This is a genomic window from Nostoc sp., assembly GCF_036917355.1.
GTDB lineage: Bacteria > Cyanobacteriota > Cyanobacteriia > Cyanobacteriales > Nostocaceae > Nostoc.
The window spans coordinates 56,230-113,900 of the sequence record NZ_JBALDP010000074.1 but is presented as its reverse complement, the minus strand read 5'-3'; the positions used below and the strand labels follow the sequence as shown (position 1 = coordinate 113,900).

The 57,671-nt window shown below is 41.6% G+C and carries 57 protein-coding genes and 2 pseudogenes (2 of these 59 only partly in view); 34 read left to right on the top strand and 25 right to left on the bottom strand.

What is annotated here, in order from left to right:
- Window positions 1-58, top strand: the final stretch of a protein-coding gene (locus tag V7K53_RS24595; RefSeq protein ID WP_335200147.1) for a hypothetical protein. 1,073 nt of this gene lie to the left of the window's left edge; only the last 58 of its 1,131 coding nucleotides appear in the window; its start codon lies beyond the left edge, outside the window; it ends in the stop codon at window positions 56-58.
- A 234-nt stretch (window positions 59-292) separates the two neighbouring features.
- Here V7K53_RS24595 and V7K53_RS24590 read toward each other — a convergent pair whose 3' ends face one another.
- Both V7K53_RS24590 and V7K53_RS24585 read right to left on the bottom strand, forming a co-directional pair.
- Window positions 293-850, bottom strand: coding sequence for a DUF192 domain-containing protein (locus tag V7K53_RS24590; RefSeq protein ID WP_335200146.1), 558 nt, complete (start codon window positions 848-850; stop codon window positions 293-295).
- A gap of 290 nt (window positions 851-1,140) precedes the next feature.
- Entirely contained in the window at window positions 1,141-2,778 is a 1,638-nt protein-coding gene (locus V7K53_RS24585; protein ID WP_335200159.1) for an ATP-binding protein, read from the bottom strand.
- Window positions 2,779-2,960: 182 nt separating this feature from the next.
- Between V7K53_RS24585 and V7K53_RS24580 the strand changes: the two genes are divergently transcribed.
- Entirely contained in the window at window positions 2,961-3,278 is a 318-nt protein-coding gene (locus tag V7K53_RS24580) for a hypothetical protein (RefSeq protein WP_442940510.1), read from the top strand.
- 31 nt (window positions 3,279-3,309) lie between these two features.
- Here V7K53_RS24580 and V7K53_RS24575 read toward each other — a convergent pair whose 3' ends face one another.
- Entirely contained in the window at window positions 3,310-4,479 is a 1,170-nt protein-coding gene (locus V7K53_RS24575; protein ID WP_335200145.1) for an RNA-guided endonuclease InsQ/TnpB family protein, read from the bottom strand.
- A 199-nt stretch (window positions 4,480-4,678) separates the two neighbouring features.
- On the opposite strand from V7K53_RS24575, the pseudogene V7K53_RS24570 reads away from it, so the two are divergent.
- Window positions 4,679-5,005, top strand: a pseudogene (locus V7K53_RS24570) (hypothetical protein); the annotation flags it as partial.
- A 472-nt stretch (window positions 5,006-5,477) separates the two neighbouring features.
- Window positions 5,478-5,891 (top strand): hypothetical protein, encoded by a 414-nt coding sequence (locus V7K53_RS24565; protein ID WP_104899404.1) that lies wholly within the window; start codon window positions 5,478-5,480, stop codon window positions 5,889-5,891.
- A 91-nt stretch (window positions 5,892-5,982) separates the two neighbouring features.
- On the opposite strand, the gene V7K53_RS24560 is transcribed toward V7K53_RS24565, so the two are convergent.
- The 4 genes from V7K53_RS24560 to V7K53_RS24545 all read right to left on the bottom strand — a co-directional run bounded on the left by V7K53_RS24560 (window position 5,983) and on the right by V7K53_RS24545 (window position 9,272).
- Window positions 5,983-6,267, bottom strand: a complete 285-nt coding sequence (locus tag V7K53_RS24560) for a hypothetical protein (protein WP_335200144.1) — start codon at window positions 6,265-6,267, stop codon at window positions 5,983-5,985.
- Between the two features lie 230 nt (window positions 6,268-6,497).
- Window positions 6,498-6,719, bottom strand: a complete 222-nt coding sequence (locus tag V7K53_RS24555; RefSeq protein ID WP_334986391.1) for a hypothetical protein — start codon at window positions 6,717-6,719, stop codon at window positions 6,498-6,500.
- Window positions 6,720-6,976: 257 nt separating this feature from the next.
- Window positions 6,977-7,732, bottom strand: coding sequence for a hypothetical protein (locus V7K53_RS24550; protein WP_335200143.1), 756 nt, complete (start codon window positions 7,730-7,732; stop codon window positions 6,977-6,979).
- 208 nt (window positions 7,733-7,940) lie between these two features.
- Window positions 7,941-9,272 (bottom strand): GIY-YIG nuclease family protein, encoded by a 1,332-nt coding sequence (locus tag V7K53_RS24545; protein WP_335200142.1) that lies wholly within the window; start codon window positions 9,270-9,272, stop codon window positions 7,941-7,943.
- A 78-nt stretch (window positions 9,273-9,350) separates the two neighbouring features.
- Here V7K53_RS24545 and V7K53_RS24540 point away from each other — a divergent pair, with 78 nt between their 5' ends.
- From V7K53_RS24540 to ppsA, 11 genes are all read left to right on the top strand, one after another.
- Window positions 9,351-10,196 carry a GIY-YIG nuclease family protein gene (locus V7K53_RS24540; RefSeq protein WP_335200141.1) on the top strand — a complete coding sequence of 282 codons (846 nt, stop codon included), beginning with the start codon at window positions 9,351-9,353 and terminating at the stop codon, window positions 10,194-10,196.
- Between the two features lie 125 nt (window positions 10,197-10,321).
- The gene (locus V7K53_RS24535; protein ID WP_335200140.1) at window positions 10,322-10,756 is read left to right on the top strand and encodes a hypothetical protein; all 435 of its coding nucleotides are present in this window, start codon (window positions 10,322-10,324) and stop codon (window positions 10,754-10,756) included.
- A gap of 482 nt (window positions 10,757-11,238) precedes the next feature.
- A complete protein-coding gene (locus V7K53_RS24530; protein ID WP_335200139.1) occupies window positions 11,239-11,937 on the top strand; it encodes a helix-turn-helix transcriptional regulator in 699 nt (232 codons plus the stop codon).
- Window positions 11,938-12,006: 69 nt separating this feature from the next.
- Entirely contained in the window at window positions 12,007-12,399 is a 393-nt protein-coding gene (locus tag V7K53_RS24525; RefSeq protein WP_335200138.1) for a VOC family protein, read from the top strand.
- 5 nt (window positions 12,400-12,404) lie between these two features.
- Window positions 12,405-12,581: a GFA family protein gene (locus V7K53_RS34125; protein WP_442940509.1), complete on the top strand. Its 177-nt coding sequence runs from the start codon at window positions 12,405-12,407 to the stop codon at window positions 12,579-12,581.
- 60 nt (window positions 12,582-12,641) lie between these two features.
- Window positions 12,642-13,187 (top strand): GNAT family N-acetyltransferase, encoded by a 546-nt coding sequence (locus tag V7K53_RS24520; protein ID WP_335200137.1) that lies wholly within the window; start codon window positions 12,642-12,644, stop codon window positions 13,185-13,187.
- Window positions 13,188-13,276: 89 nt separating this feature from the next.
- On the top strand, window positions 13,277-13,495 hold the full coding sequence (locus V7K53_RS24515) for a hypothetical protein (RefSeq protein ID WP_335200136.1): 219 nt from the start codon (window positions 13,277-13,279) through the stop codon (window positions 13,493-13,495).
- A 43-nt stretch (window positions 13,496-13,538) separates the two neighbouring features.
- The gene (locus tag V7K53_RS24510; RefSeq protein ID WP_335200135.1) at window positions 13,539-13,664 is read left to right on the top strand and encodes a hypothetical protein; all 126 of its coding nucleotides are present in this window, start codon (window positions 13,539-13,541) and stop codon (window positions 13,662-13,664) included.
- A 21-nt stretch (window positions 13,665-13,685) separates the two neighbouring features.
- A complete protein-coding gene (locus V7K53_RS24505; RefSeq protein WP_335200134.1) occupies window positions 13,686-14,201 on the top strand; it encodes a GNAT family N-acetyltransferase in 516 nt (171 codons plus the stop codon).
- A gap of 168 nt (window positions 14,202-14,369) precedes the next feature.
- Window positions 14,370-14,942 (top strand): dihydrofolate reductase family protein, encoded by a 573-nt coding sequence (locus V7K53_RS24500; protein ID WP_335200133.1) that lies wholly within the window; start codon window positions 14,370-14,372, stop codon window positions 14,940-14,942.
- A gap of 103 nt (window positions 14,943-15,045) precedes the next feature.
- Complete coding sequence (ppsA, locus tag V7K53_RS24495) at window positions 15,046-17,658, top strand: phosphoenolpyruvate synthase (RefSeq protein WP_335200132.1); 2,613 nt, start codon at window positions 15,046-15,048, stop codon at window positions 17,656-17,658.
- A 152-nt stretch (window positions 17,659-17,810) separates the two neighbouring features.
- Here ppsA and V7K53_RS24490 read toward each other — a convergent pair whose 3' ends face one another.
- The 10 genes from V7K53_RS24490 to V7K53_RS24445 all read right to left on the bottom strand — a co-directional run bounded on the left by V7K53_RS24490 (window position 17,811) and on the right by V7K53_RS24445 (window position 24,125).
- Window positions 17,811-18,101 carry a hypothetical protein gene (locus V7K53_RS24490; RefSeq protein WP_335200131.1) on the bottom strand — a complete coding sequence of 97 codons (291 nt, stop codon included), beginning with the start codon at window positions 18,099-18,101 and terminating at the stop codon, window positions 17,811-17,813.
- Window positions 18,102-18,103: 2 nt separating this feature from the next.
- Window positions 18,104-18,382, bottom strand: coding sequence for a hypothetical protein (locus tag V7K53_RS24485; RefSeq protein ID WP_335200130.1), 279 nt, complete (start codon window positions 18,380-18,382; stop codon window positions 18,104-18,106).
- Window positions 18,383-18,452: 70 nt separating this feature from the next.
- On the bottom strand, window positions 18,453-18,821 hold the full coding sequence (locus tag V7K53_RS24480; protein WP_335200129.1) for a hypothetical protein: 369 nt from the start codon (window positions 18,819-18,821) through the stop codon (window positions 18,453-18,455).
- Between the two features lie 371 nt (window positions 18,822-19,192).
- Window positions 19,193-19,567, bottom strand: a complete 375-nt coding sequence (locus V7K53_RS24475; protein WP_335200128.1) for a hypothetical protein — start codon at window positions 19,565-19,567, stop codon at window positions 19,193-19,195.
- Window positions 19,568-19,915: 348 nt separating this feature from the next.
- The gene (locus V7K53_RS24470) at window positions 19,916-20,365 is read right to left on the bottom strand and encodes a hypothetical protein (RefSeq protein ID WP_335200127.1); all 450 of its coding nucleotides are present in this window, start codon (window positions 20,363-20,365) and stop codon (window positions 19,916-19,918) included.
- A gap of 433 nt (window positions 20,366-20,798) precedes the next feature.
- On the bottom strand, window positions 20,799-21,401 hold the full coding sequence (locus tag V7K53_RS24465; protein WP_335200126.1) for a siphovirus Gp157 family protein: 603 nt from the start codon (window positions 21,399-21,401) through the stop codon (window positions 20,799-20,801).
- A gap of 87 nt (window positions 21,402-21,488) precedes the next feature.
- Entirely contained in the window at window positions 21,489-21,656 is a 168-nt protein-coding gene (locus V7K53_RS24460) for a hypothetical protein (protein ID WP_335200125.1), read from the bottom strand.
- 813 nt (window positions 21,657-22,469) lie between these two features.
- The gene (locus tag V7K53_RS24455) at window positions 22,470-23,009 is read right to left on the bottom strand and encodes a hypothetical protein (protein ID WP_335200124.1); all 540 of its coding nucleotides are present in this window, start codon (window positions 23,007-23,009) and stop codon (window positions 22,470-22,472) included.
- Between the two features lie 21 nt (window positions 23,010-23,030).
- Window positions 23,031-23,579 carry a GNAT family N-acetyltransferase gene (locus V7K53_RS24450; protein WP_335200123.1) on the bottom strand — a complete coding sequence of 183 codons (549 nt, stop codon included), beginning with the start codon at window positions 23,577-23,579 and terminating at the stop codon, window positions 23,031-23,033.
- 27 nt (window positions 23,580-23,606) lie between these two features.
- Complete coding sequence (locus V7K53_RS24445; RefSeq protein ID WP_335200122.1) at window positions 23,607-24,125, bottom strand: hypothetical protein; 519 nt, start codon at window positions 24,123-24,125, stop codon at window positions 23,607-23,609.
- Between the two features lie 222 nt (window positions 24,126-24,347).
- On the opposite strand from V7K53_RS24445, the gene V7K53_RS24440 reads away from it, so the two are divergent.
- Both V7K53_RS24440 and V7K53_RS24435 read left to right on the top strand, forming a co-directional pair.
- On the top strand, window positions 24,348-24,551 hold the full coding sequence (locus tag V7K53_RS24440; RefSeq protein ID WP_335200121.1) for a hypothetical protein: 204 nt from the start codon (window positions 24,348-24,350) through the stop codon (window positions 24,549-24,551).
- A gap of 136 nt (window positions 24,552-24,687) precedes the next feature.
- Window positions 24,688-25,242: a hypothetical protein gene (locus V7K53_RS24435; RefSeq protein WP_335200120.1), complete on the top strand. Its 555-nt coding sequence runs from the start codon at window positions 24,688-24,690 to the stop codon at window positions 25,240-25,242.
- An 88-nt stretch (window positions 25,243-25,330) separates the two neighbouring features.
- Here the strand turns inward: V7K53_RS24435 and V7K53_RS24430 are convergent, their stop codons facing one another.
- Together V7K53_RS24430 and V7K53_RS24425 are read right to left on the bottom strand one after the other, a co-directional pair.
- A complete protein-coding gene (locus V7K53_RS24430) occupies window positions 25,331-26,398 on the bottom strand; it encodes a tyrosine-type recombinase/integrase (RefSeq protein WP_069072344.1) in 1,068 nt (355 codons plus the stop codon).
- Between the two features lie 857 nt (window positions 26,399-27,255).
- Window positions 27,256-28,461 (bottom strand): AIPR family protein, encoded by a 1,206-nt coding sequence (locus V7K53_RS24425; RefSeq protein WP_335200158.1) that lies wholly within the window; start codon window positions 28,459-28,461, stop codon window positions 27,256-27,258.
- Between the two features lie 441 nt (window positions 28,462-28,902).
- Here V7K53_RS24425 and V7K53_RS24420 point away from each other — a divergent pair, with 441 nt between their 5' ends.
- Window positions 28,903-29,499 (top strand): peroxiredoxin-like family protein, encoded by a 597-nt coding sequence (locus V7K53_RS24420; RefSeq protein ID WP_335149931.1) that lies wholly within the window; start codon window positions 28,903-28,905, stop codon window positions 29,497-29,499.
- Between the two features lie 285 nt (window positions 29,500-29,784).
- Window positions 29,785-30,276, top strand: a complete 492-nt coding sequence (msrA, locus tag V7K53_RS24415) for a peptide-methionine (S)-S-oxide reductase MsrA (RefSeq protein WP_335200119.1) — start codon at window positions 29,785-29,787, stop codon at window positions 30,274-30,276.
- A gap of 49 nt (window positions 30,277-30,325) precedes the next feature.
- Here the strand turns inward: msrA (V7K53_RS24415) and msrA (V7K53_RS24410) are convergent, their stop codons facing one another.
- Window positions 30,326-31,003, bottom strand: coding sequence for a peptide-methionine (S)-S-oxide reductase MsrA (gene msrA / locus V7K53_RS24410; RefSeq protein WP_335200118.1), 678 nt, complete (start codon window positions 31,001-31,003; stop codon window positions 30,326-30,328).
- Window positions 31,004-31,085: 82 nt separating this feature from the next.
- A pseudogene (locus V7K53_RS24405) lies at window positions 31,086-31,334 on the bottom strand (hypothetical protein); the annotation flags it as partial.
- 420 nt (window positions 31,335-31,754) lie between these two features.
- Between V7K53_RS24405 and V7K53_RS24400 the strand changes: the two are divergent.
- Both V7K53_RS24400 and V7K53_RS24395 read left to right on the top strand, forming a co-directional pair.
- Entirely contained in the window at window positions 31,755-32,579 is an 825-nt protein-coding gene (locus V7K53_RS24400) for a hypothetical protein (protein WP_335200117.1), read from the top strand.
- 98 nt (window positions 32,580-32,677) lie between these two features.
- Complete coding sequence (locus tag V7K53_RS24395) at window positions 32,678-33,313, top strand: hypothetical protein (RefSeq protein WP_335200116.1); 636 nt, start codon at window positions 32,678-32,680, stop codon at window positions 33,311-33,313.
- A 161-nt stretch (window positions 33,314-33,474) separates the two neighbouring features.
- On the opposite strand, the gene V7K53_RS24390 is transcribed toward V7K53_RS24395, so the two are convergent.
- The 4 genes from V7K53_RS24390 to V7K53_RS24375 form a co-directional block, all read right to left on the bottom strand.
- Window positions 33,475-34,020, bottom strand: coding sequence for an MOSC domain-containing protein (locus V7K53_RS24390; RefSeq protein WP_335200115.1), 546 nt, complete (start codon window positions 34,018-34,020; stop codon window positions 33,475-33,477).
- Between the two features lie 53 nt (window positions 34,021-34,073).
- Window positions 34,074-35,312 (bottom strand): DNA cytosine methyltransferase, encoded by a 1,239-nt coding sequence (locus V7K53_RS24385; protein ID WP_335200114.1) that lies wholly within the window; start codon window positions 35,310-35,312, stop codon window positions 34,074-34,076.
- A 48-nt stretch (window positions 35,313-35,360) separates the two neighbouring features.
- Window positions 35,361-36,596, bottom strand: coding sequence for a hypothetical protein (locus tag V7K53_RS24380; protein WP_335200113.1), 1,236 nt, complete (start codon window positions 36,594-36,596; stop codon window positions 35,361-35,363).
- 74 nt (window positions 36,597-36,670) lie between these two features.
- Complete coding sequence (locus V7K53_RS24375) at window positions 36,671-37,258, bottom strand: hypothetical protein (protein ID WP_335200112.1); 588 nt, start codon at window positions 37,256-37,258, stop codon at window positions 36,671-36,673.
- Between the two features lie 241 nt (window positions 37,259-37,499).
- Between V7K53_RS24375 and V7K53_RS24370 the strand changes: the two genes are divergently transcribed.
- The 13 genes from V7K53_RS24370 to V7K53_RS24310 all read left to right on the top strand — a co-directional run.
- Entirely contained in the window at window positions 37,500-37,760 is a 261-nt protein-coding gene (locus tag V7K53_RS24370; RefSeq protein ID WP_229501115.1) for a hypothetical protein, read from the top strand.
- Between the two features lie 218 nt (window positions 37,761-37,978).
- Window positions 37,979-38,194, top strand: a complete 216-nt coding sequence (locus V7K53_RS24365; protein ID WP_335200111.1) for a hypothetical protein — start codon at window positions 37,979-37,981, stop codon at window positions 38,192-38,194.
- A gap of 472 nt (window positions 38,195-38,666) precedes the next feature.
- Window positions 38,667-41,888, top strand: coding sequence for a DISARM system SNF2-like helicase DrmD (gene drmD / locus V7K53_RS24360; protein WP_335200110.1), 3,222 nt, complete (start codon window positions 38,667-38,669; stop codon window positions 41,886-41,888).
- Window positions 41,889-41,902: 14 nt separating this feature from the next.
- Entirely contained in the window at window positions 41,903-45,880 is a 3,978-nt protein-coding gene (locus tag V7K53_RS24355; RefSeq protein ID WP_335200109.1) for an Eco57I restriction-modification methylase domain-containing protein, read from the top strand.
- Window positions 45,881-45,991: 111 nt separating this feature from the next.
- Complete coding sequence (drmA, locus tag V7K53_RS24350) at window positions 45,992-49,414, top strand: DISARM system helicase DrmA (protein ID WP_335200108.1); 3,423 nt, start codon at window positions 45,992-45,994, stop codon at window positions 49,412-49,414.
- Between the two features lie 124 nt (window positions 49,415-49,538).
- Window positions 49,539-51,425: a DUF1998 domain-containing protein gene (locus V7K53_RS24345; protein WP_335200107.1), complete on the top strand. Its 1,887-nt coding sequence runs from the start codon at window positions 49,539-49,541 to the stop codon at window positions 51,423-51,425.
- Entirely contained in the window at window positions 51,425-52,222 is a 798-nt protein-coding gene (gene drmC, locus V7K53_RS24340; RefSeq protein ID WP_335200106.1) for a DISARM system phospholipase D-like protein DrmC, read from the top strand. The genes V7K53_RS24345 and drmC overlap by 1 nt, the downstream gene beginning before the upstream one ends.
- A gap of 19 nt (window positions 52,223-52,241) precedes the next feature.
- Window positions 52,242-54,083 carry a GmrSD restriction endonuclease domain-containing protein gene (locus V7K53_RS24335; RefSeq protein ID WP_335200105.1) on the top strand — a complete coding sequence of 614 codons (1,842 nt, stop codon included), beginning with the start codon at window positions 52,242-52,244 and terminating at the stop codon, window positions 54,081-54,083.
- A 720-nt stretch (window positions 54,084-54,803) separates the two neighbouring features.
- A complete protein-coding gene (locus V7K53_RS24330) occupies window positions 54,804-55,871 on the top strand; it encodes a WD40 repeat domain-containing protein (RefSeq protein WP_335200104.1) in 1,068 nt (355 codons plus the stop codon).
- A gap of 178 nt (window positions 55,872-56,049) precedes the next feature.
- Window positions 56,050-56,517 carry a DUF6985 domain-containing protein gene (locus tag V7K53_RS24325; protein ID WP_335200103.1) on the top strand — a complete coding sequence of 156 codons (468 nt, stop codon included), beginning with the start codon at window positions 56,050-56,052 and terminating at the stop codon, window positions 56,515-56,517.
- Between the two features lie 394 nt (window positions 56,518-56,911).
- Window positions 56,912-57,085, top strand: coding sequence for a hypothetical protein (locus V7K53_RS24320; protein ID WP_335200102.1), 174 nt, complete (start codon window positions 56,912-56,914; stop codon window positions 57,083-57,085).
- A 15-nt stretch (window positions 57,086-57,100) separates the two neighbouring features.
- Window positions 57,101-57,361 (top strand): hypothetical protein, encoded by a 261-nt coding sequence (locus tag V7K53_RS24315; RefSeq protein ID WP_335200101.1) that lies wholly within the window; start codon window positions 57,101-57,103, stop codon window positions 57,359-57,361.
- 200 nt (window positions 57,362-57,561) lie between these two features.
- A protein-coding gene (locus V7K53_RS24310; RefSeq protein WP_335200157.1) for a GNAT family N-acetyltransferase crosses the window boundary here: on the top strand, window positions 57,562-57,671 show its start. It continues 331 nt past the right edge of the window; only the first 110 of its 441 coding nucleotides appear in the window; its start codon is at window positions 57,562-57,564; its stop codon lies beyond the right edge, outside the window.

Here is a 57,671-nt window from a genome sequence, read left to right as displayed (position 1 = left end):
AAAAACCAACTCTGGAAAAGTAATACGAAACTTACCAACATTAATAATATGCAAATGATACTTAGATACCGTGACTGTTATCAGTTGCATTCTACAGGGCTTGTTTTAAATTACAACAAAAGGTAGTGCGATCGCTCCACCTCTTTGTTTAGGAGCTGCCTGAATGCGATCGCACCGTACAACTGATTACCCAGTACATCATCCCAAACTCGATCCTTGCCTGTAGAACTGCTTCACTGGCAGTTTCCACTATCACTGAAGCTCGTGGCAACTGCCTGTCTTAGAAAACAGTTTATTTCTGCTCTTTAGTTTCTAGAAAGTTCAACTGAAGTCTCTTACCCACCTTTAGGTCTAAAGTTTTGGTACTGTTAGCAGGTAGTTCGATAACCTGGTTAACAAAATAGATTGAATCGTACTTAGGACAGGTTTTGGTTTCGCAAGGAGGAGCCGCCTCTACGATTGATTTAATAACTCCGTCTTGGAGAAATATCATATCTAGAGGAATATACGTATCCTGCATCCAAAGTTTAACTTTTTCAGGTTTGTTGAGGACAAATAGCATTCCGTGATTTTCGGGAATCGAGTCACGGAATTTGAGTCCGTGGGCATATTCTTTTCTATCGTCTGCTAGTTCGAGTTGAACTGTTTGATTATTACTGGTAAAGGTTGCCCCAATAGGTAGATACTGGGGCTGGCGAGTCCAAAAGTATAGTGGTAGGGGTGAGAGAGCAGCAGTAAAACCAGCAATTGGCCCAACGATATTGAGAATTTTGAAAAATAGGCTTTTTTCTGGATTTTGTGCTTGTTTAGTTTGAATGTTGGTTTGAGCGGTTTGTCTTGTGACTTCCATAGTTTTAGATAAATAAAGTAGTAGAGTGGTTATAAATGGCAAGCATTATGAACTTTTGAAATGTTTTGGCTACATTTGCTTTCGTTCAAACATGGTGAAACTTTGAATTGATTTATGGAAACAGAATTCAGAAGTCAGGAGTTAGAATTCAGCATGAATTCTGTAAGACTGGCAGATGAATAACCTTTTTTTGACTCCACCAAATTTCAATTTGGTGGTCTTCAATCAGTGGCGGGTCTGAATCCTTCACTGATTGATTCTGACTTCTGAATTCTTCTTGAAGATGTTTGCTAGCTAAAAATCTCGATGTTACCAACAGCAAACTTGCTTTCATCGAGGGGACTACTAGGTAAAGCTTGTTGGTCAGCTTTGTTACGCATCGACTCGACTTTATCGGCTTCGCGGATAGCAAGCGGGTTAATCTGGCGGCGTTCTTCTAGCAATGCTTCGACTGTTAGTTCGAGTGCGGGGAGTTTGCTTGATGCGTAGGTATCTTCTATTACTGTTTCGCAGAATATAGTACTAGCGGCGCGTTCTACAATTGTCTGGATTTCTGCACCTACACACCGATTGGTGGCTTTAAGAATTCTGCGCCACTGTTCCTCGCTCCAGGGGTCGCCGCCATTGCGAAAACGTTCGTCAAATCGGGCAGCGTGCAGTTTGAAGATACTATATCTTTCCCCATTATTGGGCAGGTCTACCTTAAATAAATAGTCAAACCGTCCGGCACGGGTGAGTTCGGGTGGCAGCCATTCCATTCGGTTGACTGAGGCGATGACCAGTACATCTGACGTGCGCTCTTGCATCCATGTCAACAGCTGGCCAGCAAGCCGTTTGGCGAGGTCATCATCCCCAGCGAAGCCTTTATCGAAGTCGTCAAAGTACAAAATTACTTGGTTGAGCCTATCTGCCAGTCGCAACAAGCGTTTGAGTTTCATTTCTGCTTGGTTGCCAAAACTTCTAAAGTTGCCCCAATCGACCATGATGAGGGGAATACCCATATTCTGGGAACAGGCTTTTGCTGAGTGTGATTTTCCCGTCCCCGGTGGCCCCACAAGCATAATCCCTTTGGGTACACGCAGATTATATTGTTTGGCACGCGGGGTAAGCAATCGCTTGAACTTTTTGAATGACTGCTGCATAATTTCCAATCCTCCAAGCTGGACTTTTGGCGGAGGTAAGAATTCGATGTCATACAAGCGGTTGAGCAGTTGAATTTTTTTTGATAGCAGAAGCTTGGCTATCTCACTGGAATTTCCTAAATCATGATTTTTAATAATATCGTTTAGGCAATACATAATATCAGAAATATACAAACCAGCACTAGCGTTAGTAATTTCTAAATAGTCTTGACCCGTATATGTGAAAGAAAAATTTTTGCTTTTAATTAAACTGTCAATAATTTCTTGTGCATCTGGTAGTTCTTGACTCCATAGGGGAATTTCTGCCGCTATTTCGCTTGCTATTTCGGCGTTGGCTCCTAGTAATATAGTAGTTTTACCGCTATCTTTGGTATGAAATTTGATATTTATTAACGATGACTTAATCCATTCTGATATAAAAATAAAATCAGATTCTTTAGGTATGCTTTCTTTTATCCAAGGAAAAATATTTTCAACGATTAATACTCCGCTACCAGAATAAAACTTCCAAAAATTGAGTACTTGAAAATAGTCTTCTTTATTTTGTTTTATCGAAGGTTTATAGTCGTCAAACTCTCGAAGAACGAGATTTTCTTCAGCGCTAACTACTAGTTCTTTAATACTGTCCTCGCTGAGATTCCAAATGTAGGCTTTTTTGCCTGCTTGCTGACAGTAAGTAGTGATTCGGGTGAGGAGGCGGTGACGTTCTTGGAGGGGAGATTCGCAGGCGATGATTGGATAGTTGTCCGCAAGAAGGTCTTCTAGATAGTCAAAGCTAGACTTCATCTCAGTTGCTTGTAGCGTACTCAGAAGTAATCTTATCCAGAAGAGATGCTGTACGAGAACTGATAATTTTCTAATTCTTGCGTCCATAAATTAGAAAAAAGTTGATTTACTTTCAGTATTTTGTTGATTGTGTAATCGCGTTGTGAATTTAGATAATTGCAGTATGAAGAGTTAGTGCAAGTATGGCAAAGACACCAGAATATCCAATTGTTGTTATCCCAGAGTTAGTTAAAGAAAAAAAACAGTTTACCCCTTTAGTTTTTCCTTCTGGACAGGGAGATGCACCAATCGGGGCAAGTGAGGGGCTGTTTGAAAATGTTCTCAAACACTATTTTGGTGAAATTGTTTCTCCCCAGCAGGTGATGCTTCCTCCAGGGCATCGACTACCATTTACGGCTGATTTTCTGATGGTTGAACCAAATACTGGCTTACACTTGACACTCTCACCGCCACAACCGAAGCTTTGGCTGGAGATTCTTGTTTCATCCCCACTTAACTAGACTAGTTGCAACTAGTTCCCGTCAGAACGAGTCAACAAGCATTTTCTAATACCGTTTGCCCAACGGCATTTACACCACGATTTCTGATGACTTGAGCAGCTGCAACATCTCGATTTGTTGTGTATCCACATTCAGGGCAAGAATGTACTCTCACATTCAATGTTTTCTTACCCGTATGTGCATCACAATTAGGACAAATTTGGCTAGTTCCGTCTTTGTTTACTTTGCCAAAATACTTCCCTCGTTTCCAGGACACATAACTTAAGATATTGAAAAACTGACCAAACCCAGCATCAAGTGTATGCTTACAAAGCATAGCTTTAGCCCAGGTTCTAAAATCAATGTCTTCAACAAATATTGAGTCTCCTTGGTCACAGAGCCTATGCGCTGTTTTGAAGTGAAAATCCTTTCTGGTATCAGAAATCTTTTGATGCAATCTAGCTATTTTTGTGTTCAACTTTTTGCGGTTATTAGACCCTAATTTCTTGTGCTTCAATCTTCTTTGTAGCAATTTCATCTGACACTGAAGCGAGTTGAAGAATTTTGGTCTAGCAATTAATTGACCGTCGGAAGTAGCTAAAAAACTTTCAAGACCTACATCAATTCCAATCGGATGACCATAAAAAATAATATCTGGAACATTAACATCTAGCTGTAATGACAGCATGACCAAATATCCAGATGACCTTCTTACCACCCTAGCTTGCTTAACAGCAAAGCCGTCTGGAATTGGTCTAGACTGATGAAACTTAACCCACCCAAGCTGAGGCAACTTAACTCGATTAGCTTTGATTATTTCTCCTTTTAATTGTGGAAAAACAAAGCTTTTCATCCTGAAATATTTTTTAAATCTAGGAAATCCAAAATTTCTGGATTTCATATCTTCCCAGGCACGATCTAAAGTTCTGAGAACTTGTTGGAGTACCTGAGCATTTACATTTTTTAACTCAGGATTATTTTTCTTCGCTTCAGTTAACTTCTTCGCTTGAACATGATAATTAGGGAATGGCTCATCAGCTTTGATAATGTATTCATATTCTAAGGAGCAAGCATTTACTTTACACTTACGAGAATTAACCCAATCCTTTCTTTCACGTAAAGCATAATTCCATACTTTACGGCAGACAGTTAATATATTTTCGATATCCTCAATCTGTTGTTTTGTAGGTTTGAGTTTGTACTCATAAGTAACTGTAAGCATTCTTGACTTCCCGAATGTTTCTATATCTTACTATCTTCTACACATGCTTTCAATCTGTGTAGAAGTCTCCCAACGGTCGGTTCTATACTGGTTGCAATTCATGAGGCAGCGCGTTGGGCGGCTCTCTGCCGACTTGAAGCGACTGCCTTCTCCTTCCTGATAAGCTTCGTTGTACTAGGAGTCCTCTTGCTCCATTTAGATAGATTTGGAGGTCGATGAGCCAATTTCGTTTGCAACTCTTAAGCCTACCCACTGTATCGGCGAGGATGATTACAGGAACAAGTGTTTTGTCGATGCCAACTGGCTAGTCATCCGGTTTGCAGAAGAACAAGTCTCGTCTCAGCCAGAACGCTGCGCTCGATTTATTGCTGGTGCGATCGCCCAACTAACGGGCAATGATACTTATCGCCAAAAGCTACTTCATGTAGAGAAAGTTACTCCTATGCGTCAGTGGTCTGCACGTCAAGCTTCCAAATTAAAGAAGAGTGATTACCGCCAAGGCTATCTTGTCCAAAGGAAGAACTAAGGATGTGATATTCGATACAACAATACTAGTGAGAGCGATTAGCATTCTGCAACTTACACTATAAAAAGGTCAAAATATGGGTTATTGGCAACTTTTGGTGATCTTGGTTGAGGTAAGGCAGAAAGCAGAGGGCAGAAGGAAGAGGAACGAAAAATTCCCACAATTGAAGCTCTGCTTGGATTATAGAACATCTGCATCACAAGAAAGCCGTCAGCGATCGCAAGAGTGAAGTCACAAATCCCACGCTCGGATAAGAAAACGTTTTAAAACCTTCTGCCTCCTGCCTTCTGCCTTAAAGTGCGTAACCTTTCATCATCACCAAAATCTGACAAGAACTATTTTATGCTTCACTACTAATGCAACAGAGTAATTAACCTTGAGAAAGTCGAAGTTTAGGGTGAAGATGTTAAGGGTGGGGAAACTCAGTTAAGGTGTCCCTAATGTGGTGGTGAGTTGACAGCAAAAAAGAGCTATGAATTTATCAAACTTATCATTAGAATTAGAGTTGGCTGTTTGCGCGATTGCAGCGCAAGCCTATGCACATACTAGATACAAGCTGATTGTTAAAATATCTGAGGATTTTATTACCATTGAATTTCAAGGATATTTTACTGAACAATTTAACCCCAAAAATCGCCCTGACCCAAATCCTAATAGCAATTTATACCGAAATCCGAGAGTGGATTTTTCTCTTAATTACTTTAAAGATGAACTAATTCTTGGAGGATGGTGGCGTGGAGCAATATTATCCTTGTATTATTCTCCAAATCAGCATTTTTGGCTGAATGAAGATGGAAATGAGATTGCCAGCCCCTATCCAGATGGGGATAAATTTGAATCTATGGCTGCACAACTTTACCCACTTCTCAAACAGCATTTTAATTAGGCTCAACTTAGATTTCTGTAATGCTTTAGCTACTAAAAATCAATTAAAATCCTTATTTATGCTTTAGTTTAGTTGAGAAAAAATCTGGCTTTCAAATACAAATTAATTCCCCAATCAAATTCGCCGCTCGCTCTCCATATTTTTGCTTAACAGCACTGCTATTATATGGCAATTTAGCTTCGCTCAAAAAGTCGCGGATAAATAGAGAAAAGTTAAATCCTCTCTTCGAGTCAACATATTCTACTAGTTCAATATTAAATAATGCTTTGAATTCGTCTTCTCTTTGTTTGAGCGCTGAATATTTAGTTAAGTTGTTTGAAGAGAAGATTGGGCTGACTGTCTCATTAAACAGTTTTTCCATTAAGCGATCGCTCATATTTTTCTCTACACTTCTTTCCTAAGTTTTATTTCAACAGAACTTCAAGTTGTGTAAGTGTGCTTTGAACTAAAAAATGAGAAAAATTCTAAACCATAAACAGAGCAAGAGGCAATGTAATTTCGTACTTGAGCGCCAATAATGACATAAAACTTTGCATCTATGCTCTCTTAAAAATAACCGCAAGCTAACTTAAAATCTACTGCCCACTCCTATTGTCCAGTAATACCTTAATCTAAGTCTATGATCCACAATCCATTATCCCACTTCCAACCCCAAGAATTCATATTATGACGTTCAAGTTCTGACATATTGGTATAAGTTTTCAAAGATTTATCCTCTACATAAATGATACCCAGCTCGTTTATCTCTGAGCCAATACCAACATTGGCTGATTCATCGTACTTAACAATTAGGTTTAATCCGTTTGATAAGCGTTGGATTGTTGACATAATTTACTACTGTTTATCTAACTCAACCGTTTCTTCAGTATATGGTTGCATTTGCTCGATTCTAAGGGAACAGGTAAGTTTTTTGGTATCATCACCGGAGCGAATGCACTGCAACCGACATTTAGAACAACAAGCAGAGTATATCACCAGAAGAAGTGGAAAGAATTTGTACTTTGTATCTCAAGCCAGAAAGTGAACCTGATGAACTTGAAAGTTTGTTGAATGCACAATAAATAAAAAGTGATTGGTCAGTTCTATTATGAGTGCCAAATAATCGATTGAACAACTGAATTTGCAAGCCTCTGTACACACCCCCTGGCCGACGGTTCAGGAATAGTAATGTCGCCAACTTGCTTTTTAACTACTTCTGCAATAGTCTGCCAAGTAGTCCAACAAACCACTTCATGAACCTGTTGTAGAAGTACTGATTTTTCAAAATTATGGTTCTCGGTACGGTTTAAGACGGATTCAAGATAAAGCTCGATAGCATTTACAGGATCTAACCGCCCATGCCGTTGAACTGATACAGGAGGTTCTTCACCTAGAACAAGCCATAGTATTGGCTCTTGGTTTCGATTTAACGCCTCTTGCATTACCAGTACAAACTCGCGGGCGAGTTGCTCTGGCTGAAATGAACTTGGTTTAATACGTTTTGCCTCAATCAGCCCAAAACAACTTGGTGTTTTGATTACTCCATCGGGCTGTACTGCAAGTTCTTTTTGATCCACTCTACCACTTGGGCTGAGGTAGAAGTTGCCTGGTAAAAGAGTAAACTCAGCTTGTTCAATCTCTCGCTGAAGTAGAGTACGCACTTTTGTAGCACCATGCGATGCTTCAACTACAGCACCCAAGAAAAATTGACGAGGAAGAAAGTCTAATGCAAGAAATACTTCAGCAGTGAGAACGTTTTCAAATCCTCGTCCACCATCTCGATATTCTTTAATCGTACTACCAACCCACGATAGTTCCTGTAAAAGCCGCCCCATAACCCTAGAATTGCTAGTAAGATTCATTGCACCTACATCCCATCAATAGCCTCATGGCTTTGGATTTTAGGGTTCCCATGCAGTAACATTTTCTAACATGACGATGGGAGATGATTTTTATAAATAGTTGTGCAAAATTCTCAGAATTCAAGTTTTAAAACTTCAAGGTTTGGATTCACTCAAGGCATTTCCTGATTTTAAAACAGGTAGAGGTTTCTTGAATGGCTGTATTTGTTTAGCTATTTTTGGTTTGTAGCAATGAGCTTAATGAATTGTGCTGTAGCCATGCACATAGTTTTATATTTGCTCTATCATCTGGTTTGGGCTTGTATTCACCACTTTTAAGTTCTTCGGTAAGCTTGCCCGCAGAATGGAACTTTGCTTCCCTGATTAAACTTTCAAACATAGCCAGTGGAAGCAGTACACTCTCTACTTCTACATCGTCCTCACTAAATACAATAGTTTCCAATCTAAATCTATAACCAGACCATTTGATAGTAGGTAGTTTATCTATGAAGTTTTTTAAGTTTCCTATCACGTTCTGAGATACTGGGTCAGGATTTTTGCTTTCAAACACTATCCACCAATAAACATTGTGCCTGACAAAATACTTCTCATTGACGTTACTACATACCTCTACCTCTACACCGTCCACATATAAGAACTGACGGGTCATTTCTCGAATTTCACCTTCAGGCATTGGCTCTAATTCTTCCCAGGGTTCTACTTCAACAATATTTTTATGTTTCCCATTATCTGGCTGATATTGATCAACAAACTTTATAGGAATAGGGTCATCCTCTAGGACATCTAAACATGAAATGCTCTCCTTAACTTCTGATGATGTATTTTCTAAAAATACTTCTAGCTGGTCATGGCTAAAAGCCATCAACTCTACACCAGCTACAGTTTTATAGGTAGTATTCATAAAGTGGACTAGACCTTGAAATGGAGCTAGGTCTATTCTGATACCGTTGTAAATCGTTGACCAATAACCGAATTTACCTAAAGATTTAGGGTCTGTGTAGTACTCTTTCCACTTCAAAGAGCTAGCTTTTTTGTTTATATTTTTTAATACACTTCGTATGCTGCCCGATAGACCGCGTTTGCCATAGACAGGGTACACCAAGTATATTGTCGGTGGTTCTTCGTCAGCGATTGGATCAAAGCCAAATATCATAGTATTTAACTGTGCTAGCTGTTGCAGGCTTTGCTGTAGTGCAATCTCGGATGGAGTTATTTTTCTAATAGGCGATATGACTTTCGTCCAGTTCAATGGCGGCTTATATAAATCTATTAACTTATTTTCGAGACTTGAGAGAGCATTTACATCCTGGCTGCAAGCCATCCAGCTAATACTAATACGGTCTTTTCTATTCAACCTTTTTAGCTGCTTAAATCTGTGATGATTTCTCCAACGCTCAACTAAATTTAATGTTCTCCCAATATAAATAACCTGATTTTTGCTGTCAGATACAAAGTAGATAGCTGCACAATTAGGTAATTGAGCTATTTTTAATAAATCAACTGATGGCAGTTCAGACAGTTTGATGTCTTCTAATAACATCTGGGAATCATGATATATTTAATTATGGTAGCAGCATGAGTAAAAAACTCAGAAATAAGTTTTACTGAAAATGTTCACATGACATTGATTAATCCTTTTAAGTTACCGTCAGTTTATTTATCCGAATCGAAAAAACTTCCTAATTGTACAGCCATTTATTTTGCAATAGACTCACAAAATAGAATCCTCTATGTAGGACAAGCGACTAATTTAGCATCTCGATGGAAAAATCATCACCGTCAATATCAGTTGGAAGAAATTGATAAAAATTTTCCAGTGAAAATAGCTTGGCAAGTATGGAATGAGTCAGGCTTAGGCGAAGCCGAAAAATACTTAATCAATAATTTTCAACCTTTATTAAATGGAACAAGAGTTGAATTACCTGCTGTTATTCCATCAGAAGTTATCCTGAGATATTTTTTGAAAGCTTTCTCCAGGCGTTTAATTATCATTGGGAGAAAATCTCAAACCGCCTCGGAATTAACAAACGTTTATTTAAAGTATGATTGGACAGATTGCTCGCCAAAAGGTACAGCCGCAAAGATAAAAAAGTTTATTCGAGAAAATAAAGATAAAAATACAAGTTTAAAATTTAAATGGCAGAAATATGTAATAATACGTGGCATACTTTTTCACCCAGGAAGTAGAGAACAAAAAGCTAATGCTCGCCAAAATCGTTCGTACAATAATCATTGGCAAGTTGCTTGTAATGGAGTTATTCTCCATATCACACCAAGTAATAACTATAAAGAATTAAAGCTAAGTACGGATTCTAAAGAGCTTGCTGGTATTAAACTGCAAACGCTCACTAAAGTTGCTTTATCTGAAATGAGTAGCAAATATCCTTATGAATATTCTGGGATATCCTATTTAGAAACCGATCCAATTCCATTACTTTGGGTTATTAAAAACTGCGCTCGTTAACGTGTATCAGTAAATCAAATGTACAATACTGAACACGTCGTATTTGTTGGAGATAACACACCTACTAAAGCATCATTTGGGAATATATATCGATTGCATCTACCCAGGAATCCTACAAACCAATCATGATTCAAGAAATTTTAACTACATTTACTGAAATAGTTGCCTTAAGTGGGCTAGGTCTTATCTTTGTATCAGCTTTTTTAACTGATACCCAAAAATCCCAAAAAATTGTAAATTCTTTACAGGATGGAATAGCCAATGATTCACCTAATGTGGATCAAGAATTTGAGCTAGAAGAAGAATTTACCCAGCTACCTTTTCTTACTGCTTATGAAATGGCTGAAAGATTTGGGGTGAAAGTTGACACAATAGTTGCTCATGCAAAGCAATGGCGAAATGGGCAACGTTACAACTACAGCTTTGAAGAATGGGCATCTGATTTTGACACCAAGTATCGCTGGCATTTCTTTTGGAACGCTGACTATGAGCCAGTGTTTTACCCAGTTTCATCTAAGTTGTTCACCAAGCACTTACTGAGTTATTGCAATAAACAATAGTTAAATGGGTTCTAAATTTTGACCAAAATAGTACAGATAAACTATATGGTGTTCGCGTTTATCCTTATTATCTAGCATTCCTTGTCATAATTATTAAAATGACCAAGTATTAGTGCCAGAGAAATCTACTTCTGTGACCTGAAGCGTGATTTTATCGGCTACGGCATTGCTCACTCCCAGACTTAATAAGTGTCTGAGGTTGTATGAAGAGCAGGCTTTATCAAAGTACCAGGGAGCGAGATTGTCAATCGGATAGGTGGAGTATCGTTTAGTATGGTGTGCGAGTTGGAGTAAAGTCGCCAAATCATCGGTTTCGGCGGTAGCCTAAAGATGATCTGTTAGTGTTGATTGACTGGCAAAACCAGATGATTTACCAGACTTACCAACCGCGATCGCCGCTCTCGCAATTTGTTGAACTGCTCTGGAGTTGAGAAGGTGAGAACTTACCTAAAGCGCAGTCTCGATTATTGCCCATCGGTTCAATGGAGTTGGTTATCAATCTACATGAAGATAGGATTCCACTATTCGATCGCGACCGTCGAGCGCAAATCGGCAGCACCAACGGCATGATGATTTGCGGTACCCATTCTGAAAGCTTCATTATCAACAATGACAGCAAGATATCGATGATGGGCGTACATTTCAAACTTGGGGGCAATACCCCATTTTTTACGTTGCCCGCGGGGGAATTGCACAACCAGAGAATTTCATTAAATGAATTATGGCAGGGTCGGGCGGTTGAACTACGCGAGCGCCTTCTAGAATCGCCAACAGTAGCAAGCCGCTTTTGGGTTTTGGAGCAATTTTTGCTGATGGTAATGAAACCGCTAGATCGATATGCCGCCATCGCTATGGCATTGCAAGAGTTTAGGAGATATCCAACCACCAGAGTGAGCGAAGTAACAGATAAAATTGGCTTCAGTGCCCGCCATTTCAACCAACTATTCCGAGATCAAGTGGGGCTAACCCCCAAGCTATTTTGTCGGGTTCGACGCTTACAGCAAGCCCTTGACCTAGTATCCGGTAAAGATCGGGTTGATTGGGCGGACATTGCAATCGCCTGTGGTTATTTCGACCAGGCACATTTTATTCACGATTTTCGGTCGCTGGCCAATTGCACGCCCACTGAATACCTGGCACAACGCGGATTTCATCCCTGCCATGTTGTTCTGCTCGATTAAGGTCAATTTTTTACAATCCTTGCCGATTAATACTGCATCATAATTTATTAGTTTGTACCAGAGTAATTTATGCAGATTACTGCTTCCGCCATCTCACTTAATGTTGATGATGTCACCGCATCAGCTACCTTCATTAAGCAACATTTTGGTTTCCATGAAGAGATGTCCGCCGATGGCTTTGTATCGCTCTCTAGACCGGATGCTGGCTTTAATCTTATCTTTCTTCAAACTGGACTGGCAAGCTTCAAACCTATCCAGATGCGAGGACATCGAGCGGACGGTTTACTTATTGTCCTTGTGGTAGATGACATCGATCGAGAATATATGCGGATCCAAACAGAAGGTGTACCCATTACAACTGCGATCGAAACAGAACCTTGGGGAGAGAGATTCTTTCAGGTGACAGATCCGAATGGTGTCGTCATTCAACTCGTCCAGTGGGTTACTGAAAACACAGGATAACTAAGATGAAAGTACCTTTTACAGGTGGTTGTTTATGTGGAAATATCCGCTACGAATGTTCGGCAGAGCCAATTGTCATGGGCAATTGCCATTGTCGCGATTGTCATTTGCACCGATCCTTCATGCAGAATCGAAGACCTTTAAAGGCTTCTAAAATGTGCAAGTTAGGAGCAAAAAAATAGCTAATCTGAACATTTTTTCATAACAAGTAAATATCCTTGCCACAAATCTTGTATAATCTTATGTCTCCAGACTATGCAATCCGATTTGCCCGCATTGAAGATTTAGTCAAGCTAGCTGAGATAGAACAAGCCGCAGCTACGTTATTTTGTGACACGTCTTACGCTTTTCTGGTTAACGCTCAACCCCTCTCGATGGACTTTGTTACTCAACAATTTCAAGCAGAACGGGTATGGGTTGCGGTCAACGATCGCGATATAGTTGTGGGGTATGCGATCGCCCAAGAGGTAGATGGAAATGCTTATCTACAGCAAATTGATGTCCATCCAGCTTATGGACGCAAAGGCATTGGACGCGAACTGGTTGAGTGCGTTTGTGTTTGGGCAAAAAAACAGAACTATCAGAAAATATTACTATCGACCTTTCTCGACATTGAGTGGAATGCCCCATTCTATACAAAACTTGGTTTCCAGATTTTGCCTGAAGTTGAACTAAGCTTTGGTTTTCAGAAGATCAGGTGCAAGGAAGCTGAGGCAGGATTACCCATTGATCGACGTGTCATTATGTATCGTGATTTAGGGCAGGCGATGTCTTTGACAAGCTGCTAAGAGCCTCTAAGCTTAACTCGGGCAATTTGGCAATGTTTGTTTTGTCCATCTAGCTTGTGCCTACTTGTAACGCTTAGGAGTATTGATGTATGAGTTATTCTGTTTACCGAATCAATCTTCCAGAAAGCCCAGAAGCGGTCGTTTTTGTAAATGGTTTTGTGGCTCGCAATCGCGCTGGCTTTTTCTGGATGTGGAAACAGCTTTTGTGGATCAAGAACGTGACTGCTAAAGCTAAAGGCTGTATGCAAGTCAAAGCAGGTATCTGTGGTCTTAATGAAGTGATCATGGTGAGTTACTGGGTTTGCTGAAAACAGCCTAAAAGAATTCTTCCGGGGTGAACCTCATCGACAGATGATGCAGTTTATTGCCAAAAATCCTCAGAGCCTGTGTCTTTACAACGAGACATACAGCCCCTTACATAGTGGTAAATACATCAATGAACCGCAAGGGATGGCAACCATTTATGCGCGATCGTAAGCGGATGAGGCTTGTGTAGTGATGATTAATTTACGCCCTGCCACCCCTGCTGACCTGAACCTGCTGCAACACTGGGATCAACAACCTCATGTCATTGCCTCAGATCCCAACGATGATTGGTATTGGGAGGTAGAACTGAGTCGCAATCCGGATTGGAGAGAGCAACTAATTGCTCAGATCGAGGGTCGTCCGATTGGATTTATCCAAATTATCGATCCAGCGCGTGAGGAAAGCCGTTATTGGGGCGATGTTGCACCGGATCTTCGTGCCATTGATATCTGGATTGGGGAAGAAACAGATTTGGGTAAAGGCTACGGCACAAGAATGATGCAGCTTGCCCTAGCTCGATGTTTTGCTGACCCGCGTGTGACGGCTGTCCTCATCGATCCGCTTGCCAGCAATACTCGCGCTCACCGCTTCTATGAACGTCTTGGCTTCCAATTTGTTGAACCACGAAGGTTTGGCGACGATGACTGTTTTGTTTATTGCCTGAACCGAGCAGATTGGCATCCTGAAAACGCGATCGCATTGCGGTAGTGGCAGCTAGCGAGCAATGGCGCAGAGCGCCCAGCATAGCTTCGCCGCATAACAAGGCCCATGCACACCGACCGTCGAGAGTCGATCGGTTATGATGCAAAGGTGATCTGCGTCGGGTGATGGGCAGTATTAGACGCTTGAAGTCATATTTAGGAGTTGCATACAAAAATGAAAACTCAGTATTTCACAGCGACAAGTCTTGATGGCTTCATTGCTACTGAGAATGACTCACTAGATTGGCTGTTTCCGCTTGGTGACTTGAATGACTCCAGCTATCCAGAGTTCATTTCAGATGTGGGTGCGTTGGCAATGGGATCAGCAACTTATGAGTGGATGGTACGCAACGCCCAAAAGGTTGCCACTGAGACTGGCTGTGCGTGGCCATACACTCAGCCAGCCTGGATATTCTCTAGTCGCAAGCTGACAATAATCGAAGGTGCAAACATCCGATTCGTCAATGGAGATGTACACCACGCCTACGCCCAAATGCGAGTTGCTGCTGGCACCAAAAACATCTGGATAGTTGGAGGCGGAGATCTGGCTGGTCAGTTCTACGATGCTGGTTTACTAGATGAGCTTATCATCCAGATTGGCTCGGCCACCCTCGGCAAGGGTAAGCCGCTATTCCCTCGCAGAGTGCTAAGTCCAGTTCTGCGCCTAGTGTCTGTTCATCAGATGGGTGCTGGCATGGCTGAGTTGCGCTATGAAGTACACAAAGGCGGTGTGAGTGGAGCCGCCTAACAATTGTAATGCAGCGGACTGTTGAAGATCCTGGTTGTGATGCAGAGGCTGTTTGCCGCCGCTGATTGCAAGCATAGTATGAATTGCCAAAGGGGGGAAACTGATGAGTTCATTTGTGCTTTGTTTTCAAGATATTGATAAAACAAAACTCAAGCTTGTTGGGGGTAAAGGCGCGAACCTGGGGGAACTTACCAAGATTGAAGGAATCCGCGTACCGGATGGCTTTTGTATTTCTACTGAAGCTTTTAAAAGAATCATTGAGGAAACGTCGTCGATTAATGAATTACTCGATCGGTTATCGCTTCTAAAAGTGGAAGACCGGGATAAAATCGGTGAACTTAGCGGTGAGATTCGCTCTTTCATTGAAGGGATAACCATTCCTCAAGATATTAATGAAGAGATCGCCCCCCTCCTCTCCCAGCTTGGAGAAAAAAATGCCTATGCAGTACGATCTAGTGCAACCGCAGAGGATTTACCAACGGCCTCTTTTGCAGGCCAGCAGGATACGTATTTGAACATTATCGGAAAGGAAGCAATTTATCAGCATATCAGCAAGTGCTGGGCATCGCTATTTACTGAGAGGGCAGTAATTTACCGCCTTCAAAATGGCTTCGACCACCGTAAAGTCCACCTGTCTGTGGTTGTTCAGAAGATGGTCTTTCCACAGGTGGCAGGAATTTTGTTTACTGCCGATCCCGTCACTTCTAATAGGAAGGTGTTATCCATTGATGCCAGCTTCGGACTTGGTGAGGCCATGGTCAGAGGCATTGTGAATACTGATATCTATAAAGTGTGTAACGGCAAGGTTATCGATAAGAAGATATCCACCAAGAAACTGGCTATTTACGCCTTAAAAGATGGCGGTACGAAAGAACAGGAGATTGAACCTGAGAGACAGAACAAGCAAGCGCTGACGGATGAGCAGATTTTACAGCTTGAGCGCATGGGCAGAAAGATCGAAGAACATTTCGGCAGCCCCCAGGACATCGAATGGTGTTTGGTTGATGATACATTTTATATTGTCCAGAGTCGGCCAATCACTACTTTATACCCGATCCCTGAAACGAGCGATCGGGAAAATCACGTCTTTGTTTCTGTCGGTCACAACCAAATGATGACCGATGCCATGAAACCATTGGGATTGTCTTTTTTCCTGTTAATGACCCATGCACCCATGCACACTGCTGGTGGAAGGTTGTTTGTTGATGTTACAGCGACACTGGCTTCACCTGTCAGTAGAGAAACGGTATTAAACGTCACATTGGGTAAATCCGATCCGCTCATGAAAGACGCACTTACAACCATCCTAGAGCGGGGAGATTTTATAAAATCGTTACCCGACGATCGGAGTTCCGGCAAAAGCGGTAAAGGTCGATCGCCTGCGGATTTTCAAACCCTAAACGACTACGATCCGGCGATTGTTGCTGATTTGATTCAACAGAGTCAAACCTCGACCGACGCGTTAAAACAAACCATCCAAACAAAATCAGGAGCGGATCTGTTTGATTTTATCCTGGAAGATATCCAGCAATTAAAGAAGACCAACGCTGATTCACAGAGTTTTGGTGTGCTTATGACTGGGATGAATGCTTCCTCCTGGATCAATGAAAAAATGAACGAGTGGTTAGGCGAAAAAAACGCAGCGGATACACTTTCTCAATCAGCACCCAACAATATTACGTCGGAAATGGGTCTGGCACTATTGGATGTTGCGGATGCGATTCGTCTTTACCCGGAAGTCATTGAGTATTTGCAACAGGTAAAAGAGGATAACTTTCTAGGTGAATTGGTGAAGCTTGAGGGTGGACAGGAAGCCCAGAACGCGATCGCTACTTTTCTTCACAAATACGGAATGCGATGTGTTGGAGAAATCGATCTTACGAGAACTCGTTGGAGCGAAAACCCAACCACACTTGTTCCGATGATTCTCAGTAACATCAAAAATTTTGAGCCTGGTGAAAGCGAGCGTAAATTTGAGCAAGGGCAACGGTCAGCTTTAAAGAAAGAACAAGAGTTATTAGAGCGATTGAAGCAATTACCGGATGGTGAACAAAAGTCCGAAGAGACAAAACGAATGATCGGCCTAATTCGGAATTTCATCGGTTATCGTGAATATCCAAAATACGCCATAGTTAATCGCTACTTCGTTTATAAGAAAGCTTTACTCAAAGAAGCCGAACAACTCACACAAGCGGGCGTTATTCATGAAAAAGAAGATATATACTATCTCACTTTTGAAGAACTTCACGAAGTTGTACGCACAAATCAACTTGATTACCAGATTATCAGCAAACGAAAAGACGAGTACAAATTATTTGAAAAACTAACTCCCCCACGTGTTATCACGTCTGATGGTGAAATCATTGCAGGTCGGTACAAACGAGAAAATCTCCCTGCCGAAGCTATTGTAGGTCTGGCTGTTTCCTCTGGAGTTATAGAGGGACGAGCGCGTGTCATCTTAAACATGGAAGATGCCGATCTAGAAGATGGAGATATATTAGTCACCTCCTTTACTGACCCTAGCTGGACACCATTGTTTGTATCAATAAAAGGCTTAGTCACCGAAGTTGGTGGACTGATGACACATGGAGCAGTTATCGCACGTGAATATGGCATAAGTGCAGTTGTCGGAGTGGAGAATGCTACCAAGCTGATCGAAGACGGACAGAGAATCCGGGTGAATGGAACACAAGGGTATGTAGAAATCCTATATTAAAACGAAAATTACTTTCATTGGATTTTAAATATTGAGGATTAATCTTTCTGTTAACGTGGTAGCCTAACATGGTCAAAGGTAATAGTTATTAGGTCTCTGTGTTGGTAGTGAAAAGCTTATTGTTTACTTTACTTGATAAAAGAGGTAATAGATTAATTAATTAACCAATCAAGCGTTGAATAATCAGAAACTTCTGTCCGTTGTAACTCCCTTAAAAAGCCAGTTAATGCAAATGGACATTTACAATTTAGTTCTTTTTCTATCAACTCAGCATTTAGGTGGTATTCTTGACACACAGCATCAAAAATATCTTCAGTGGTTAATTCGAGATTTTGATCTAATTCCCAAACTCGCTCTTCTATTAAGTGGATGTCATCTCTTTCTGGGTAGGAAATTTCTGTTTTATAAGCGATTATTAGATCAGTTATATTGGAAACCGCCATTTTTAAATCTCCTCTGACTTCACAATATAATCATCAAAAGCCTGCAAGTTTATTAGACACCAGCCATTAGGTTGGGTTTCAACGTAAAAATGATCCGACTCGCAGACCATATACCATGTGACTTGGAAGCCGGAATTGAGAAACTCCATTGGTCTGCTAGTTAAATACCAGCTTTGCGGTTCTTCATGATTAATACCAAAGTCTTGATGCTCCTTATAACCATGATTTTCTAAATACGTGAACAAAGTTCCAAGGATGATGTATGCCTCACTTAAACTCATTTGTTTAATCTTGTTAACAGATTTTTTGTAGATCCATGAAATGAACAGCAAGTTTAGAATAGATGTACAATTAGATGCTATAAGCTCTTGATATAGGGATTTCTAGAAAATAAAATCCACAGATTTTCAGATACTCTCGAGAAATCTGCTCTGGGCGATTAGCAATAAAACTGCAAACATCATCTAGGGAACTATAAACATTTGTGCAGATAGTTGGGTGCTTGTAATCTCCAACCCCTACTAAATATTGCTCCTCTCCATCTTCCTTGTAAGAAGAAAGAAAAATTCTGACCACATTATCTGGATAGCAATGCCAGTTTTGTGGATCAGAAACTACAGATATTGCATCTGTAGGCATAGGCAATTCATGGTGAATTTTCCCATTTGGAAATTCACCCTTGTGTTTCGCTATATATTCTTGAATTTTTAGTTTTGTCATTTCTGCTCCCAATCAGTTTTCTTATATTTTATTGCCTGAAAGCAAAGGCGATCACTTCTATTTCAGTGGGGGCGATCGCCTTGATCATCAGTTAGTATTCCTAAACCGTGCAGTACGTAAAAATTTAGCTGACTTTTCCCGTTAAGTCTCTCAAGATCGCTACAACCCTCTCTACGTTCGCGCAGCGTGTCGCAGACAGACGCTACGCGAACGCAGAGGTCGTTCAATTTTAACCAGCCTCGCCACAAAACCTGGATGCCAATTGGTGTTTTGCTTCGATGTTATAGCCAGCTTCCAAGATGAGCGATCGCCCAGATCGCAGGTTTAGATAAACTGATATTATAATAAATTACTATCAGTTTATATTTTTATTATGCTGACTGTTTAATCTGGGTTAAAGCTATTAACATTTCTTCTCGATTGAGATGTCGTTTCTTACCTGTTTTGGATTCTTGGATAGCATAACTCCATTTTATTCCAGCTTGTGAGCATCTTTTTCTTAAGTGTTGAACAGTCATCTGTTTGGTTGTAGATAGTTTATTTTTGTTTTTGTTAGATATCTGAATTTTGGATTTTTCAGTTAAGGTCTCGGTTTTAATTACACTGTGTTTTGTAGATGTAGTGCAGTTACAGTGTTTTTCAAAAGCGATAGATATATCTAGCAAGAATTGGAAAATAAAGAGAGTAGAAAATCCGTAAATAATAACGTAGAGAAGTCCTGTTAGGATATACTGTGCTAATTCCATTGTTTTAACTCCTGTTGATATAACTAGTAACTGGCTATTTATGAAGCGATATGCCAGGTTGCCATTTATATTAAGCGTTAGCTTGTGTGATATTAAAAATAACTTTTACAATACTACTATATCGGCTTTGATGTTATCCCAAAACCAGAAATATTTAATATGGGTAAATGAATTTTAATTATTTAGTTTTGGTTGGTGTCGGGAGTGTCGGGAGTATTGATATGATAACTTTCCTGTTAAGCAAAGGTTCAGTATCAACTCAAGTTTTGATACTTTCTGTATCAAACTGATGCAGGAATAGTGATAAGATAACTTTTGAGTTTGGTTTGGTTAGATGAACCTGTTTATCTATATGTACTTAATAACTGTTCTGATATTATCTACTAACTGTACTATCATACCCAAAATAGCTTTCCAGCCAAGTATTATACCCCAAAAGCCGCTAATAAATAGACCAAATACTGAGTTGAGGAAGATAACTCCCCTGTAATTTATCTCGATATTTGATTCGGCTCTGGCATAGATAACACCATCCCCAATTTTATTTTCCAACTTCCTCATTTTTCGTTCTTCTTCTCTATCTCTTCTTTCTTCTTGTACCTTCCAACCCCAAGGGGAAAATCCCAAAATAATCGAAATTGGAAGATAGAACGGCCAGCTATATATGTAGCCAAGGGAAGCATAGATGATAAAAAAGGTTAGCCCCAAACCAGTGCGCCAAACTAAACACCAGAGGATAAAAAAACTGTCGATAATAGCGTTACGGATAACTATACTTCGGTTCTTATGATATGACATTTAAGGCTGCTCCCAATACCTAATTTTTAAGTTTTTATTTAGGGTGATTGCATCCCTTCAGATTAAACTTAAACTTAGCAGTAGTTTGAATTATCATATTGATAGTTGAAAATAGAAACTACCTAATCAATTGCAATTACCTATTTAGCCACACTAAATAAGGTTAAATATACCAACCTATCGTAACGATGTTTGTAGCTAATCCGATATAGTTAATATTGCTGTCATAGATATCTACAATTTCATCGATTATATCTTCACGGAGTTTAAATTCAGGCAAAGTTTTGATGATTTTTTGAAGAAGTTTAAAATGGTGCTATAGTTTTTAGAAAAAATAAAAATGATTAAGGTTTGACCCTTAACCATTTGATGATATTTTTGTAAAATGATGGGATATACCTGTGTTTGATTCACATGCTTGGGGCGTATGCCATTAGTTGCGGTTTTTCTTGTTGCGAGACTTACTACTTGATTGCACCTTAAACCGCACCTGCTTCCCGATACTTACCTCGGCAAGATTGCTAATATCTTTACCAGATTTATAAGCTTCAAGAATTGCCTTATTATTAGCTTGGTACTTAATAACTCTAAATTCATCAGGAAAATCTTCATCATCTACTTCTACTAGTAATTTAGCGACTTTTGGTGGGTTATCCCTGATTTCAATTACTCTTTCTTTACCGATGTTTTTGTCATTGATTAATCCAATCTCGTGTAGGTGGATGAGGGTGCGCTTGATTTGTTCAAGTTGAGTTTTGCGATGTGAAATTACCCGGTCGTGGAGTTCGGCTACTCGCGCTTTTCTTTCCTCCCAGGTTTCAAGGTCAAGATTTAACTGGTCAACTACCCAGGCGATCGCATCGATTTTGGTTTCGATACCATCCTGAATAGTCATAAGTTCTTGTAAGAGTTGTTCTACATTACCCTGTTCGCCTAACTCGCCTGCTTCTTCTATCTGTGACCAAAGTTTAGCAGCATCTAGGCTTAATTCTTTGAGAGTGAGTTGGTTGATTTCGCGTTCAATTGCTGAAGTCATAATTTACTTTTGATATAAAAAACAACTAGCAGTTAGTTGTTACTAGTTGTTGACTAAGAAGAGTTGATGCTTGAAGGGAGATTGAATTTAGTATCCGTACTGCAAGTGATAGTAGTCTGATTTTTCTTGTGCTAATTCTGCTTCGTAGTCGTAGTAATCTGCTTCGCTTATGAAGGTGCTTTTTTGTTGAATTTGCTGTGCAGATTTTACTAATTGTTTGTTAGTTATTGGGTTAGAATTCGTAGTAGTTTTCATGTCTATACAACTTAAATTTTTCAACGAAGTTGTTGCGTCAGCAAATGTTGTGATGTTGACTTATAAAGATAATATTTTTCTTTTAACTTTATCAAAACTATCTACTATTAAGTTGTTTTAAACTACTAGTTTTTCTACCACAAAGATAGTTGTCCTGGCGATACATTTCCCCGTCTGCGTGTATGAAACAGCATATGACAGCTACTTTATATAGACAACAAAAATCTATTCTATAACGTAGAAAAAAAAACAACAACAGCCCTAATTCTTGCGTTAGGGTAGAAACAACTTAATTTCCACAACGTAGAAAATGACCAAGGTTGAATGGGCGACATACCCTCGCATAAAGGAACGATTTAGGTGTGTCTTCGACCCTGAAACCTCCCTAACTATAGAGCCAATCCAGAGGTTTTTGAACTACTGTAGAAAGAGTTATCAGGGGTTACGTTGTAGAAGAATTTTACCTAAATCAGTCACATCAAGGCTTCTACGATGTGGATTCTACATAAAGCTGTGCATAAAGCCGCGAGATTTTCTGCTCGATTGTCCTCGGGCGTATAATTGCGGTGGTGAACCACTAACGTTTTAATGCTGCGTTCTCTACGATTTAATCCATCCCTTTTATCAGTTGGACGTAAGCATTGCATACCGCAGCGCGTGCATTTCCAGTCTGATTTGGATTTGACTTCAAGTGCGATAGTATCCCAGTTTGAAGAATAGCGACTGCGGTTTTTACCAGTCATCAATCAGTTCCTTTTGGGTTGCAGAAAACTAATTTTGATTGAATTTGACGCGATATTATTGTGATTATATTTACGCAGAAAGTTTCCCAGAAAAATCCACCTGAGACATAACTTGTGTGCGTATTGAATTAGCAGCCTTTTCTGCAATTTCTTCTCTATCAGAATCAGTAAGAACTACTGCAAGTAACGATTTGAGAGCTTCTCGGTTAGATATAAACTCTTCACCGTATAAATCATCTTGCAACAAAGTAGCTTCCAAGTGAGGTATTAACTCAGGTGTAGGAGATAGCAACCGCTCTTTAATGCGTGTCCTTGCAGTCTCTGTTGCAGAAGTTGTACCTATACCTAAATCCCATGTTTCAATTATTAGCCTGACTTCGCGGTTGAGAGATACACGCAGCGTTGATAGGCGACCAAATAAAGGAAGGTTGAGCATTAAAGGTGGTAATGCATTACCCCAATCCAAACCAGCGCCAATCGTGCAATTTGCTTCATCTTCGATGCAAACAGCCTCTTCGAGCCATCCTTCACCAAAAAGTAAATCTATAGCTTCTTGGGTTGTTATTGACTCGTTTGCCTCAAAATTATCCTTTTGCTGTTGATGATTCATAAAATTTTACCCGATCGGACTTTATCTTCGTCTTAATACACCATACTCAAAGTAAACTAAATTATCATATTCTTCTTCAGATCCACAGTTCAACATATTTTGTTTTTCGTAAAATCCTTCAGACCTTGGTAAGGAATGCAACCCAATTCTACCTTCATACCCTAACTCAACACTTCTAATTCTTGCGAAATTTAATAGTGCTTGACCAACACCTTTGAATTGAGGCGGGCGTTGAATCTCGATTCGGTTAGTGGGGGCAGTGGCAATACCATCAACATAAACTAGCCTCTTACCAATATTTAACCGAGAACCGTGCATTTGCGTTTCTATTATCATTAATCCTTGAGTTTTGTTTTCGCACTCAATTGCGTAACCTTCAAGATTTTCTTGATTGGCAATATATCTTAATTTGAAGATCCAATCCCAGTATTTATCTTCTTGACTAAATAACCTTAAGCTTTCTACCCAATAATTGACATAATCATCAACATGTTTTTGGACTAAATCTACCAAATAGGCTTCAACAGATGTATTATCAACACCCCTTTTTAACTCGATTTTTCGCTGCACCTAAAGCTCCTAATTGTTAACTGATTATTAAAGCTTGTGACTGCTATTTGACTGGTAGATAAAAGAGTAAATGTGAATGCGTATATCAATAGCTTTATGCCAACCAGCAAGCACAGCATCATCTGAAATGTCTCCAAGAACTACCAAACTATCTTCTTTATCCATATAGTAAGGTAAAGGTTCAGCGCTCAACCAACCATAAGCAATGGCTTCTTGGTCTCGCTCAACAATTGAAACTTCTAAACTTTGCTCGTATGTTGAATAGTAGTAAGGTAAATAGCAGGCTGGATACTCTCTTAGAGATTCACGATTAACTGTGTATGATTGCCAACGCAGTTGCTCTCCCTTGATTTCTTTATGATTAGCTTCTAGCCAATCATAGAGCTTTTTAGCTTGCCGCAATGCGTGGTCTTTGCCTGCAAAAACGACGTTGGGAAGAAAAATATCGCCGTCAAAATGCACCGCAACTTCAAATAAATCTTCATCTTCATCTTCATCTTCTGCTTCTGTTACCTCAATGATTCCAGCCTTATATAGTTCGGTCATTTGCCTACATTGGTAGCTCTACCCCTACATGGTTAAAATTTTAGCTAGTTACAGAATAATCAGAACACTCTGTTGGTTCTAGCCCACTTATGAAACTAATCAACGCAAAGGGACGCTAGAATTTCAACCAAATTATGAGGTGATGTCTTAAGTTCACTTCTTAAACTGGGACGATCTCTTTCGGATAGTGTGCTTATGATTATGTATCGGTACTAGGGAGTAATGAGTATACGGACAGCGAAAGGAAGTGCGTCAACGCTACCTTTGAAGGTCAACACGCCAGGTCTAAATAGCAAGTGCGATGGCGTAACCGCCCTTTCCGGTGGCGATCGCTCTAGTAATAACGTAGCGTGTGCGCGGCGTACAGGCAAGCGATTTATGGACGGATGCCTGGAGCGGGGTAAAGCACCTAACAGAAATTGTTGAACTTTATTATTCCTCTACAGCAGATTGTTTCTAAATGTAACAATCTTTAAAATCTGGACACAATTAATACTCAGTAAATTATAGCTTTGCGCCAAACCTTTTACAATCAATATGTCGATATCAAAAATGATATCAAATGCCTGACCAAAAGTCCCCACCAAGCGAGATGATTCGTGTGCCCGTTCCACTAATTAAGGTGGTTCGGCGACTATCAAAACTACACAGGCAAGGGCATACAATTCCCTTGCTGCAAGCCTTAGAGGAATTACTAATAAAATTTGATATCAATAATGATATCGATGTAACGGCAGGCAGTAAATCAGTCAAACAGCTAGAGAAAAAGCTGGAGAAACTGGAATCCCATCTTACCGATCAAGGCTCCTCAGTGGAAACAAAACTTGAAGCTATCACCAAAAAGCTGGAGCTAATCGAACGGGCGATCGCCTCTGGGAGATTGGGCAACAACAAACCGCGAAGACAAGTGCACCCGTACCAACAAACACAAGTTGAATTACAACCCAGGACAAATGAAAGTCTTGCCCCAAGACTCGGTGTTAACCCCCAAAGCCTGATTGCTGAAAGAGAAAAACTCAGCGCCAAAGAATTTTTGAGTTGGTCACGTAACCGCGATCCAATGAGCGTGGGTTGGGAATGGAATGCTCTTGACGAACTGTATCATCCGCTCAGGTGACGCAAGCGTTCACATTTCTGGGGTAGTGGCGCGATGGGCTACGTGGCGATCGCCGCTAATTTCTAATCGGGGCATGTCTCACAAAGTCTCAGCGATATCGTTTGAGATTAAGAGAGCTAGCTTCATCTTCACCCACGTGTAGATAGTTGTCTATCGTGATTTTCCCTGACGAGTGGCCCAGCGTTTTAGTGATGATGTGAATAGGCGTGTTTTTAGCAGCGTGGGTAGCGTGGCTGTGCCGTAACCAGTGTGGGGAGGGGATGCGACTTAACCCTGCTACTTCGGCAATGGATTTGATGATGCGGCGGATGTGGCGATCGCAAATGGGTTCACCCGTTTTTTGGCTTGTGAAAAGCGGCTCGGTTTTGTCTTTAGTATGTTGTCGATTAGCCAAAAGGTATTGGTAAAGTTCTATCGGTATGGGAACATCGCGCTCCTTGTCTCCTTTGCCTACCACTTTAATGTAAGGTAGCCCGGACTGATTTGAATGCATGGTAGCCCAGGTTAAACCACTCTCACCTACCCGAATAGCACCGTAGTAAAAAAGCTCCAGAATTAGTTGGTTGCGTTGCGCTTGTATCTTTTTGTGAGGAGTGGGGGCTTGTTCTACAACTTGTGCAGCTGCATCGAATAGGATTTCAATCTCAGTCTCAGTCAGGGTGCGCTCCTTAATCTTTTTGCGCTCCGGAGGTACTTTCAACAACATTGCAGGGTTGGCCCGCAAGTAGCCTACATCGCAAGCGTAGCGCAGAAAGCTTTTAAGTGAAGCAAGGCGACGGCGGACGGAAGCACGAGCAATTTCCCCTGTTTTCTCTTTTTTAAGTAGGTGGGCTTTGTAATTGTCCACATCTTCTTTGGTGGTGGTGTGCAGGTTTAAATTATCTAAGTCTGGATAGTCAATGCCTAGTCGCCACTGAACAAAGTGCATCACGTCATTTCGGTATGCTCGCACAGTTTGCTCTGACTCCCTACTGGTGAGCCAACTAGAAAACAGTTCGCTGGTAGTTTCCGCCCCAGTGATTTTGGGTGTGCCAGTTGCCTGTACCACCGCTTCGACTGTTGCTTTGATCACCGCTAGTTGTTCCGGTGATAACTGAGCGATCGCCACCCCTAATTCTTCTGTATCTACACCTGCGTCTGTACGTGATAACGTCATCACACAGCCTCAAAATAATACGCGGGATGAAGCGGGTTTATCCGCCCGAAAAAAATGTCCGATAACGTTTGTTCCCAGACATTTTTAGTCTCATTCTACTCCCCCTTGCTACTCTACTCACTACTAACAAAAAGGGTTTTCTAAATTAATTGAAATGTTAACTTGTGTGAACGCACGAGTCGGTTTTCTGATACTCAAGAGCAAGGGCCTTCATCAGGCTTAGTATCTAAAACTACTCTTGTCATAGACATTCTGAAATTAATTCACCGCCCGTGTTTGTTCCGGAAGCTGATGCTGTTATAGCAAGGGACTGGGGACTGGGGACTGGGGACTGGGGACTGGGGACTGGGTGAAAAGTCTTTTTGTGTCTAAGTTTTATCATCTGTTAATGTCCTGACCACCAAGGCTTGTGCTATAGCTTCTTCCCAAACCGCCGCAGGTGAACGGGAGCAACTGTTTAGGAGCGCGATGACACGCCCCGCCTTCTTGCTCCCGGCGTAACCGCCCTTTCCGGTGGCGATGACCTCCGGTCGGTCGGAGACCATCGCACCAATAAAGTGCAGATAATTCTCGTGAAAGCGCAATTTACCTACCTTGGTACGCCGTAAAATCCATCGTGTCAAGTCTAATTTGTTATTGAAATTCGGAAATCCTTTTCTAGTAAAGGCTACAGGTTTTAGGGGTAGACGGTAATTACCAACCCACAGAACCTGTATTTTAAAAATCCCTTGCGCTGCGATGGCACAAAGCGCCTACGGTGGGCGATCGCAACACAATTAGGCTTTGCCTAGAGACTGGCATTCTAGAAAATGCCTATAATCTCTTCCTAGATGACAATTAATTGTTAAGTGGACATTTTAGGTTGGTGTCAGCGTTAATTCTTCATGCTTGCTGGAGTTGACAATTTTCACCAAGTGCTGATTGAGATAACTTTGGGCCGAAATGTACAGACTTTCCCAAATTTCTGAGTTGCGACAAATTTTAGTCCCCACTGTATTTCCTGCTGTTTTCTCCGATATCAAGTATTTACGGTAATAGTTACCCCACAGGTGTTGGAGAAAGTTTTCGGCGAATTCGTCAAAAGGAATAATCCAGTTATAGTCTTGATCTAGGAATACCCGATAGGATGCAATTATGGGTAGTGCCAGGTCAGTTGGCGCACCAAACCCAAACGAGTACTTGCTGTCGGGGAGAAGGGTACTTTTGCGTGTATCGATTGATGCTAAGTCGTTGACACCCTTTCTTCTGGGGTTGCTGATATGTTCTTGGATGATTTCGTACAGTCTTTGCTCAATCCACAGAGCTTTGGGAAGTAGAGGCAATAGAAGAGTTAATCTTTCCCTCTCAGTGTCTGTGATTTGGCTTGGGGTGTTCGTACCCGTGGGATGCTTGCTTCGTTTATTGCCGTCGGGATTGTATCTATTTCTGTCGAGGCAGTTTAGAAGCTTGAACAAGTGGTTAACATTACACTGGGCATTTCTAGGAGCGCCGCTTTGGTTTTGGTAATAGGCTATTCTAAATTTTCTATCTTCTGCTCTTTCTAACTGGGCTAAATACTGCTTGATAAATTTGTAATCTCCCCTGGCGTTGACTTTGGAGCGAGAATCTACTGGCGATGTGGTATTTGAAGCGAGGGCTATATCTTTAGCCTCCTCTTCCTGGAGTCCGATGTGGATGGTAACTTTGACTCTGGCAAGGCTGAGGTCATATTTGTAATTTTTAGCTTGCTCAAATGCTAAAACTGTGTGGCCTCCGTTGATAATGCCATCGCTACCCCCCTCGTTAGCTTCTAAAACTTCTAGCTCCAGTTCGGTTTTGTTTTTGCTAGGTTTAACTTTATTGGCTGACAGAACGATTCCACTGTGACGAGAGAAGAATTTTACAGGTTCGGTCGTCACAGAGTCAAAGATTTGTCGGTATGTCGCACTTTTGCGGTTAGGTTCTCGGATGTTGGGTTCTAGGGGTAGGTTTGTGGGAAACGTGTCCACATGGGCGGTGGCGATGATGCAATTGGGGTTTGCATGGAAATAGTTGTCTACTTTAATAATCCAGTTTTTCGGCATGGGTGGTTTCTGCATCAAAGCGATACATTCTCAATTATTCTTCTGGTGGGAAGAAGCTCGCGCTTAAAGATTATATTTCGTAATTTATGTCTAAAGTTGTTGCAGTTGACTGATAACGTCTGAATAGCTGGCGGCAGTCCCCTTATTTTAATTGAACAGCGCGATCGCTTCAGTTTCAAGCCGTTATTGTACGAACTACTAAGCGGCGAAAACACTTGCGCCACTTGTGCTGAACGGATTATTCCCGGCTCATTGAACGGATGGCTTAACGTGTATAAAAACAACAAGAATAGTAGATGATAATCATGCCTTGGAACCTAAAGCAATTATCCCAGTAATGCAAATCCAAGGGTCTACTTATCTCATTTCAGTAAATTCACTGCAACAGTATTTTTCTAAAAAGGTACATAAAAGTATAAGTTAACTTTCAGGAAAATTACGATGAATTTTACAGAGTATATCAAAAATGAGCTAATTTCTTCAGGTATAATTGACCAAACTTTAAAGGTAGGAGATATTATTCCTAATTTCATTCTACCTAATGCTTTCAGCCAAGCAGTAGAATTACAAAAATTACTAGTTAGTGGGCCTGTAGTTATTTCCTTTTTTCGAGGTTCTTGGTGTCCTTTCTGCAACTTAGAACTAGCAGGACTCCAGCAAGCATTACCTGCAATTAAAACATTAGGAGCATCACTAATTGCTATTTCACCTCAAACTACTCGTAATACCATATCAACTGTAGAAAAACATGAACTAACTTATGAAGTATTGAGCGATCGCAGCAATATGATTGCTCGTCAATTTGGAATTGTGTTTCAAATCCCGGAGTATCTAAGACCTATATTAGAGTCAAAGGGTCATGTGTTACCTAGATACAATGGAGATGAGTCTTTTGAACTACCTATTCCAGCTACATTTGTAGTCGATCGAGACGGAAAAATCGTTTATGCTTTTGTTGATGCAGATTATACTAAACGGTTAGACCCAATTGAAATAGTGAGTATTCTAAGAAATATTCCTATAGTTAGCAAAAGCTAGTACCGCTATGCGTAATTCTTAATTCGGATACTGCAAGCCTTTCATTGATTTGGAATGGGTGTTTTATTTACGCCGTGCTGTAGTAGTATATTAATTTTAAATTAAACTATTTTTTGCAATTAATTATTAGATAATACTCAGTTTTATATCATACTCGTATCAGGATAATCTGTAATTCTAATAATTAAAATAAATCAGGCAGTATTTAGAAAATATTTCCTTCTCAAGTATCTGTCTGATTTGATGAGTTTCACTTAAAATTATCATAAAATAGTTGTCAAAGATATGCAAAATATTAATCTACAAAAAGCGACATTTGGAGCAGGCTGTTTCTGGGGAGTTGAAGCAGCATTTCATCAAGTAAAGGGAGTAACTTCTACAGCAGTTGGTTACAGTGGCGGACACTTTGATAATCCAACCTACGAAGATGTCTGTAGAGGAAAAACTGGACACGCTGAGGTAGTGGAAGTGGAATACAATCCAACAATAGTATCTTATAATGAACTGCTAAATGTGTTTTGGAATAAGCACAATCCCACAGCATCAAACCATCAAGAGCTAGATGTTGGTTATCAATATCGGTCAGTGATATTTTTCCACACTCCAGAGCAGGAATTATTAGCAAGAGCCTCCAAGGAGCAGCTTGAAAATAGTTCTCGTTATCACAAAAATCCAATTGTGACGGAGATTGTACCTGCATCACAATTCTATAGAGCAGAAGAGTATCATCAGCAATATCGAAAGAAGCATGGACGAGCATCTTACAGGATAGGCTAATCTTTCACTGGTTCAAGGGGATGTTAAGAGTCGAATGCTGTAAATCCCCTTACTTGCTATACATATCAGGGAACTTTACTTGAAGTTTAGCCAGCTTCGGCAAGTCATTCATTACAACATAGCGATCGCTCGGATGATGCGCTATATAATTTTGATGGTATCCCGCAGCCTGATAAAAACCTTTCAAAGGATCTAATTCCGTCACAATCGGCTTGTCGAAGATTTGCGATTTGTTGAGTTGAGCGATATATTCTTGTGCAGCCTGTTTCTGCTCATCGTTAGCAAAAAAGATCGCCGAACGATATTGCTTACCTGAGTCTGGGCCTTGTCGATTTAACTCTGTTGGGTTATGCGCTACCAAAAAGTAGACCTTCAGAAGCTGGTTATATGATATTTTTGATGGATCGTAAGTGATTTTTACGGATTCAGCATGATTAGTTAATCCAGCACTGACAAGTGTGTAGTCTGCGGTTCTTGCATCGCCTCCAGAAAAGCCAGAAACGACATCAGAAACACCTAATAGATGCTCAAAAACTGCTTCCATTCCCCAGTAGCACCCACCAGCGAAAACCGCTACTTGCTTTCCCTGCGGTGCAACAGTCGAAATATCAGTGGCGGGAGCAGAAAGCATCATACGAGATGCACCGCATAGGAGTAAAAAAATCAGCGAAATGATGGACAAGTTGCGTAATAAGTGACGGGAGAGAGTAAAGTTATGAATTGACATGAGGTTGTGAACTCCTTTATTTAATAGACGAAGAACGGAGTTTATTCAGCTATAGAGCGATGTCTACGACGGGCTACGCCTACGCAAAACAAAGTCGCTGATGATTATCAGAAATACCAGAAATACCAAAAATTCCATCTTCACCCCAACGGTAGGCGCGAGAACGAGCCTGATCGTGGGTGAAATAGTCCCAAGCTGTACCGTTGGGGCTGTTGTCTTCGCGTACTGTTCCCCATTGGCGATCGCTTAAATAAGGCCCCCATCTGCGCCAATGGGATATCTGATTTTGGGCTTCTGCTAATCTGATTTCTTCTTGGGTTGGAGTTGTCATCATCTCACCCCGTGCATATCTGCACTTTATTTTAATTAATTTGATATATTGAGTATCACGTTTTTATCAAAGATGGGGCTGATATTTGGATTAAAATTTGCTAGGTGAATTGATAAATAAAAATTTAGGATAAACTCAGCAAAAATTTATATTAATTTTTATTATCAAAATAAATCAGATTTACTGTCCAAATTCAATACACATAAGTCAACACTCTTTCTGGCGATCAATATTTGGATTATCAGTTATGAATCCTATAATGTGCTGAGAGTGGTATTAAGAGTTGATGAAAGATCAATTTTTGAATTTGTTTCAACTAGAATCTTAATTGCTAATCAAGCTTAAATTATAAGTAGCCCAATCAAATCGTTTTTCAGTTGCTATATTAGACTATAAATCTAACACAGTTCAAAGTATAATATGTCGGAAAAAAATACGGAAACAAAAAGTGGAGAAGAGCCAAAAAGAGGTATTCCTTTATATGCTGATCGGAGTGAACCAGAAATTAATGACCCAGCTTTATCACAAGCCACTACAGTTTGGCGTGGCTCAAATGACATATCTTTTAAATTACTCCGATGCCTCGAAGCGATGCGGGATCTTTCAAAAAGCATGGAAGGTCTAGCTAAACTTAATGATCCTACTTCCGAGAAGCGACTAGTAAAGCAACTTGCATCCCCGCTTTTTGCTTTGGGATCTGGCATTCTGGATATGTTTAACGAATTAGAAAGTAATGCCAAAGACTATACACTAATAGGATCTACTCAACACAAAGAGATCATCAGTAGGAAAAAAAAATTTATAGTAGAAGTACCTACAGATAATAAAAGTAATTTGCGTATTGTAAGAGATAAGATTGATTCACATATAGATAAAATCGCTGTAATTAGACCAGAAGACTACTGGATTTACGTAGATATATTATCTTTCTTAAAGTGTATGAAAAGTTGCCTAGAGCAAATCTTGTACCTTCTGTCGTTGGATGTTTACGGTTGGACAAGGGACAGTGGGCATCCTGATGTATGGAGCTTAATGAGTGTTGATGGCACAGTAGTTGATTTTTATATGCAAAATGGTGAACCAGTAGCCATCATAAATGTAACTCTTGTAAAATCACCCAAACATGGTGTACTGAGTGAGATTAAAGCCTTTGTACCTTTATACAACGAAGTGGCGAGTAAATGTCAAGGTATAGAGTTAATAAAAATTTCAGAATCAGATAAAACAGAATCATCGCAAATATGATACATAAACATTCCAAAAGCACAGTTTAACAAATAATAGGGTGTGTTATGCTGCACGCTAACGCACCATACCACTAAATAAATAATTAAAACTTCATTATGCGCTTCGGTCAACATCACCAATTTATAGAAAAAGACGATGTTCGATTGGCCTTAATCAACAGGGCAATCGCTCAATTTAAATTCTCTGCTGAACAGCTGAAAGAGCCATATCTACACAAAATTGACGAACACACAGCATTGTTTCTGAAAGGTTTTGGAAATGAGATCAATCTACTCTCCGCCTTTAGAGATATTTATTTTAACAGTCGAGAATTGCTTGACCTACTGCTGGGTCGAATAAGTCAGCAAACAGCTTCATCAGGGAATCAAACCCCGAAAGACTTTCTGCCGTTTGCCAAACGTCTAATGTGTGGGGACATCGATCATCTTAATCTGGAAATTATTTCCTTCTTAAAAACAAATATTAATTATATATTTCACATTAGAAAAATAAGAAACGAAATAAAGAAAAATCCATCATCCGTTGAATTTTTCTTTAATACGGATCACTTTGAAGCAAGAATGTCCTTGCCCATTGATAAGTCTGAATATGAATTACTAGAACATCTGGATATCGCAAATCTAGATGAAGCTAAAATGAAATCTTCTTATGCGTGTGTAATAAATTTAGATATTGCCTTCCCTGAAATGCTCCAATTTTGGAAAGCAGCCTTTGAAATTCAGCAACACTAAAAAACTTTAAGTTTAAACACTGCTTCTCGCGTAGAATCATTAAACTAGAAACTATAGAAGTGCGATCGCTGTGACAGATTAATCTCCTGCATAACTCTGGCAAAATAAAATAATTTATACAGAGAATGGGTTACAGCTTTATTTTCTAACATTAATCAAATTCATTTTTTAAATTTTTCGATTTGCTGCTGAAAGGAGTCTCGCCAACCTGTAGGCAAAGCCTCAACTTGTACGGCGCGGTGTAACAGTTCTAAGTCGTGTGCTTCCCGTGCATAAAGTCGGGTAATATCAGCAACAGTGACATTATTTGAGTCTCGACTGATTAACGACAAAGTATTACCATTTCCGACTTGACCCTCTTGCAGCACCGAAAAGTAGAACCCCGTTAGGCGGCTATCTAAAAACTGTTTAACTATATCAGCCCGTCCAAACTTAATTAAGAGTTTATAACAAGGCATTCGGGGTTGAGTTACCATTACCTCTACGCTACCGATTTGGAAGCGATCGCCTATATTAACCTCATCTTCTAACAGTCCAACTGTAGTAAGGTTTTCACCAAACATTCCCCAGGGCAAATCCATATCAGGTAACTTGCGTCGCCAATAGTCGTAATGCTCGAATGGATAAGCATAAACTGCTTTGTCTTTGCCTCCGTGGACGCTCAAATCAGCTTGTCTATCCCCATCTAAGTTGAGCGATCGCATCATCACTTGTCCCTCAACTGGTTCTTTAAAAATCCCAGTTGTATCCGTAGATACTGTTACACTTCTACTTCCAGATGTGGAGGGGGTCGCTCTTTGCTGATTTTGCTTAACCCGCTTAAAGACAGCATTTTATTGACAAAAACGAATATCTTCTTAAAATTGCAAGAAATTGGTAAAAATAGGCATTTTTGCCAATTTTGGCACTTAATCTGATAAGTGGTATTGCATTCTAGATGTTCTCTAACCTGCATTCCCACAGCATATGCAAGTAATGGGGGTACCGAATTTCCGATTTCTCTTTGGGCGTGGAGTGTTGCCTCACTGAAATTAAACCAATCGGGGTAGCTGTGCAAACGAGCAGCTTCTCTAACTGAGATAACCCGTGGTTGTACTGGATGCAGGGGACGTAATGCGGTGCGGTTGCCACTCCCGGCTCTTAACGTCACGCAGAATCCATCCCATTGCAGCTTTTTTGATTTGGATTTAGCTTCTCTCGCACCTGGGGGAGTGTTGATGAATTGCTGAATTACTTCTGGTGTATGTGTTGTCGCTGTGAATCCCGTTCTAATGTTAGTTACTATACCAAGATTTGGGAATATTTTTTCAAGATACTTAGCATATTCTCCCTTCACCCAATCTGGATGCCATTCTTGAGTGTTTTGCTTGGGGAGTAGGGGGACTGGCAACAAGTCCGCGATCGCATCTCTAACTGTATGTTGAGGTTGATGCTTTGGCGGTATAATTTCTCCCAACTTAGATGCAACAAAAAACACCCTTTTTCTAGCTTGCGGAACCCCGTAATCTGAAGCGGTGAGGTTCCACTTTGAGAGAAAATAATGTTCTTCTAGCACTGCTTGGAGGTTAGCAGTAATGCAGCCAAACTTCTGATTTTCAATCCCCGGCACATTCTCCATGATTGCCGCAAGGGGATTGAGTTCCAACACCAGCCGAACAAACTCCCCTACCAAAGAGTTTCTCTCATCTTCAACATTTTGCAGTCCGGCAACACTAAATCCTTGGCATGGTGGGCCACCAAAAACTGTATGAATTTCCCCGTCCCAATTTATGTACTTCGCCTGAATATGGGCGCGTATTTCTTCTCCTGTCACCTCCCGAATGTCTTTGCATAAAACTGTGGCGTGCGGGAAATTATGTTGGTATGTTGCTAAGGCGATGGGATTATTATCAATGGCGATCGCGATTTCAAATCCTGCTGCTTTAAATCCCAAATCAAATCCACCTACCCCGGAGAATAGGCTAACAGCTATTTTTTTGTTTGTTGCTGTTGAGTTCATTGAGATTCTAATTAATGTTAACTTCTTGCACTTGGCTTTTAACACACATCAATTACAATCGGAGTTATACCTGACTTTTAGTTCTGCCAACCATCTGTCTAACCGACTATTACTAACTGTTTCTTCTATTAGTGGGTAATCTGTAGTAAAGACTTTATATACCCCTCCTGACTCCATCTCATAAAAGTTGACAATCAACCCTTCACGCTTGGCATTACTAAGCTTTTTGATTGCTTCTGGAAGCATCTGCCATACAGATTTCCTTTCCGAATCCGAGAGGAGGTTCCAAGCTTCTTCTTTAGCTTGTTGATATTGCCATAGTCCTCGGCGCACTGAGGAATAATCTGAAGCTTTCCGCAATATGTCTGCGAGGACTTCTGCATCAGTTGCTGGGACTTCATTTGTACCGAACATCCCAGCCAATGTACTTTCTACTGCCTGAATCTCATCTTCTTCAAAGTCAATGTTTGACTCTTCAGGTTCTTCCAGGTATTCTTCGCAGTCATATTCTTCTGTATCCCTTTGCCACAAGGTTTCAAGTTCTCGCTGCATTACCTCAAGGTTTGTTGGGTTGACGACACTTTCATCGTTGACAGGAATCAATTCTTCTATGGTGTCAGTGGGTTGTTCACAAGGGATTAGTTCTTCAAAAGAGCCGATTCCGATTTCATTCTTGGCTATTTCAGCTTGATACTTTTCATATAACTCAGCGATCGCCATTCTGACAATTCGCTGCGGTGACAATCCGAATTCCTCTATTAACTTCTCGGTAAACACCCCTGTTTGGTGGTCATCCTCCATAATTTTGCCGAAGGTGTAATATCTATTTCCATCTGGTGTTGCTCGCCAGTTGCCATCTTTTTTTTCTTGATTCATGGCTTTGAGAAATAATCTTCTTTTCTCAATCAGTTCTAACACTAATCCACAAGTCAATCCACCAATAGGAATATCTTTCAATTCATCAATTAGGATTTTGTAGTTCACAGAACATAACCGAAGTAGTACCGATATTGGTAAAACCGCTAAGTGTTCCGGGCAACTGATAAATGCTTGAAAATTCTCGGCAATTCGGAGCGATCGCCTTTCCTCAGCACTGCCCTTGTCCCAGCCGTACTCTTCTAACAGTGCGCGATATTCTTTTTTGGTGTAAGTCTGCTTGTACTCGTAGAGTAAGAAAGCCGTATGGAGGTACTCTAGGGTACTTTGCTCTATGTGGGTGGTAGGATTGGAGTCTACCTGATGCTGCTCGATATATGAATTATTTGCAAAAGTTGTTGTAGTCATGATGTTGTTCATGCACTAATATGCGCGGTCTTAATCTCTAAGACTAAATTTCCTAATTCGACTAGTTGAATAAGTCAAGCTGCTTTCTGCAAGTTTTTTGATGATGATTTGGAGATAGCAGCCAAGGCATAGCCCAAGGTGTGTTTGTGAATTTTGGGCATTTTGTGAAACGACATATCCTGACCCCAATCTTGGACTGACTTGGTGCCAATATGTAATACTTGCGTGAGAGTTTTGACACAAGTTGCGCGAAAATTGGCGTGAGAGACAGTTTGTAATACTTGTTGTTCGCTTAACCCTTGGAGGAGTATTTTTTCGAGAAACGTTTGAGCATTTACTTCCGGTGCGTTGTATTCTCCTCTCAAGATGCTCTTTAGCTGCTTTGGCACGATTTCGGCGGCATGAATGTAAGCAAGTGAAACTTTGGAGTAGTTGGGTATCCCATCAAAATTGAGGTCACTTCCCCACTTGCGAACTGTTGGTCTTTGTACACCTAAGACTGCACATAGTACAGTGATACATTTTTTGCGGTATTGTGAGTCGGTTTCTTCTTCGAGCAGTTCTCTGGGAGTGAGTTCGGCGATATCAAAACATTGGCGTAGAAATTGCCTTGGTTCTAAACCCTGAGTTGGTAGGATTTTGAGGGTGTTGTAGTGGTTCATGGCAGAGATTCCTATGGGTCAAGGGTTGACTAAGTGTTTAACTTTTTGGCTCAAAGCTGAAATTGAATTTTTTCTTGCATTTCACAAGTATTTTCGTTTGTGTGTAAATTTTACTTGGATAAATATAACTCTAGAGAATCTCTGGAGAGTCTGTCAAGCAAATTTTACGTTAAAATAGGAAAATAGATTCTGTAAAGCATCACCAGACCATCGCAAGAGATAATAAAGAGGATGTACATTAATGAAGACACAGCGAGAAGAAGTATTAGACATGGCAGAGGATAACGTTCGGTTTTCAATTACCCTATCCCCATATGACTTTCGGAAGTTAAAGCTTTGGGCAAAGCTTCGGGGGCGTTCCCCTGCTGCGTTTGCTGCCCAAATCATCGCTGCAAGGATAGAAGCAAATTTTGAAACTATTAATCAGCAACTCGCAGAATATGCACGATATAAAGATATTTCTATCGAAGAATTGGAAGCTAGCCTTGATTCTGATAGTTAGGTAATTCGTCGGGCTGTATAGGTTGGATTATTTTTGCGTAGACGCGTTGGCGTTGGCGTAGCCTCTCGTAGAGAAGCGGCTTGTCGCTAGACATCGCAATCTAGCAGAACTAGAACTGACAAAACTTTACGCTCCAAATAGCCTGCGGCTAGTTTCGGTTCATGGAGTGTTAGATTATTTACAACCACAATACGGTTACAACAACATTACTTGATATCGTGAAGGTGCAGCCAGAGGCAATATCGATAGGGCTATTTTTAATTGGCAACCCGTGGTCGCGGAATTTTGCGAGTATAGAGCAACTGGCGATGGAATTAGATTCAATAGAAATTACTAGAAATGGCTTAGTCGAGTCGATTGTTTCTGGTGGAATGCGAAGTATGCTGCTTCTGCTATCCCAGATGATTATTTACGTGCGGTTAATGGCACTTTAGGGGTAATTGTACAAAATTAGTACTGGAAATTTTCGTGAATTAAATTCTCAAAGCATAAGGCGATCGCTACTCGAAGGAAGCTATCTCAAAGTCGTACAACAAAATATCGCTTACTCTAAAAAAGTAAGTATTTTTACTATAAAATTTTAGTGCTTACCTGGGTTTGAAAACTAATCTACGTAAGACTTCTGAGAAAAATAATTTGTAAATTACTTATCAAATAAAAGCTTTAAAATTTTCTTGATAATTGGCTAAATAATATAGCCGTATATAAAAATACTTCATAAGATGTAGCAGGTGCTAAGAACCGAATAGATTGATATGCTATTTTATACCTGCTACTTATAAAGAACATAGTTGCTTTCTTAGCACTCTAGTCCAACCAGTCATTAGACATAAGGGTTTAGAGGAGTAAGTTTCTCATGATTAGAGGAGGGATAATACCAGTCCAGTTACAAAGAGGAAGACACAAGTGACTGACATTGTAACTGGACAGATTGTGCGAGTGCGATCGCGGCAATATCTTGTAGAAGAAGTTGTGTCGAAACCGTCTCCAGAACAAGACACAAAAGTTAGTCTTTCTTGTTTAGAAGATGATGCGTTAGGAGAATCGCTAGAAGTCCTATGGGAACGGGAAATAGATGCCAAAATCGTAGGGGCGACATCATGGGATTCCATAGCGAATCGAGGTTTTGATAATCCGCGTCTGTTTTCTGCCTACCTGCACACATTACGGTGGAATTGCGTAACCTCCACAGATGCCAAGCTTTTTCAAGCGCCTTACCGAGCCGGTATAGAAGTCAAAGCTTATCAATTAGAGCCGCTACGTAAAGCTTTGCTGATGCCGAGAGTCGGTTTGTTTATTGCGGATGATGTCGGTTTGGGCAAAACCATAGAAGCAGGGCTGATACTGCGTGAGATGCTGATGCGGCAAAAGGTTAGACGAGTCGTTATCTCGTGTCCGCCATCGGTAGTGCGTCAGTGGCAAGAAGAAATGGAGAGTCGCTTTGGACTCACATTTATGATTCTTGACCGTGAGTTTATTGCTGCGCGTCGTCAAGAACGAGGTTATGGAATTAACCCTTGGATGACACACACTAGGTTCATTATTTCCCATGCCTTGCTACGAGATGAAACATACACCGCACCATTACGGGACTGGCTTGGTGATTTTGCAGCTGCTTCCATGCTCATCCTTGATGAAGCTCATAATGCTGCACCTGCGAGTGGTGCAAAGTATGCCGTTGATTCTCAACTTACCAAAACTGTTCGAGACTTAGCGCCACGTTTTGAACACAAGCTGTTTTTATCTGCCACTCCCCACAATGGACATTCCAACAGCTTCGCTGCCTTACTAGAAATCCTTGACCCCCAGCGTTTCTGCCGAGGAGTACCCGTTCGTAATCGCAAGTTGCTGGACACTGTAATGGTGCGGCGTTTAAAGCAAGATTTACGGGAGATCGGAGAAGAGTTTCCCCAACGCTACGTTCTTCCTATAGTTATTGATAACCTGCCAGAAGACGCGCCCGAACTCAAATTATCCCGATTGCTGCAACAGTATCGCAATCTGCGTGAGGAAAAGCTCAAAGATGCAGCGAAATCTACCCAGACTACGGCAATGCTGGTAATTACTTCACTGCAAAAGCGTCTTTTATCTTCCATAGAGGCATTTGCACGGACTTTAAAGGTGCATCGGACGGGGATGGAAAAACAAGCAATTAACCGCCCTTCCATACATCAAGCCAGTCTCCCATTGCTGTTTGAATCCCCTGGTGCAGATGATGAACGGGCAGAATTTTCCGAAGAGGAAGTGCAAGCAGAAGAAGATGCTCAAATGGCAGCAGCTAGTATGCAGGCTGCGGGACAAACAGCCCGTGAATTAGCAATTTTAGATGAAATGGCAGATGTCGCTAATGCCTCTCGCTATCAGCCAGATCCGAAGATTCAAAAACTGGTGGAGTGGATTCGCCAAAATCTTTGTCCCGATTTAGGTCAGCCGAATGCTGCTTGGTTAGAACGACGAGTAATTATCTTTACAGAATATACAGATACTAAACGTTATTTACAACAGCAATTACAAAGTGCGATCGCTAATTCTAACCGTGAACAAGAACGCATAGATGTATTTCACGGGGGCATTGGAGAAGAACGCCGCGAAGCTATCAAAAGTGCATTTAACGCTGACCCGGCACGTCATCCCTTGCGAATCCTGATTGCCACAGATGCGGCACGAGAAGGGGTGAACCTCCAAAACAACTGTGCTGACTTGTTCCATTTTGATGTGCCGTGGAACCCATCAAGGATGGAACAGCGTAACGGACGGATTGACCGGAAATTACAGCGATCGCCTGTTGTCCATTGTTATTACTTTGTCTTACCGCAACGCACAGAAGACAAAGTATTAGATGTACTGGTGCGGAAAACAGCCACGATTCAACAAGAACTTGGCTCTCTTGCACCAGTAGTTGAAAGAAATGTGTCGCGCTTACTGGCTAATGGTATTCGCCACCAAGAAGTAAATAATCTTGCCGATTCGATTAATAAAGCAGAGCAACTCAGTAACAAGGAAACAGTAAACACACAGGTAATTAATGAGGAACTGGAGCAAGCCAGACTCCGCCAACAGGATTTGACTAAACAAGTTGAGAATTTACAAGAAATGTTGAAAGACTCGCGGGATTGGTTGGGACTAGATGACAATCACTTCCGTAATGCCATCTCTGCTTCTTTAGAAATTTTGGGAGTCTCAACACTTGCCCCTGTAGATGTGAATGAAGTTGCTAACAATCCTGTAACTGCCCGTTGGACAATTCCGGCTCTTGACCAGCATACTGGTGCAGATCCAACATGGTCAACTACACTTGATACCCTGAGAACACCTCGAAAAATCGGACAAAAGCCTTGGGAATGGCGGAAAGAAGCACCGATTCGTCCTGTAGTCTTTCGAGATCCTGGTTCTTTAGATGGGGATGTAGTTCATCTGCATTTAGAACACAGAATTGTCCAGCGTCTACTAAGTAGGTTTTTAGCTCAGGGTTTTCTGCATGACGAATTAACTCGTGCTTGTGTTTGTCTGACTAATGACCCAATGCCAAAAGTGATTGCACTGGGACGGCTGGCTCTGTATGGTGAACGGGCTTCTCGTTTGCACGACCAAGTGATTGCAGTCGCAGCAGAGTGGTCAGACCCAACCAGTCGGGGACGCAAGAAACTTCAGCCTTTAAGAGAAGGCGAAAAAGACAACGTACTGGAATTACTGGAAAATTCTCTAGCTTCCCCACACTTGTTGCAAGTTGCCGAAGCCGTGAAAGAGCGACTGAAAAAAAGTGCTGCCCAAGATATAGCAGAATTAATTCCCCATCTGGAACGCCGCGCCACAGCTTCGGCTGAAAGTGCTGAGAAAAAGCTGGCCAATCGGGGTACTAAAGAAGCTGCTGAGATGAAAAACATTTTGGAGGAACAGCAGACCCGAATTATCAAGTGTCAAGAAGAATCTAAGGCAGTGCAGTTGTCTCTTCCATTCATGGAAGAACAGCGCCAATTGGATGCAGACCGTCGCCATTGGGAAAAACGCCTTCAAGCGATCGCACTAGAACTAATTTCAGAACCAGCCCGAATTGAAGCCGCCTACAAAGTAAAAGCAGTGCGGGTTGAGCCAGTCGGCGTAATTTATTTATGGCCGATTTCCGGCTAGAGGGAGTATAAACAATGGCAAACGATCCAGAAATTCGCTTACATAAAGAATGGTTGGGCTTTCTCCAGCCTGTGGGGTTGGTGGTGTCTCCCCCTGCATTGTCAGCAGCCCAAGCTGTGGTTAACCGCAATGTGGTGGAACTGCAACAAACACTGCAAGAAGTTACTCGCAATGAAGCTTTGCCTAAAGATATAGAAGGCGATCGCTTTGGGATTAGTGATTTTTCTGCTTTTACGATCAATGTTTTAGGTTGGCAGGCAGAAGATTTAGTTGCCAGTCCAGAAGATTTAGCGATCGCGCTCCCAGATTACAACGAAGTTTTGATACCCACGTATGCTGTACCCGACCCTAATGGCGGTTGGATGATGCTGGTACAGGTGCTTCCTGATGGTATTGAACTTGACAACGCAGGCGCGGAGGATAGTAAATCTACTGGTTGGCACGCTAGCCCCCAGTCTAAGTTTGAGCGCCTTTTAAAAGAAACAAAAGTTTACACTGGGCTATTGTGCAACGGTACAGAATTGCGTTTGGTTTATGCACCACTTGGAGAGTCATCGGGACACCTGACTTTTCCTGTGCAGGCAATGTGTGAGGTATCTGGGCGGCTGATTTTGGGTGCGATGGAGATGTTGCTCTCGGCTGATCGACTGTTTAATGTCCCTAGCGATCGCCGTTTGTCTGCAATCCTGGAAAAAAGCCGCAAATATCAAAATGATGTCTCTATTAAGCTAGCAGAGCAGGTATTAGAGGCATTATGGGATTTACTGCGTGGCTTCCAAATCGCAGATGCAACCACTAAAAGCAGCTTAGTGAGTGATATTGCCACTACTGCGCCCCAGCATATTTACGGTGGACTGATTACCATCTTGCTGCGGTTGGTGTTCCTGCTTTACGCTGAAGACCGGGGACTGATGTCTCAAGATGCAGTTTATACACGCTACTACTCAGTTAGTGGTCTTTACGAGCGATTGAGAGAAGATGCAGGCAACTACCCAGATACAATGGATCAACGGTATGGTGCTTGGGCGTGGTTACTGAGTCTGTTTCGTCTGGTTTACGATGGCGGCGGTCATGCTGATTTGTACTTACCTGCTCGTCATGGGCAACTATTTGACCCAGATGAATATCCGTTTTTAGAAGGTCGTCTCCAGTTTACAGAATATCAAACAGGAGAAAGTCTTGAACCCCCTCGCGTGTCAGATGGGGTAATTCACCGGGTATTGCAAGGGTTACTGGTACTGGATGGAGAACGCCTGTCTTACCGTTCCTTGGCGGTTGAGCAAATTGGGTCTGTCTATGAAGCAGCCGCCGGCTATGAGGTAGAAAGAGCAAGTAGTCCTGCTATCGGTGTTTGGAGTAAACCCAAAGGTTCTAAATCTTCGGTGACAGTTGTTGTCAGCGTTGGGGACATTCTCAAAACTAAGGTGGGAGAACGGGCTAAATATTTAAAGGATTTTGCTGGTTGCGAAATTACTGGTAAATCCCTAACTGAATTAAAGGATGCAAGGACAGCAGAGGATGTAGTGGCGGCTTTAGGACGCAAAGTATCACCGAAAACGCCGAGTTTAATGCCTGTGGGTTCTTTGTATTTGCAACCGGGGGAAGAACGGCGGCGTAGTGGTTCTCATTATACGCCTCGTGCTTTGACTGAGCCGATTGTGAAAGAAACTCTCAGACCGATTTTATCGGCTTTGGGAGAAAACCCCACACCAGAGCAGATTTTAGAGTTGAAAATTTGTGATTTGGCAATGGGTTCGGGTGCATTTTTGGTCGAAAGTTGTCGTCAGTTGGCTGAAAAATTAGTTGAAGCGTGGAATAAGCAAAACGTATTACCTGAAATTCCAATTGATGAAGAACCGTTACTTTATGCGCGGCGGTTAGTGGCGCAACGGTGTTTGTATGGTGTGGATAAAAACCCTTTTGCGGTAAATTTGGCTAAGTTATCGCTGTGGTTGGCGACTTTGGCGAAGGCTCATCCTTTTACTTTTTTAGACCATGCTTTGAAGTGGGGTGATTCATTAGTTGGGTTAACTTCTGAACAAATTAAAACGTTTACTTGGGATGAAGACAAAACTTATAAAGACCCAAACTTACCTTTGTTTAATCTAGCAATGGAGAAAGCGAAGTTTTATCGCAGTGGAATTCACAATTTAGATGAAGATGATTATGCAGCCAAGCGCGATTTTTACGAAAATATAGAAACAGAGTTGGGGGATATTCGGCTGAAAGGGGATTTAGTTATTGCTTCATTTTTCGCTAAGGATAAGGACAAGGCGAGAAAGGATGAGCGCGATAATTCATGGTTGAAGTTTTATCAATGGCAGAAAAATCAAGAAGATGATTTAGATGTCAGGCGGATTTGTGCAGAGTTGAGGTATGGGGAGAAACCAGTTCCAGCGTTTAATTGGGAGATTGAATTTCCAGAAGTATTTGATAGAGATAATCCGGGGTTTGATGCGATTGTTGGTAATCCGCCATTTGCCGGGAAGAATACAACAATAAATGCTCATGCTTCTGGTTATCAAGATTGGTTGAAAGTTGTTAATCCCGAATCTCATGGTAATGCTGATTTGGTAGCGCATTTTTTCAGGCGATCGTTTAGCCTTTTACGCCAGTCTGGATGTTTTGGATTGATTGCTACAAATACCATTGCTCAAGGTGACACTCGCAGCACTGGTTTGAGATATATCTGTGAGCAGGGCGGTACGATTTACAATGCTCAAAAGCGGATGAAGTGGCCGGGTTTAGCGGCGGTTGTCGTGAGTGTTATTCATGTTTTTAAAGGGAAATATGAAAATAGAAAATTGCTAGATGGAAGAGAAGTTAACTTAATTTCTGCGTTTTTATTTCATGCAGGAGGTAATGAAAATCCAAAGGTGTTATTGGTAAATGCTGATAAAAGCTTTCAAGGTAGCATTCTTTTAGGAATGGGTTTTACTTTTGATGATTCAAATCCTGACGCTACAACTATTGCAGAAATGCACCGATTGATTGAACAAAATCCTAAAAATGCAGAAAGGATTTTTCCTTATATCGGGGGTGAAGAGGTTAACTCAAGCCCAACTCATACACATCATCGATATGTGATTAATTTTGGTGAAATAAGTGAAGCTGAAGCTAGACAATATCCTAATTTGATAAAAATTGTAGAAGAAAAAGTTAAACCTGCAAGATTAGCACAAAACCGTGAAATCCGCGCTCGTTATTGGTGGCGTTTTGGCGAAACTACGCCTGCTTTATTTAAAGCGATCGCTCCTCTCGAACGTGTATTAGTAACTAATTGCGGAGCTAGTACTTACGTATCCTTTTCATTTGTATCATCAAGAATGGTTTTTGCTAACACTCTTGCTGTCTTTCCGATATCAACCTACTCTGCATTCTGCATCATGCAATCTCGCATTCACGAAATTTGGGTTCGCTTTTTTGGTTCATCATTGGAAGACCGACTACGCTATACTCCCTCCGATTGTTTTGAAACCTTCCCCTTTCCCGACAACTGGGAAACCAACCCCACCCTAGAAGCTGCTGGTCAAACCTATTACGAATACCGCGCCGCCTTAATGGTTCGCAATAACCAGGGACTCACCGACACATATAACCGCTTCCACGATCCAGACGAACGCCACCCCGATATTTTGCAACTACGCTTACTCCACGCCCAAATGGATCGAGCTGTCCTCGATGCTTACGGCTGGACAGATATTTCTACAGAATGCACCTTTCTCCTTGATTATGAAGACGAAGAAGACGACGAAAACACCAGCAAACGCCAGAAGAAAAAGCCTTGGCGCTACCGTTGGCCTGAAGAAATTCACGACGAAGTATTAGCCCGTTTACTCGAACTCAACCAGCAACGCGCCGAAGCGGAAATTTTAGGTGGTAAAGCTGCACAGAAATCCAAGGCAAAAGGGAATACTAAAAAAGTAGCAAAATCTCGCAAGGCGACGGAAACGACTTTAACTATTCCTGATTTCCCCTCTACTTCTATGTGACAGGTTCAACGTTAGCCATACCGATGAATTCCTAAAAAAGCATAGCCATCCTAAATCATTTATGAACACTTACTGTTCCCTGTTCCCTATTCCCTGTTCCCTGCCCTCATTATGACCACATCTGCCGAAGTGCGATCGCATTTAATCCGCGCCATGCAACTAGACTTGGTGGGGCCAACCCCTGATGATGTTGAATATGCCGAGGAAATCCTCACCCAAGCTCCTTCTAAGTGGTATCTTACAGGTTTTTTAGTACCTTTTGGAGCGCCTGTTGAAGTGCGATCGGACGAAACAGCAGACGACACACTCGAACAACTTAGTAGCAGTGATACTAATGACGATGCCAATGCTCCCGAAGCCTCCTCAGCCCGTAAAGCTCACTTTCCTTCTTCCATTGGCTTGAGCTTTCTTCTACCAGAAAATACCACAGAACTGAATATAACTGTGCAGTGGGGTGACTACCAATTTCTTGAAAGCGAAACAGAATTAGATGATAGCGAGAATCCCCAGTCAGCCAAGCAAGAATTATGGCAACGCTCCCCTCATTGCATTAGTATGCCTATTTCCCTGCTGGGAAATCAGCGAAAAATTCAGATTGAAGTTCCAGACAGCAACGGCTTAAAGTTATTTGTGTCTAATCGGGTTGTAGCTTCATCACCTCAACAAAAACTCCCTGTTGGTACGCGTTCAGTTTCAGTATTCTTAGTTAACTACCGCAGCAACAATCCCAACCAAAAGCACGACATCAGTTTTATTTTTCAAGCCTGCCTCACCATCCGCACAGCTGACGCTTTTGTATCCCGCCCTAACTTGCGGGGGCAAAACAGCCAAGACAGGGACGAAGCGGTGTCAAGCCTGCAATACCGCAACGATTGCGAATATGCTGTTGGACACAACGTTTCTGCTATTACTATCCTTAGCTCGAATCATATCTGTCAAGAAATTCGTACTAACTGGATGCCCACAGCAGAGGTGCCCAGAGTAGAACCAGCAGATATTCCGGGGCTAAAACTAGGCATGGAAGCACTAGCTAAGGCAAAAGACGCGGCAGCTATATCTGAGATGGTTTACCCAATGGTATCTGAATATACTGACTGGATTACCAAACAGCAAGCCGCAGCCCCCACTGAACCGCACCAGAGAAAAATTGCTAGTGAATTATTAACCACAGCTAGCAGGATTAAGCAACGCATAGCCGCCGGATTACAAGCTTTAGAAGATCCTCTGGTGCTAGAAGCTTTTCAAATTGCTAACCAAGCCCTAGCAACTGCTAGAAGACAACGCCTAACTCATGATGATCCAGACAAATCCCCTGAAGACTTTTCACCACCGAAGTGGCGACCTTTCCAGCTAGCTTTTCTGCTGTTGAACATCCTGAGCATTGCTCAACCAGAACATCCAGATCGGGAAATAGTAGATTTGCTGTTCTTTCCCACTGGTGGCGGTAAAACCGAAGCCTATTTAGGGTTGGCAGCGTTCACTCTGGTGCTGCGTCGTCTGCGCGATCCTAGTATCCACTCTGCTGGTGTCAGCGTTCTCATGCGCTACACTCTGCGCCTCCTGACCCTAGACCAATTGGAAAGAGCCGCAACCCTCGTCTGTGCCTTAGAGCTAGAACGTCAGCAAAATCCGAGACTAGGTAAGCATCCCTTTGAGATTGGGTTGTGGGTTGGGCAGGGTGCCACACCCAATAAAATGGGTAAAAAAGGCGACAAAGATAATTCAGCTTGGGCGCGGACTCAAGAATTTGATCGGCATTATCCTCATAAACCAAAGCCGATTCCCCTAGAAAGGTGTCCTTGGTGTGGCACGGAATTGAAAGCGCGATCGTTTCAACTTTTACCACTTGCCGATGCACCTACTGACCTGCGGGTAATCTGCGACAATCGGAAAAAACACGCAGATGGTAAACCTGCTTGTGTATTTAAAGGCAACAATCCCCTACCCATCGTTGCCGTAGATGAACAAATCTATCGACGGCTTCCTTGCTTCATAATTTCCACCGTTGATAAATTTGCGAATCTGCCTTGGGTTGGTCAAACTGGAGCGCTATTTGGCAAGGTAACTCATTTTGATGAAAAAGTAGGATTCACCGGGCCAGCTGATGCTAAAACCAAAGGTCGAGCCTTAGACAAAAATTTACCTCCACCAGATTTGATTATTCAAGACGAATTGCACTTGATTTCTGGGCCTCTGGGAACAATGGTGGGATTATACGAAACGGTTATCGATGTTCTGTGTAGTGTGACGCACAATCATAAAACTATCCGACCGAAGATTATTGCCTCCACTGCTACAGTCCGCCGTGCGGAGCGCCAAATTCAAGCTTTGTTTAGTCACAGCCAGGTAGATATTTTTCCGCCTCCTGGGCCCGATCGCCACGACTCCTTTTTTGCCGAAACTGTACCAATTACCAAAACACCCGGACGGCTTTATGTTGGAGTTGTAGCCCAAGGACGCAGCCTCAAGGTAGTTCTGTTACGAGCATACTTAGCCCTGTTGGGAGCAGCTAAACAAGCTTGGGAAGATGCCGGCGGAAAAACAAATCCGCATAATCCTGCTGACCCTTATATGACACTGCTAGGTTATTTTAATTCCCTGCGGGAATTGGGTGGTAGTCGCCGCCTAGTGGAAGATGAGGTAAACTCGCGCCTGAGTCATTATGGTGATCGCCGTCGCTACCAAGAACCGTTTAGCTTATTTTGCGATCGCAAAATAGATGATGAACCAGAAGAATTAACCTCTCGCATCCCCACTAACAAAGTTGCTAATACCAAACGTCGTCTAGCTTTACTTTTTCATGATCAAGAAAGAGTTGATATTGCCCTAGCAACTAACATGATTTCCGTAGGGCTAGATATCACGCGCTTAGGGCTGATGGTAGTTTTAGGACAGCCAAAAACCACTGCTGAATACATCCAAGCCACCAGCCGCGTCGGTCGAGAAGCTGAAAAACCTGGTTTAGTCGTTACCTTACTCAACATTCACCGACCGCGCGATCGCTCTCACTACGAACGTTTTCAAATCTGGCATGATACTTTCTACCGCACAGTGGAAGCAAGTAGCGTTACTCCCTTCTCACCCCGCGCCATCGATCGGGGTTTATCAGGTGTTACCGTTGCCCTTGCCAGATTAGGTAATGCAGAAATGACAGCGCCTCTAGGTGCTGCTCAAATTACCCAACATCGCCTGCTTTTAGATTTTGTGGTGGATGCGATCGTTAAACGTGCAGAAGGACATAGCCCTTTAAAAGCCGATGAAGCCGAAAGTCTGCGTCAAGAAATCCGGCGACAAGTTATAGACCGTTTAGATACATGGCAACATATTGCCGTGCAAGACCAACGCCTACAATATCAACGCAATGAAATAGAGATGGCAGCCCCTTTACTACTCGATGCCCTTGACCCCAAGGCAGACAAAGAAAGTAGCGATCGGCAAAAATTCAAAGCCCAACGCAGCTTGCGGGATGTCGAGCCAGTAGTGAAACTTTTTGTGCGTGATCCTGTTGGTTTAGAAATAGAGGAAGAAGTTTAATGGACTTACAAATCAAAAAATATCCCAAAACTGACGCAAAAATCCTCTCAATTTCTCCTCTCTCTGTGTTCTCTGCGTCTCTGTGGTTTGTTGATTTGGATAATTTATTTCTTGGAAATCCCTAATGAAGAAGTCAAATAATAAAATAAAACCACAAGCAGAAATCCGCCAAAGCCAGCTTTTATCAACCTTTGGCCCAGGAGCGATGGTAGATTTACCTAAATACTCGGTAGTAATTGGGGGATTGACCTACTGGAAAGGCGAAATGCAGCCCATTCGTGAAGACCGTTTGAAAGATAAAGTTTGCGAAATGCTGCAAGTCAAGAATATCGAACTATTTAGCCCCCCACGAGAGACTTCAGACCCGAATATGCCTCTTACTGGTGTGGATGCATTTATTTTTCCTGCTTGGTTTGTAGCTCAAGTCGATCAAACCATTCGCTTCAATGGGAAAGATTACCGTACCCGTCCCCTAGCTAACTGGCGAACAGTTAAGGAGGGATCAAAATTTGAAGGACAGCGCGTGTCATACGTACCAGTCCGCTTTGTGCAAGCTTGTATAAATGGACATCTGAGCGATATAGACTGGTACGCCTTTGCCCATAATGATTTTAAAACCACCTGTCGGGGACAACTGTGGCTAGATGAAGGTGGCTCTGGCAATGACTTTGAAGAAATTTTTGTGCGCTGTGATGGCTGTAAAAAAGCCCGTCGTCCGCTTTCCATAGCTAAAGCCAAAAATTCCAAAGTTTTCGGACAATGCCAAGGGCATCGTCCTTGGCTGGGTGCTAAAGCTCAGGAACCTTGTTGGGTCTGTGTCCCAGATAAATCAGGTAATATTGTCCAAACCAACGAACCAGAACATAACCGTCTTTTGGTGCGTTCTGCTAGTAATGCTTATTTTGCTCAAACCCTCAGCGTGATTTCGATTCCAGATGCTGATGAGCAATTGAAAAAAGTAATGGATCGCCATTATTTACAGGACTTGGAATATTTGGAAGACTTGGATGAAGTGCAAAAAAATCTGAAAAGGAATCCTAAGTATGCTGATTTAACTAAATTTGGAGCAGAGTTGGTTTGGGCAGAAATTCAACGCCGTCAAAGTGGAAGAAGCAGTGATTCTAAAACCATCAAACAAGTAGAAATTGAAGCCTTACTTTCTTGTTCAGCAGAAATAGGTACTTCTAATGACGAGTTTTATGCTAGTAAACGCAAGTTAGATAATTTCAATCCCGCACTATTGCCATTTATAGAACAGGTGGTGTTGGTGCATCGTCTACGAGAAGTGATTGCCCAAGTTGGCTTTACCCGTTTTGAGGCATCCATCCCTAATATTGAAGGAGAAATTGATGATTTAAGCATTAATGTGCGGCGTGCTGATTTGGATTTTGAACGTCAATGGGTGCCTGCGATTGAAAATAAAGGCGAAGGGGTGTTTATTGCCTTCAACAAACAAGCGATAAAAGATTGGCAGCAACGGAAGGCTGTTAAACAACAGGGGCAAAAATTAGAAAGGGGTTTCAATGTCTGGCGCGATCGCAAGGGCATTCCCCCTGAAAAAGCCATTTTCCCTGGACTTCCTTATATCATGCTCCATTCCCTATCACACCTCTTGATTACAGCAGTATCTTTGGAGTGTGGTTATGCAGCTAGTTCAATTCGTGAACGCATCTATGCCAGTGATGCAGGTTATGGCATCCTTTTATATACTGGTTCTCCTGGTTCTGAGGGGACTTTAGGGGGACTTGTACAAGTAGGGAATCAACTTGAAGAACATTTGAATGTTGCCCTAGAGTTGGGAAAACTTTGTTCTAACGATCCAGTATGCGCTCAACATCAACCAGATAACGTACAAGAGGAAAGATTTTTACACGGATCTGCTTGTCACGGATGCCTACTGATCGCGGAAACTTCCTGCGAACGCCGCAATGAGTTTCTCGATAGAGCATTGGTTGTGGCTACTGTTGAAGGACTAGGAGCAGAATTCTTTCCAGATCAGGTACTTGTTTAATGGGTTTTCTCAACCTCAGTCGTCCAACCCTCGTTAATTTGGCAGTCGCTTTGGAAACTGGCAGACTTTCCCCGCCCTTTTCTATATCCAATGTAGCTAACTACATCCCTGCGGCTTTAAATCGAGACATAGTTGATGAACTCAACCGCCTCAATGTTATGGGCGTACATTCTCAGCATATTGCTTACACGCTGCGACTGCTGGCAGAAGAACGAAGTACATCTCAATCTGTGAGCGATCGCGTTGACTTAGTTTGGACTGGCCCAGAAATTGCTGGTTCTCAAAGCCGTGACACTGGTGTTGTTGTGCGCGAGTTGTTTAGCACTGCCAAAATAAGCGTTCTCATTTCTAGCTTTGCTATTGATAAAAAACAAAAAGCACGAGAGTTATTTCTGGTGCTGGCAGAACGAATGGATTTAACCCCAGAACTAAATGTGCGAATGTTTCTTAACGTCAACCGACCACACAACAGTGAAGTGCCAACATCTACTTTACTGCGGGAGTTTGCCAGTAGTTTTCGTCAAGATATTTGGCCAGGAAAAAGACTACCTGAAGTGTTTCACGATCCGCGATCGCTGATGGTGGGTGTGGAATCAAAAGCTTGTTTACACGCCAAGTGTGTTGTTGTAGATAAGCAGCGTGTGCTTGTGACATCCGCTAATTTTACAGAAGCGGCTCACGAGCGCAATATCGAAGCTGGCGTATTACTAAACGACCCAGTAACGGCTATTGCTTTGCAAATGCAATTTGAAAGCTTGGTTACAAGAAATATACTATGTCGAATTCCTGGAATTTAAATATTTAAAGTAACATCTTATGTCTACATTTGATTCTACCAAGACAAGTCTAGCCACTTTACTAAACGATATCGTAGTTGGCAAAATTCAACTGCCCGATTTTCAACGAGGGTGGGTTTGGGATGATGAACATATCCGCTCTCTGTTAGTAAGTATTGCTCGTGCCTTTCCTGTCGGAGCAATCATGTTACTAGAGGCAGGTGGTGATGCTAAGTTCAAAGCGCGTCCCATTGAAGGAGTAGAGCTAACAAAAGCAATACTTAGCAAATTAGAAAAGTTGATTCTTGATGGACAACAGAGACTGACTTCATTAACGCAAGTGTTAATGTTTACACAACCAGTACAAACTCGTGACTACAAGAAAAAATTACTTCATCGCTATTACTACATTGATATCGAAACAGCCCTATTAGGAAAAGAGCATTATGAAAGTGCGATTATTAGCGTTGATACTGATCGCACTGTGCGAGAAAATTTTGGACGTGATTTAAAGCTGGATCTCAGCACTCCAGAAAAGGAATATGAGAACTTTTACTTTCCTTGTAACCAGCTCCTTAACTCTGATGAGTGGGAGGAGGGATTGCTTGCCTACGACGTTACAAAGTTCGGGCGATATGCTCAATTCCGTAAACAGGTTGTGAATGAATTTCGTAACTATAACATTCCGATCATTGAACTCAGCAAGGAAAACAAGAAAGAAGCAGTCTGCCTTGTCTTTGAGAAAGTCAATACCGGAGGTGTTTCCCTTTCGGTATTTGAACTCATGACTGCCACTTACGCTATTGATAATGTAAACCTGCGGGATGAATGGTTTGGTAATGCTCACGAAGGTATCGAAGGTACTCAACCGCATCTAAGAAAGCAAAGTTTGTTACGCGAGGTTCAACCTACTGAGTTTCTTCAAGGATTGACACTACTGCATACTTGGGATAAACGAAGGGAAGACTTAAAGGCGGGAAAAACTGGCAAGCAAATAACAGGTGTGACTGCCAAGCGCGAAGCCGTTCTATCTTTAACTGTAGATGCTTACCAAAAATGGAAACAGCCTCTTACAGAGGGTTACTGGAAAGCAGCTAAATTTCTACGTCAAGAATCGTTTTTCTCTACCAACGATTTACCCTACCGTACCCAACTTGTTCCGCTTGCGGTAGTCATGGCATTCCTTGGCGATCGCTGGCTTGAACCTAAAATCTACGATAAAATCGCTCGTTGGTTTTGGTGTGGTATCCTCGGTGAACTGTACGGGGGGGCAGTTGAAACCCGTATAGCTCTAGATATTCAGGAACTTATAGATTGGATTGAGGGTGGCAAGGAAGAACCTTCGACTGTTATAGATGCTAACTTCCAGCCTACGCGCTTAGGTACCTTACGTTCACGCAATAGCGCTGCATACAAAGGGATCAATGTCTTAGTTCAGCGTGAAGGCGCTCAAGACTTCTTCTGGAAAGTTGCTATACGAGATTTGGATGAAACCGATTGGGAGGAGCGCAAACTCGATATTCATCACATTTTCCCCAGAAATTGGTGTGATAAGAACGATATTCCCCCATCTCGCTATAACTCTATTCTCAACAAAACTCCGATATCCTTTAAAGCAAATCGCATGATTGGTGGTAAAGCTCCAAGTGAATATCTGGTTCAGCTTCAAAAGCATGACAGTGTTCAGCTAGACGATGCAGGTATGAATGCAATTCTGGCAACTCACCAAATCGATGCAATAAAACTTCGACAAGACGACTTTGAGGGTTTCATGGCATCGCGTCAACGGATGATACTTGGCAAAATTGAAGCTGCTATGGGCAAACCAGTCTTGGCTGTGGATGATTCAGCATTCAGCGATGTGACAGATGAAGAAGAGTGATTGGAGATAGATTAACTTCACATTCAATGATGCTGTTTTAACATTCACATCGCTTACTCTCTTACTGCTTATTTGACCTTTTAAACCCTAATAATCTGCCATGTAATGCTTGGAATCACCCCTCAGATTGTAATTGTGGTTTTGGAGGAAATGATCGTGTCAAGGAAGCAATTTTATATCCGGCAGGTGGAGTAATGTGCAGTAACCGTAGTTGTCCAGTTTTTATATATACCAAGTAATCTCCAAGTCAGAAGATGAAGTTTTTTCAAGTAAAAGATATATGAGTAATACTGAATTTCATCCTTGCCCAATCTGTTCGACCCCAACTCGATATTTTTCAAGATATCCACGCGCAGTTTGTAATACTTGCTATAGCAAAGCAAGTGATGCTCAGGGACGAAAATTGAGTTTCTTTAATACCTCAATGAGTGGAGGATTTGAGGGAATTGTAAGTGAAACTAAAGAGAAGTACGAAAGCCAGATTTGCTACATTGAGGGAGTGAGGTGCTGGGCTGAGGAAGCTCGATTTGGCGGTATTGTGATTGAAACGATGATAAATGATAATTTTTCTAATCACTAGGAAACCGTATTGAGATTATTAACTTATACCCAGTGTTTGACTGTGGTCTATCTGATTGGGTGCGATGGCGTACCCATCCGCCGTAGGCATCGCGCCCCATCAAATGGGAACCATGTTATGTAATTGCGTTCCTGGGCACCATGAAATTATTGCATTTTCTCAAATCCAGACCAGTCATTATAGTTTTAGCGATTGCAGTAAACATCACTGTCATTGATGTACATTCTTCTAGTTCAAATCTTCCCATAGGCAAGAGTACAATTACTCAGTCCCAACTACAGATTCAACTTGTTCACACACTGACTGGGCATAAAAAAGTGACTTTTGGTGTTCGGGCCGTTGCGATTAGCTCAGATGGGGAAACTCTAATTACTGGAGGTAGAGATGATACAATTAAATTCTGGAATTTACGTACTGGGAAATTGTTGCGTAGTTTAGACGCTCACTCAGATGGTATTACTTCAATAGCTATTAGTCCAGATGGCAAGCGAATTGTAACTGGTGGGATAAGCACCCCAACAATGAAGGTTTGGGATTTACGCACTTTCCTTATGCTAAAGGGCGAAAGTGGGCATACCCAACCAGTAGAAACTGTTGCGATTAGTTCAGATGGTAGATTGATTGCTAGTGGCAGTGATGATCACACAATCAAGCTTTGGGATTTACACACGCTTAAGCTGCTTGATACCATTACTGCACACTCAGTATTTGTGAGTAAAGTTGCATTTAGCCCTGATATGCAAACCCTTGTAAGTGCTGGAGGTGGCGATGATAATACAATTAGGCTGATTGATTTGCAAACTAAAAAAACACGCCATATTCTCAAAGGGCACAAAACCGGAGTTGATGCTATTGCCATTACTCCAGATAGCAAAAAGCTTGTTACTGGTAGTTTTGGTCAGCTAGTTTCTCGAAATCGTGCAATTAGTACTCTGAAATTATGGAATCTTCAAACTGGAAAACTGCTGCATGAGTTTACTGATAATTTTAATTCAGTTGAATCTCTTGTGATCAGCCCGAATGGAAAAATTCTGATTTGCGGCAATTACGATGGCACTATTAAACTGTGGAGTTTAGAGCAAGGGAAACTGTTGCACACATGGAGGGATGGTTCCAGTTCTGTTTTAGGGCTTGCTTTGAGTTTGGATGGTAAAACCCTCGTTAGTAGCAATGAAGATAGCATTATACATATTTGGCAAATTCAATAACTGCATTTGGACTATTTTTAGTGAATGGGAATTCCTAAAAGGAGAAGCTGGTTAGGGATACAGAACTTAACTTTAACTATCGATATTGTCGCTCAAAAAGTACGACTAATTTCAAAGTAAAATTTTCACTAGTTTTTAGAGTTGCTAGGGAAACCCAGAATAAAGGTATTATCTGAAGATGATGAAATCCCCAAGAAGTTATTACGATGCTGAGTTTGGACAGATGACATTGGAAGATAACTACTGGACTTTAGCACAATGTGCTGTTTTGGGCGATCGCCGTGTACCGATTTGTGTGGATTTTGAACAGGGGCAAATTGGGGAACTTTCATCGCTTCAGCGTGAAGCTATTCGGCAAGCTCTAGCCTTGCCACCCGATGTGTTACACATCACTGCTCCTCTGGTGCTGCAAAATTATGATGTATATCGTGACATGATTGGAGATGAGTCAATGCCACTGTTGGCTAATCCGATTCAGGTCTGGGATCAAGTCACTTTCTCATATATCTATGTGGAGTATGACCTAGATATTGCTAGCTTTAAGTTGATAGCTGAGTGTGACTGGGACCCAGAACACGGCTTAGAAGTACGCTTTCGCAATGGAGTAGCAGACGATGCAGATCAGATAGGTGAAACAGGACGGTAAAAACTATATCGCTTGGCATAAAACTGTGGTGAATTGAAGCATATCGCTTATAGGTTGCGATCGCTGCCAGAGCAACCAAGTATGGTGCCCAGTAAGAACAGTAAGGCCCATTCGTTTAGTAGAGGTACGCAACTATATTGCAACCAGAAAGCCTACAAACGGGCTATTGAGATGGCCGAACCATTCGTTTAGTAGAGGTACGCAACTATATTGCAACTGTATTGATCGTTTATGGCAAAAACCCCCACAGTCGCAACTATACCAGAGCGATCACGCGTAGGCAACCTCAGTGAGGGGGTTGGATTTCCTGACTCTGTTTTTAAGTCTTGGTTATTTGTTGTATGTGAGCAGCGTTTGGGGTTGGAGTTGAGGATAAATCGAAGTAGTAGGCAAAATGTCTAATTTAATACATTATGTGTATCCAATTGATAAATTCCTCAGCGAGGGACTCGTATTTTCCATAGATTTGCTGTATCTTGTTTATTCCGTGCAATTATTAACACCCAATTTCTCACAACTTTGCTGTCATCCAGATTTTCAGCCGATGCCTTTGGGGAGCAGTGAATGAAAACTTTTAATAGATATGAAGATCATCAAAAAATCCGACAAGCTGACTCTGAAGAAAATGATGGAAATCCAACACGCTGAAGACCAAAATCTTCAAGCTGATACCGTCAATTCTTCAGCCCCTGTAGTTGATGAGCAACCAGCAGCAATTCTTCTTCCAAGAGAACCTGACTATATTCCATTCCTTGAAAATCCTCCAGTACAGTCTGTTGGCAACTCTGGCTGGCAGATTTCTGACATTTGGCGGGATATCCGGGTGGATGATTTTTGTGGGTGATACTCCTGATAAACATAGGTAAAAATAATACGTTGGTCTTGTGGTGTACGTACTGTCACAAACAGGAGTTGCTCTTTGGTAAAGAAGCCTACCAAATAATCAACGGTAGCATTAAAGTTGAGTGCGTAGACGTTTAGGCGGCAAGGCGATAGACATTGCAATGGCTCAATGGGTAAACGAAAGAGAAAACATTACAATACATCCTTCCCGAAGCAAAGAGTTCCATTTCCTCTGGGCTTTTCCTCCACTCAACGAGCAGGAGTGCAACAAACTATATCAATCGTTGCCAAAATGAGGACTTTGAAGGCTT

Bases quoted from the DNA above. Each gene is read 5' to 3' on its own strand.
- V7K53_RS24590 (WP_335200146.1), bottom strand. From the start codon at position 850: ATGGAAGTCACAAGACAAACCGCTCAAACCAACATTCAAACTAAACAA.
- V7K53_RS24585 (WP_335200159.1), bottom strand. From the start codon at position 2,778: ATGAAGTCTAGCTTTGACTATCTAGAAGACCTTCTTGCGGACAACTAT.
- V7K53_RS24580 (WP_442940510.1), top strand. From the start codon at position 2,961: ATGGCAAAGACACCAGAATATCCAATTGTTGTTATCCCAGAGTTAGTT.
- V7K53_RS24575 (WP_335200145.1), bottom strand. From the start codon at position 4,479: ATGCTTACAGTTACTTATGAGTACAAACTCAAACCTACAAAACAACAG.
- V7K53_RS24565 (WP_104899404.1), top strand. From the start codon at position 5,478: ATGAATTTATCAAACTTATCATTAGAATTAGAGTTGGCTGTTTGCGCG.
- V7K53_RS24560 (WP_335200144.1), bottom strand. From the start codon at position 6,267: ATGAGCGATCGCTTAATGGAAAAACTGTTTAATGAGACAGTCAGCCCA.
- V7K53_RS24555 (WP_334986391.1), bottom strand. From the start codon at position 6,719: ATGTCAACAATCCAACGCTTATCAAACGGATTAAACCTAATTGTTAAG.
- V7K53_RS24550 (WP_335200143.1), bottom strand. From the start codon at position 7,732: ATGAATCTTACTAGCAATTCTAGGGTTATGGGGCGGCTTTTACAGGAA.
- V7K53_RS24545 (WP_335200142.1), bottom strand. From the start codon at position 9,272: ATGTTATTAGAAGACATCAAACTGTCTGAACTGCCATCAGTTGATTTA.
- V7K53_RS24540 (WP_335200141.1), top strand. From the start codon at position 9,351: ATGACATTGATTAATCCTTTTAAGTTACCGTCAGTTTATTTATCCGAA.
- V7K53_RS24535 (WP_335200140.1), top strand. From the start codon at position 10,322: ATGATTCAAGAAATTTTAACTACATTTACTGAAATAGTTGCCTTAAGT.
- V7K53_RS24530 (WP_335200139.1), top strand. From the start codon at position 11,239: ATGGAGTTGGTTATCAATCTACATGAAGATAGGATTCCACTATTCGAT.
- V7K53_RS24525 (WP_335200138.1), top strand. From the start codon at position 12,007: ATGCAGATTACTGCTTCCGCCATCTCACTTAATGTTGATGATGTCACC.
- V7K53_RS34125 (WP_442940509.1), top strand. From the start codon at position 12,405: ATGAAAGTACCTTTTACAGGTGGTTGTTTATGTGGAAATATCCGCTAC.
- V7K53_RS24520 (WP_335200137.1), top strand. From the start codon at position 12,642: ATGTCTCCAGACTATGCAATCCGATTTGCCCGCATTGAAGATTTAGTC.
- V7K53_RS24515 (WP_335200136.1), top strand. From the start codon at position 13,277: ATGAGTTATTCTGTTTACCGAATCAATCTTCCAGAAAGCCCAGAAGCG.
- V7K53_RS24510 (WP_335200135.1), top strand. From the start codon at position 13,539: ATGATGCAGTTTATTGCCAAAAATCCTCAGAGCCTGTGTCTTTACAAC.
- V7K53_RS24505 (WP_335200134.1), top strand. From the start codon at position 13,686: ATGATTAATTTACGCCCTGCCACCCCTGCTGACCTGAACCTGCTGCAA.
- V7K53_RS24500 (WP_335200133.1), top strand. From the start codon at position 14,370: ATGAAAACTCAGTATTTCACAGCGACAAGTCTTGATGGCTTCATTGCT.
- ppsA (WP_335200132.1), top strand. From the start codon at position 15,046: ATGAGTTCATTTGTGCTTTGTTTTCAAGATATTGATAAAACAAAACTC.
- V7K53_RS24490 (WP_335200131.1), bottom strand. From the start codon at position 18,101: ATGGCGGTTTCCAATATAACTGATCTAATAATCGCTTATAAAACAGAA.
- V7K53_RS24485 (WP_335200130.1), bottom strand. From the start codon at position 18,382: ATGAGTTTAAGTGAGGCATACATCATCCTTGGAACTTTGTTCACGTAT.
- V7K53_RS24480 (WP_335200129.1), bottom strand. From the start codon at position 18,821: ATGACAAAACTAAAAATTCAAGAATATATAGCGAAACACAAGGGTGAA.
- V7K53_RS24475 (WP_335200128.1), bottom strand. From the start codon at position 19,567: ATGGAATTAGCACAGTATATCCTAACAGGACTTCTCTACGTTATTATT.
- V7K53_RS24470 (WP_335200127.1), bottom strand. From the start codon at position 20,365: ATGTCATATCATAAGAACCGAAGTATAGTTATCCGTAACGCTATTATC.
- V7K53_RS24465 (WP_335200126.1), bottom strand. From the start codon at position 21,401: ATGACTTCAGCAATTGAACGCGAAATCAACCAACTCACTCTCAAAGAA.
- V7K53_RS24460 (WP_335200125.1), bottom strand. From the start codon at position 21,656: ATGAAAACTACTACGAATTCTAACCCAATAACTAACAAACAATTAGTA.
- V7K53_RS24455 (WP_335200124.1), bottom strand. From the start codon at position 23,009: ATGAATCATCAACAGCAAAAGGATAATTTTGAGGCAAACGAGTCAATA.
- V7K53_RS24445 (WP_335200122.1), bottom strand. From the start codon at position 24,125: ATGACCGAACTATATAAGGCTGGAATCATTGAGGTAACAGAAGCAGAA.
- V7K53_RS24440 (WP_335200121.1), top strand. From the start codon at position 24,348: ATGAGTATACGGACAGCGAAAGGAAGTGCGTCAACGCTACCTTTGAAG.
- V7K53_RS24435 (WP_335200120.1), top strand. From the start codon at position 24,688: ATGCCTGACCAAAAGTCCCCACCAAGCGAGATGATTCGTGTGCCCGTT.
- V7K53_RS24430 (WP_069072344.1), bottom strand. From the start codon at position 26,398: ATGACGTTATCACGTACAGACGCAGGTGTAGATACAGAAGAATTAGGG.
- V7K53_RS24425 (WP_335200158.1), bottom strand. From the start codon at position 28,461: ATGCCGAAAAACTGGATTATTAAAGTAGACAACTATTTCCATGCAAAC.
- V7K53_RS24420 (WP_335149931.1), top strand. From the start codon at position 28,903: ATGAATTTTACAGAGTATATCAAAAATGAGCTAATTTCTTCAGGTATA.
- msrA (WP_335200119.1), top strand. From the start codon at position 29,785: ATGCAAAATATTAATCTACAAAAAGCGACATTTGGAGCAGGCTGTTTC.
- msrA (WP_335200118.1), bottom strand. From the start codon at position 31,003: ATGTCAATTCATAACTTTACTCTCTCCCGTCACTTATTACGCAACTTG.
- V7K53_RS24400 (WP_335200117.1), top strand. From the start codon at position 31,755: ATGTCGGAAAAAAATACGGAAACAAAAAGTGGAGAAGAGCCAAAAAGA.
- V7K53_RS24395 (WP_335200116.1), top strand. From the start codon at position 32,678: ATGCGCTTCGGTCAACATCACCAATTTATAGAAAAAGACGATGTTCGA.
- V7K53_RS24390 (WP_335200115.1), bottom strand. From the start codon at position 34,020: ATGATGCGATCGCTCAACTTAGATGGGGATAGACAAGCTGATTTGAGC.
- V7K53_RS24385 (WP_335200114.1), bottom strand. From the start codon at position 35,312: ATGAACTCAACAGCAACAAACAAAAAAATAGCTGTTAGCCTATTCTCC.
- V7K53_RS24380 (WP_335200113.1), bottom strand. From the start codon at position 36,596: ATGACTACAACAACTTTTGCAAATAATTCATATATCGAGCAGCATCAG.
- V7K53_RS24375 (WP_335200112.1), bottom strand. From the start codon at position 37,258: ATGAACCACTACAACACCCTCAAAATCCTACCAACTCAGGGTTTAGAA.
- V7K53_RS24370 (WP_229501115.1), top strand. From the start codon at position 37,500: ATGAAGACACAGCGAGAAGAAGTATTAGACATGGCAGAGGATAACGTT.
- V7K53_RS24355 (WP_335200109.1), top strand. From the start codon at position 41,903: ATGGCAAACGATCCAGAAATTCGCTTACATAAAGAATGGTTGGGCTTT.
- drmA (WP_335200108.1), top strand. From the start codon at position 45,992: ATGACCACATCTGCCGAAGTGCGATCGCATTTAATCCGCGCCATGCAA.
- V7K53_RS24345 (WP_335200107.1), top strand. From the start codon at position 49,539: ATGAAGAAGTCAAATAATAAAATAAAACCACAAGCAGAAATCCGCCAA.
- drmC (WP_335200106.1), top strand. From the start codon at position 51,425: ATGGGTTTTCTCAACCTCAGTCGTCCAACCCTCGTTAATTTGGCAGTC.
- V7K53_RS24335 (WP_335200105.1), top strand. From the start codon at position 52,242: ATGTCTACATTTGATTCTACCAAGACAAGTCTAGCCACTTTACTAAAC.
- V7K53_RS24330 (WP_335200104.1), top strand. From the start codon at position 54,804: ATGAAATTATTGCATTTTCTCAAATCCAGACCAGTCATTATAGTTTTA.
- V7K53_RS24325 (WP_335200103.1), top strand. From the start codon at position 56,050: ATGATGAAATCCCCAAGAAGTTATTACGATGCTGAGTTTGGACAGATG.
- V7K53_RS24320 (WP_335200102.1), top strand. From the start codon at position 56,912: ATGTCTAATTTAATACATTATGTGTATCCAATTGATAAATTCCTCAGC.
- V7K53_RS24315 (WP_335200101.1), top strand. From the start codon at position 57,101: ATGAAGATCATCAAAAAATCCGACAAGCTGACTCTGAAGAAAATGATG.